The sequence below is a fragment of the Clostridium tunisiense TJ genome, assembly GCF_000300195.1.
In the GTDB taxonomy this organism is placed as follows: Bacteria; Bacillota; Clostridia; order Clostridiales; family Clostridiaceae; genus Clostridium_J; species Clostridium_J tunisiense.
This window is the reverse complement of the sequence record NZ_AMQH01000013.1, coordinates 1-57671: the sequence shown is the minus strand read 5'-3', so window position 1 is coordinate 57671 and position 57671 is coordinate 1. Positions and strand designations below refer to the sequence as shown.

Annotated in this window: 53 protein-coding genes (1 of these 53 running past the window's edge); 27 read left to right on the top strand and 26 right to left on the bottom strand. The window is 30.8% G+C overall.

What is annotated here, in order from left to right; genetic code table 11:
* The 3 genes from C661_RS0114895 to C661_RS0114885 all read right to left on the bottom strand — a co-directional run.
* On the bottom strand, positions 1 to 1586 hold the 5' portion of the coding sequence (locus tag C661_RS0114895) for an ATP-dependent metallopeptidase FtsH/Yme1/Tma family protein (RefSeq protein ID WP_017416142.1). 172 nt of this gene lie to the left of the window's left edge; only the first 1586 of its 1758 coding nucleotides appear in the window; its start codon is at positions 1584 to 1586; its stop codon lies beyond the left edge, outside the window.
* A gap of 259 nt (positions 1587 to 1845) precedes the next feature.
* The gene (locus tag C661_RS0114890) at positions 1846 to 3009 is read right to left on the bottom strand and encodes an amidohydrolase (protein WP_017416141.1); all 1164 of its coding nucleotides are present in this window, start codon (positions 3007 to 3009) and stop codon (positions 1846 to 1848) included.
* Between the two features lie 194 nt (positions 3010 to 3203).
* Entirely contained in the window at positions 3204 to 3815 is a 612-nt protein-coding gene (locus tag C661_RS0114885) for a 3'-5' exonuclease (protein WP_017416140.1), read from the bottom strand.
* A 321-nt stretch (positions 3816 to 4136) separates the two neighbouring features.
* On the opposite strand from C661_RS0114885, the gene C661_RS0114880 reads away from it, so the two are divergent.
* The gene (locus C661_RS0114880) at positions 4137 to 6032 is read left to right on the top strand and encodes a type I glutamate--ammonia ligase (RefSeq protein ID WP_017416139.1); all 1896 of its coding nucleotides are present in this window, start codon (positions 4137 to 4139) and stop codon (positions 6030 to 6032) included.
* A gap of 290 nt (positions 6033 to 6322) precedes the next feature.
* On the opposite strand, the gene C661_RS0114875 is transcribed toward C661_RS0114880, so the two are convergent.
* Entirely contained in the window at positions 6323 to 7168 is an 846-nt protein-coding gene (locus tag C661_RS0114875; RefSeq protein ID WP_017416138.1) for a hypothetical protein, read from the bottom strand.
* Positions 7169 to 7323: 155 nt separating this feature from the next.
* Between C661_RS0114875 and C661_RS0114870 the strand changes: the two genes are divergently transcribed.
* The 5 genes from C661_RS0114870 (at position 7324) to hydF (ending at position 11765) form a co-directional block, all read left to right on the top strand.
* Entirely contained in the window at positions 7324 to 7665 is a 342-nt protein-coding gene (locus C661_RS0114870) for a LysO family transporter (RefSeq protein ID WP_017416137.1), read from the top strand.
* Between the two features lies 1 nt (position 7666).
* Positions 7667 to 8266, top strand: coding sequence for a LysO family transporter (locus tag C661_RS0114865; protein ID WP_017416136.1), 600 nt, complete (start codon positions 7667 to 7669; stop codon positions 8264 to 8266).
* A gap of 236 nt (positions 8267 to 8502) precedes the next feature.
* Positions 8503 to 8748 carry a TM1266 family iron-only hydrogenase system putative regulator gene (locus tag C661_RS0114860; protein WP_017416135.1) on the top strand — a complete coding sequence of 82 codons (246 nt, stop codon included), beginning with the start codon at positions 8503 to 8505 and terminating at the stop codon, positions 8746 to 8748.
* A 54-nt stretch (positions 8749 to 8802) separates the two neighbouring features.
* Positions 8803 to 10212: a [FeFe] hydrogenase H-cluster radical SAM maturase HydG gene (gene hydG / locus C661_RS0114855; RefSeq protein WP_017416134.1), complete on the top strand. Its 1410-nt coding sequence runs from the start codon at positions 8803 to 8805 to the stop codon at positions 10210 to 10212.
* A gap of 329 nt (positions 10213 to 10541) precedes the next feature.
* Positions 10542 to 11765: a [FeFe] hydrogenase H-cluster maturation GTPase HydF gene (gene hydF, locus C661_RS0114850; RefSeq protein ID WP_017416133.1), complete on the top strand. Its 1224-nt coding sequence runs from the start codon at positions 10542 to 10544 to the stop codon at positions 11763 to 11765.
* A gap of 81 nt (positions 11766 to 11846) precedes the next feature.
* Here hydF and C661_RS0114845 read toward each other — a convergent pair whose 3' ends face one another.
* From C661_RS0114845 to C661_RS0114835, 3 genes are read right to left on the bottom strand one after another with little or no spacing between them, the layout of a single operon-like run.
* Positions 11847 to 13583, bottom strand: coding sequence for an NADH-dependent [FeFe] hydrogenase, group A6 (locus C661_RS0114845; protein WP_017416132.1), 1737 nt, complete (start codon positions 13581 to 13583; stop codon positions 11847 to 11849).
* Between the two features lie 33 nt (positions 13584 to 13616).
* A complete protein-coding gene (locus C661_RS0114840; RefSeq protein WP_017416131.1) occupies positions 13617 to 15512 on the bottom strand; it encodes an NADH-quinone oxidoreductase subunit NuoF in 1896 nt (631 codons plus the stop codon).
* Between the two features lie 19 nt (positions 15513 to 15531).
* Complete coding sequence (locus C661_RS0114835; protein ID WP_085959908.1) at positions 15532 to 15981, bottom strand: NADH-quinone oxidoreductase subunit NuoE family protein; 450 nt, start codon at positions 15979 to 15981, stop codon at positions 15532 to 15534.
* A 730-nt stretch (positions 15982 to 16711) separates the two neighbouring features.
* On the opposite strand from C661_RS0114835, the gene C661_RS0114830 reads away from it, so the two are divergent.
* The 12 genes from C661_RS0114830 (at position 16712) to C661_RS0114770 (ending at position 32552) form a co-directional block, all read left to right on the top strand.
* Positions 16712 to 18010: an amidohydrolase family protein gene (locus C661_RS0114830; RefSeq protein WP_017416129.1), complete on the top strand. Its 1299-nt coding sequence runs from the start codon at positions 16712 to 16714 to the stop codon at positions 18008 to 18010.
* Positions 18011 to 18056: 46 nt separating this feature from the next.
* On the top strand, positions 18057 to 19136 hold the full coding sequence (locus C661_RS0114825) for a dihydroorotate dehydrogenase (RefSeq protein WP_017416128.1): 1080 nt from the start codon (positions 18057 to 18059) through the stop codon (positions 19134 to 19136).
* Positions 19137 to 19158: 22 nt separating this feature from the next.
* On the top strand, positions 19159 to 19947 hold the full coding sequence (locus C661_RS0114820) for an FAD binding domain-containing protein (protein ID WP_017416127.1): 789 nt from the start codon (positions 19159 to 19161) through the stop codon (positions 19945 to 19947).
* A complete protein-coding gene (locus C661_RS0114815; protein WP_017416126.1) occupies positions 19947 to 20396 on the top strand; it encodes a (2Fe-2S)-binding protein in 450 nt (149 codons plus the stop codon). Before C661_RS0114820 ends, C661_RS0114815 begins: the two co-directional genes overlap by 1 nt.
* Positions 20397 to 22709 carry a xanthine dehydrogenase family protein molybdopterin-binding subunit gene (locus tag C661_RS0114810; protein WP_017416125.1) on the top strand — a complete coding sequence of 771 codons (2313 nt, stop codon included), beginning with the start codon at positions 20397 to 20399 and terminating at the stop codon, positions 22707 to 22709.
* Between the two features lie 41 nt (positions 22710 to 22750).
* Complete coding sequence (locus tag C661_RS0114805; protein WP_017416124.1) at positions 22751 to 23350, top strand: nucleotidyltransferase family protein; 600 nt, start codon at positions 22751 to 22753, stop codon at positions 23348 to 23350.
* A gap of 91 nt (positions 23351 to 23441) precedes the next feature.
* Positions 23442 to 25547 carry a xanthine dehydrogenase family protein molybdopterin-binding subunit gene (locus C661_RS0114800; protein ID WP_017416123.1) on the top strand — a complete coding sequence of 702 codons (2106 nt, stop codon included), beginning with the start codon at positions 23442 to 23444 and terminating at the stop codon, positions 25545 to 25547.
* Complete coding sequence (locus C661_RS0114795; RefSeq protein ID WP_017416122.1) at positions 25540 to 26013, top strand: (2Fe-2S)-binding protein; 474 nt, start codon at positions 25540 to 25542, stop codon at positions 26011 to 26013. The genes C661_RS0114800 and C661_RS0114795 overlap by 8 nt, the downstream gene beginning before the upstream one ends.
* Entirely contained in the window at positions 26007 to 26855 is an 849-nt protein-coding gene (locus C661_RS0114790) for an FAD binding domain-containing protein (RefSeq protein WP_017416121.1), read from the top strand. The genes C661_RS0114795 and C661_RS0114790 overlap by 7 nt, the downstream gene beginning before the upstream one ends.
* A gap of 259 nt (positions 26856 to 27114) precedes the next feature.
* A complete protein-coding gene (locus tag C661_RS0114785; protein ID WP_017416120.1) occupies positions 27115 to 27645 on the top strand; it encodes a hypothetical protein in 531 nt (176 codons plus the stop codon).
* A gap of 531 nt (positions 27646 to 28176) precedes the next feature.
* Positions 28177 to 30096, top strand: a complete 1920-nt coding sequence (locus tag C661_RS0114775; protein ID WP_017416118.1) for an ABC-F family ATP-binding cassette domain-containing protein — start codon at positions 28177 to 28179, stop codon at positions 30094 to 30096.
* Positions 30097 to 30179: 83 nt separating this feature from the next.
* On the top strand, positions 30180 to 32552 hold the full coding sequence (locus C661_RS0114770) for an ATP-dependent DNA helicase (protein WP_017416117.1): 2373 nt from the start codon (positions 30180 to 30182) through the stop codon (positions 32550 to 32552).
* 14 nt (positions 32553 to 32566) lie between these two features.
* Here the strand turns inward: C661_RS0114770 and C661_RS0114765 are convergent, their stop codons facing one another.
* Positions 32567 to 33865, bottom strand: coding sequence for an MFS transporter (locus C661_RS0114765; protein ID WP_017416116.1), 1299 nt, complete (start codon positions 33863 to 33865; stop codon positions 32567 to 32569).
* Between the two features lie 30 nt (positions 33866 to 33895).
* The gene (locus tag C661_RS22060; protein ID WP_017416115.1) at positions 33896 to 34342 is read right to left on the bottom strand and encodes a MarR family winged helix-turn-helix transcriptional regulator; all 447 of its coding nucleotides are present in this window, start codon (positions 34340 to 34342) and stop codon (positions 33896 to 33898) included.
* 168 nt (positions 34343 to 34510) lie between these two features.
* Between C661_RS22060 and C661_RS23200 the strand changes: the two genes are divergently transcribed.
* Positions 34511 to 34969 carry a redoxin domain-containing protein gene (locus C661_RS23200; RefSeq protein ID WP_100218818.1) on the top strand — a complete coding sequence of 153 codons (459 nt, stop codon included), beginning with the start codon at positions 34511 to 34513 and terminating at the stop codon, positions 34967 to 34969.
* Between the two features lie 162 nt (positions 34970 to 35131).
* On the opposite strand, the gene C661_RS0114750 is transcribed toward C661_RS23200, so the two are convergent.
* Both C661_RS0114750 and C661_RS0114745 read right to left on the bottom strand, forming a co-directional pair.
* On the bottom strand, positions 35132 to 35377 hold the full coding sequence (locus C661_RS0114750; RefSeq protein ID WP_017416113.1) for an AbrB/MazE/SpoVT family DNA-binding domain-containing protein: 246 nt from the start codon (positions 35375 to 35377) through the stop codon (positions 35132 to 35134).
* A gap of 224 nt (positions 35378 to 35601) precedes the next feature.
* Entirely contained in the window at positions 35602 to 36093 is a 492-nt protein-coding gene (locus tag C661_RS0114745) for a YajQ family cyclic di-GMP-binding protein (RefSeq protein ID WP_017416112.1), read from the bottom strand.
* Between the two features lie 163 nt (positions 36094 to 36256).
* Between C661_RS0114745 and C661_RS0114740 the strand changes: the two genes are divergently transcribed.
* On the top strand, positions 36257 to 36754 hold the full coding sequence (locus C661_RS0114740; protein ID WP_017416111.1) for a TspO/MBR family protein: 498 nt from the start codon (positions 36257 to 36259) through the stop codon (positions 36752 to 36754).
* An 87-nt stretch (positions 36755 to 36841) separates the two neighbouring features.
* Positions 36842 to 37273 carry a hypothetical protein gene (locus tag C661_RS0114735; protein WP_017416110.1) on the top strand — a complete coding sequence of 144 codons (432 nt, stop codon included), beginning with the start codon at positions 36842 to 36844 and terminating at the stop codon, positions 37271 to 37273.
* Between the two features lie 113 nt (positions 37274 to 37386).
* Here the strand turns inward: C661_RS0114735 and C661_RS0114730 are convergent, their stop codons facing one another.
* Positions 37387 to 38418: a tyrosine recombinase XerC gene (locus C661_RS0114730; protein ID WP_017416109.1), complete on the bottom strand. Its 1032-nt coding sequence runs from the start codon at positions 38416 to 38418 to the stop codon at positions 37387 to 37389.
* 577 nt (positions 38419 to 38995) lie between these two features.
* A complete protein-coding gene (purB, locus tag C661_RS0114725; protein WP_017416108.1) occupies positions 38996 to 40426 on the bottom strand; it encodes an adenylosuccinate lyase in 1431 nt (476 codons plus the stop codon).
* A 208-nt stretch (positions 40427 to 40634) separates the two neighbouring features.
* Here purB and C661_RS0114720 point away from each other — a divergent pair, with 208 nt between their 5' ends.
* The gene (locus tag C661_RS0114720; protein ID WP_017416107.1) at positions 40635 to 40841 is read left to right on the top strand and encodes a DUF378 domain-containing protein; all 207 of its coding nucleotides are present in this window, start codon (positions 40635 to 40637) and stop codon (positions 40839 to 40841) included.
* Positions 40842 to 40884: 43 nt separating this feature from the next.
* Here C661_RS0114720 and iadA read toward each other — a convergent pair whose 3' ends face one another.
* The 4 genes from iadA to C661_RS0114700 form a co-directional block, all read right to left on the bottom strand.
* The gene (iadA, locus tag C661_RS0114715) at positions 40885 to 42057 is read right to left on the bottom strand and encodes a beta-aspartyl-peptidase (protein ID WP_017416106.1); all 1173 of its coding nucleotides are present in this window, start codon (positions 42055 to 42057) and stop codon (positions 40885 to 40887) included.
* Positions 42058 to 42215: 158 nt separating this feature from the next.
* Positions 42216 to 43076 carry a hypothetical protein gene (locus C661_RS0114710; RefSeq protein ID WP_017416105.1) on the bottom strand — a complete coding sequence of 287 codons (861 nt, stop codon included), beginning with the start codon at positions 43074 to 43076 and terminating at the stop codon, positions 42216 to 42218.
* Between the two features lie 318 nt (positions 43077 to 43394).
* Positions 43395 to 44096, bottom strand: a complete 702-nt coding sequence (locus C661_RS0114705) for a peptidylprolyl isomerase (RefSeq protein WP_017416104.1) — start codon at positions 44094 to 44096, stop codon at positions 43395 to 43397.
* An 88-nt stretch (positions 44097 to 44184) separates the two neighbouring features.
* On the bottom strand, positions 44185 to 44745 hold the full coding sequence (locus C661_RS0114700; protein WP_017416103.1) for an MEDS domain-containing protein: 561 nt from the start codon (positions 44743 to 44745) through the stop codon (positions 44185 to 44187).
* A gap of 337 nt (positions 44746 to 45082) precedes the next feature.
* Here C661_RS0114700 and asnB point away from each other — a divergent pair, with 337 nt between their 5' ends.
* Complete coding sequence (gene asnB, locus C661_RS0114695) at positions 45083 to 46972, top strand: asparagine synthase (glutamine-hydrolyzing) (protein ID WP_017416102.1); 1890 nt, start codon at positions 45083 to 45085, stop codon at positions 46970 to 46972.
* Positions 46973 to 47047: 75 nt separating this feature from the next.
* Here asnB and C661_RS0114690 read toward each other — a convergent pair whose 3' ends face one another.
* Entirely contained in the window at positions 47048 to 47524 is a 477-nt protein-coding gene (locus C661_RS0114690) for a hypothetical protein (RefSeq protein ID WP_017416101.1), read from the bottom strand.
* Positions 47525 to 47808: 284 nt separating this feature from the next.
* Here C661_RS0114690 and C661_RS0114685 point away from each other — a divergent pair, with 284 nt between their 5' ends.
* Positions 47809 to 48402, top strand: a complete 594-nt coding sequence (locus C661_RS0114685; RefSeq protein WP_017416100.1) for an ECF transporter S component — start codon at positions 47809 to 47811, stop codon at positions 48400 to 48402.
* Positions 48403 to 48492: 90 nt separating this feature from the next.
* The gene (locus C661_RS0114680; RefSeq protein WP_026051070.1) at positions 48493 to 49473 is read left to right on the top strand and encodes a P1 family peptidase; all 981 of its coding nucleotides are present in this window, start codon (positions 48493 to 48495) and stop codon (positions 49471 to 49473) included.
* An 85-nt stretch (positions 49474 to 49558) separates the two neighbouring features.
* On the opposite strand, the gene C661_RS0114675 is transcribed toward C661_RS0114680, so the two are convergent.
* From C661_RS0114675 to C661_RS0114650, 6 genes are all read right to left on the bottom strand, one after another.
* Positions 49559 to 50500, bottom strand: a complete 942-nt coding sequence (locus C661_RS0114675; RefSeq protein ID WP_017416098.1) for an SPFH domain-containing protein — start codon at positions 50498 to 50500, stop codon at positions 49559 to 49561.
* Between the two features lies 1 nt (position 50501).
* Positions 50502 to 50927 (bottom strand): NfeD family protein, encoded by a 426-nt coding sequence (locus C661_RS0114670; protein ID WP_017416097.1) that lies wholly within the window; start codon positions 50925 to 50927, stop codon positions 50502 to 50504.
* Positions 50928 to 51216: 289 nt separating this feature from the next.
* Positions 51217 to 51648, bottom strand: a complete 432-nt coding sequence (locus C661_RS0114665; protein WP_017416096.1) for an MOSC domain-containing protein — start codon at positions 51646 to 51648, stop codon at positions 51217 to 51219.
* 3 nt (positions 51649 to 51651) lie between these two features.
* The gene (moaC, locus tag C661_RS0114660; RefSeq protein WP_017416095.1) at positions 51652 to 52125 is read right to left on the bottom strand and encodes a cyclic pyranopterin monophosphate synthase MoaC; all 474 of its coding nucleotides are present in this window, start codon (positions 52123 to 52125) and stop codon (positions 51652 to 51654) included.
* 5 nt (positions 52126 to 52130) lie between these two features.
* On the bottom strand, positions 52131 to 53084 hold the full coding sequence (gene moaA / locus C661_RS0114655; RefSeq protein WP_017416094.1) for a GTP 3',8-cyclase MoaA: 954 nt from the start codon (positions 53082 to 53084) through the stop codon (positions 52131 to 52133).
* Positions 53085 to 53099: 15 nt separating this feature from the next.
* The gene (locus tag C661_RS0114650) at positions 53100 to 53588 is read right to left on the bottom strand and encodes a MogA/MoaB family molybdenum cofactor biosynthesis protein (protein ID WP_017416093.1); all 489 of its coding nucleotides are present in this window, start codon (positions 53586 to 53588) and stop codon (positions 53100 to 53102) included.
* Positions 53589 to 53870: 282 nt separating this feature from the next.
* Here C661_RS0114650 and C661_RS22840 point away from each other — a divergent pair, with 282 nt between their 5' ends.
* Entirely contained in the window at positions 53871 to 54710 is an 840-nt protein-coding gene (locus C661_RS22840; RefSeq protein WP_017416092.1) for a pyridoxamine 5'-phosphate oxidase family protein, read from the top strand.
* Between the two features lie 324 nt (positions 54711 to 55034).
* Here C661_RS22840 and C661_RS0114640 read toward each other — a convergent pair whose 3' ends face one another.
* Both C661_RS0114640 and C661_RS0114635 read right to left on the bottom strand, forming a co-directional pair.
* Complete coding sequence (locus C661_RS0114640; RefSeq protein ID WP_017416091.1) at positions 55035 to 55232, bottom strand: hypothetical protein; 198 nt, start codon at positions 55230 to 55232, stop codon at positions 55035 to 55037.
* A gap of 124 nt (positions 55233 to 55356) precedes the next feature.
* Complete coding sequence (locus tag C661_RS0114635) at positions 55357 to 56385, bottom strand: amidase domain-containing protein (protein WP_242826005.1); 1029 nt, start codon at positions 56383 to 56385, stop codon at positions 55357 to 55359.
* 533 nt (positions 56386 to 56918) lie between these two features.
* Between C661_RS0114635 and C661_RS0114630 the strand changes: the two genes are divergently transcribed.
* Positions 56919 to 57371, top strand: a complete 453-nt coding sequence (locus C661_RS0114630) for a ferritin-like domain-containing protein (protein WP_017416089.1) — start codon at positions 56919 to 56921, stop codon at positions 57369 to 57371.
* The last annotated feature ends 300 nt before the right edge of the window (positions 57372 to 57671 follow it).

Sequence of the window (57671 nt, the reverse complement as noted above, 5' to 3'; positions counted from 1 at the left end):
CTAATATCGCTATTATTTATGAAGTTATTCATTTCTGACAATCTTAAAAGTCCTAAAGATTTACCCATACCATATTCTGTAACCATATTATTCACCATATTTGTTGTGTGTTTCAAATCACTAAAAGCTCCAGTAGTAATTTTATCTTTACCAAATACTATTTCTTCAGCTGCACGGCCACCTAATAATACCATTATTCTTCTTCTAAGATAATCTAGATTCTGATATGAACTATCCTTAGGTAAACTTAAAGTATATCCTCCTGCTCCTTTTGAAGTAGGAATAATAGTAACCTTCGAAACCTTTTCCTCAGGTAATTTCAATAAAGATATTAATGCATGTCCAGCTTCGTGATAAGCAGTTATCCTTCTATCTACTTCGCTCATTGAACTTCTCTCGATTTTTTCATAACCTGCTAATACAATTGAGTAAGCCTTATCAAAATATTCATGTGTTATATATTGAGAGTTATCTTTACAAGCAAGTATTGCAGCTTCATTTGTTAAACTTTCAAGTTTAGCACCGGAGAAATAAGCTGTCTTATGAGCTAAATCTTTTAGATCTACATTTTTAATTGGTTTATTTTTCAAGTGAAGATTTAAAATCTTTTCCCTTGCAGCTATATCGGGCAATGCTACTTCGATATGCCTATCAAATCGACCAGGTCTTAATAATGCAGAATCTAGCATATCTAGTCTATTAGTAGCAGCCATAACAACTATTCCAGTGCTTTCACTAAACCCAGACATTTCAGTTAATAGAGCATTCAAGGTTTGATCTCTTTCATCATTACCACCATTTTTACCGCTATCTCTTTGTTTTCCAATAGCATCAATTTCATCTATAAATATTACAGCTTTACCATGAGTCTTAGCTTTCTTAAATAGGTTTCTAATTCTGCTAGCTCCAACCCCTACATAAACCTGAATGAAATCAGAGCCAGATACAGCATAAAAAGGAACCCCAGCTTCCCCTGCAACGGCTTTTGCAAGAAGGGTTTTTCCAGTTCCAGGATCTCCATAAAGAATAACCCCCTTAGGCATCCTAGCACCATATGAGGCATACTTTTCTGGATTTTTTAGAAAATCAACTATATCTTTAAGACTTTCTTTTGCCTCTTCGTTGCCGGCAACAGAGTGAAAATTAAACTTTTCTTTAGCAATACTTTGACCATCCAAAGCTTCAATAGAAGTAATTTTGCTTCCACTGATAGATGAATTTCTAATTGCCAGAATAATTAAAGATAGTAAGGATAACCCTAAAATTGTAACTGGGATTCTTTGAGCCATAGGCATAGCAGCAGATGTTTTCACTTCTATACCTTTGCTTAATAGATCTTCTTTTAAAGTTATACTGTTAGGATTATCAGTAATATAATTAGTTCCATCCTTTAAAAGTACATTTATTTTTGAAGATGCATTAATTTCAACAGTAGAAACTACAGAACTTGAAGTATCCTTTAGAAATTCAGGATAAGACTTGTAGTTCATAGTATTCGTTTTGTGATTAGTAGCTAATAATGCTACTAGAGAAAGTAGTGCAGCAAATATAGGTATAAGAATGTATTTATTTTTAATTTTATTCATGAATACAAATCCCCCTCATAATATATATTTGAAATTAAGCTGTTACTTAAATTATAAGCAAGTATTAAGTATATTTATTATTATATAGAAATTTTAAATAAAGTCTAATTTATTTCATATAATTTGGATATGTAAGTTATGGCATTAATGACAAAGAAATAAAAATTATTTAACAACGTAAAAAACCCCCATTTATATATAGTAGGGGTTTGGATTTTCTATTATTATTTAGTTATTACTAAGAAGTTTTTAATAGATTCTAAAGTTCGTTTTTTATTACCTGGCCATTGATCATTACAAATTTCACCTTGTTTCTTAAATCAAAGGGATGCCCATTATAAATAACTATATCTGCGTTTTTTCCGGGTTCAATTGAACCAACTTTATTATCAATACTTAGAGCTTTAGCGGCATTAATTGTAATTGATCTTAATGCTTCCTCTTCATCCATACCTTCTCTAGCTGCAAGAGCAGCACATATTGGTAAATACTGTAGAGGAATTACTGGGTGATCAGTCATAATTGCTACTTTCAAGCCTGCTTTATTTAAAAGTGATGGAGTTTCAAAGGTTAAATTTTGAAGTTCGATTTTACTCCTATCAGATAAAGTAGGTCCTACTATTATTGCTTTCAGATTTTCTTCCTTTAAGTAATCTGCAATTAAATGTCCTTCAGTGCAATGCTCAAGAGAAATTTCAACATTAAATTCCTTAGAGATTCTTACTGCTGTTAAAATATCATCTGCTCTGTGAGCATGAGCCTTAAGTGGGATTTCTCTTCTAATTACTTTAGCTAAAGCTTCTAATTTCATATCATATTCAGGCGCTTTTTCCTTGTTTTCTAAAGCTTTTTCTTGCTTTTCTACATAGTTTTTAGCCTTAATTAAATGTTCCCTAAGAATTGCTGCCGTAGCCATTCTTGTAGAAGGAGATTTTTTTTGAGAGTTGTATACTCTTTTAGGATTTTCTCCAAAAGCTACCTTCATTGCTGTACAGGGATCAATAATCATATCATCAATTCTTCTGCCATGAGTCTTCATAGTAACGAAGGTTCCACCAATAACATTAGCACTTCCAGGACCGGTAGCAACCGTTGTAATACCAGCTTCTAAAGCTTCCCTAAAGCACTTATCTACAGGGTTAATAGCATCAATTGCTCTTAGATGTGGTGTTACTGGATCCACTGCTTCATTTCCATCAGAGCCTTCAAAGCCCATAGCATTTTCCCACATACCTACGTGACAATGAGCATCAATCATTCCAGGCATTAAAAATCCACCATGAGCATCAATTACCTGAGCAGTTTTAGGAGCCTCAAAATTACTTCCAACAGAAATAATCTTCCCGTCTTCAATAAGAACCATTCCATTTTGGAAATTTTCATTAGCCATAGTATGAATAGTAGCATTTTTAATTATTAACATATCCCTAGTCCCCCTAAATTTAATATAGTTATAATATCTAATTACTATAAATATATTAAAAATCCTTTTTAAAATACAAAAATTCTTTATTATCTTTGTTAAATTTATCAGTATATAACATTAGAACTTAAGTAATATGATAATACTTAAGCTCTACATTATATACTATAAGGTTCAATAAAAACTAATACACTTTACTTTTGTGCCAAGTTTGAAAAATAACCCTTAGGAATTAATCCTTTTTTAATGCCCATAGTTACAATTAAATATGTAGCAGTAGTATCAAACCTTGCATCGTGGTAGTCACCTATACCATCAAATAATTCATTGCACTTGTTTAAGATATCTTCTTTAGAAATTCCCAAGAAGGTAATTACTTCTTCTAAGCGAGGGTTCTTAATTCCACCCTTACCATTTGTTAGTCTGCATTTATCTTTATAATAATTCATGGTACAGAAGTTATGCCTAGTATTTAGCTGAATATCACAAAACTCTAATTCGTGGTTTATGAATTTTAAATCAAAATTAACATTATGGCCAATAATAATGTCTGCCTCAAGAAAATCTTGTATAAAGCCTTCTAGTTGATCTTCAAAGTACAATCCATTACTTAGTTCATAAAGTTTTTCTAAAGAAAATCCATGGATATCTTCAGCACTTGCACTCATATCCTCTACAGCAAAAAAAAAGTTTTTTCCTATAGTTGTTTGAGGCTTAGTATTATTATCAACCAATATATATGATAACTGGCATATATTGCCTGGTCTTATATCTGTAGTTTCTGTATCAAAAAATAAAAGTTTCACTATAAAACCTCCTTTAATTATAAATTTATTAAACCATAAATATGAAAATAAATCTATTGTAATTTTACTAGTAAAAGAAAAACAAGAAATTATAGAAGTAAATTCAGGTAGCCAATTTCTTAAGATTAGTTTGAGATGTTCATAAAGCAATTAAGGCATAGATATAAGAATTTGTATACTTTAATCTAAATTATTAGGGATTGTTAAAATATAAACTTGTTTACAAGTTATTTATAATTCATATACAATTCAGGAAATATATGATACAATTGATTAATAATTTTTTCAGGGTTTGATACATAAGAGTAGGGAGGAATTTAAATGTACAGTGATTTATTATACGTAATTAAGAAAGAAAACCATAAGGAAGGGGAGTTATTACAAATATTAAAGGAACATAAGGAAATTAAGTTTGTTTCATTAATAGGTATAGATTTTTTAGGTAATGATACAGATGAGAAAATTCCTATTGAAAATTTTATAGAAAATATTGAAACATTTTTGTATGGCATTTCAGTTCAAACAGATGGATCATCAGTAAATCTTCCAGAAATAGCTTCCTTAAATAACGCAAAAGTTGATATGAAAGTTGATTTAGAATGCGATTGGTTCGTAGATTATAACTTTGAAAATATTGATCATAAAACAAACAAGCCTGTGGGCACTCTAAGAGTACCTTGTCATCTTTACCATGATAATATAGCTGTTGACTCCAGAAATATATTAAAAAATTCAGTGGACTTCTTTAATAAGGAGTTATTAAAATTGCTTGAAGAAAATCCAGAATTTTTAAATAAGATGAATTTATCCTACGAGGACATTGATAAAGTTTTCATAACTGCAGCTACAGAGCTTGAGTTTTGGGTTAGAACTCCAAATGACTTTGCAGAACTAGAGGAGTTATCTACATCGGAAGTTTTAAAGGAGCAATATTGGAAAAGAACTAAAGGCGTTGTTAGAACAGCCTTGGAGCAAGCTTTAACAATGCTAGAAAACTATGGCTTAGAGCCCGAAATGGGACATAAAGAAGTTGGAGGGGTAAAAGCTAAACTTACGGAAGGTGGTTCTTTTAATCATATAATGGAGCAACTTGAAATTGATTGGAAGTATTCTTCTGCTATACAAGCTTGCGATAATGAACTCCTAGCAAGAGAAGTAATAAAAGAGATTTTTAGAAGAAATGGACTGGATGTAACATTTCAAGCAAAACCTGTAGATGAAGTAGCAGGCAATGGAAAGCATCTCCATGTGGGTGTGAATCTAAAGCTAAAAAGTGGTAAAGTAATAAATTTAGTTCATAGTACGGAAAATGATTATATGAGTGAAATAGGTTATGGTGCACTAATGGGGATTCTTAAGAATTATGAGGTTATAAACCCCTTTGTTTCTTCTACCAATGGAGCCTTTAGAAGATTAAGACCAGGATTTGAGGCACCTGTATGTATTGTTACTTCCCTTGGACATAGTAAAACGCAACCTTCAAGAAATAGAACTATTTTAATAGGACTTATTAGGGACTTAGAGAATCCTATGGCAACTAGATTTGAACTTCGTTCCCCTAATCCTCATACTAATATATATTTAGCTTTATCAGCAATTAATCTTGCAATGATACAAGGAATCAAGTATGCATTGAAAAACAAGAAAACTTGTGAAGAATTATTACAAGAGTTATCAAAAAATCCAAATGCAGAGAGTGAATATTTAGAGTATTCAAGAAGCTATAGAAGTGAAGAAGATGTATTTGAACATTATTCTGAAGAGGAAAGAGAAAGTTATTTTGGTAAAGCTCCAAAAACAGTTTTCGAAAACTTATTAGGTTTTAATGATGATAAAAAGGTAGAAACACTTACAGAAGGGAGCATCTTTACAGATAAAATAATAAATAGCTATAAAATTGCTATTTTAACAAGATGGGTAACTGAGATAGAGCATAGGTTAATTGTAAATTATATGAATGAAATAAGAAGTACAAAAAGAGGGGACAGTGATGACCTTACAGAGTATGACTTAGAAAAATGGACGAAAATTAGTAAAATTAAAGAAAAAATAATGAAAGATAGTTATACTAGGAAGAGCTTATTTACTGAAATAAGGGAAGCAATCTCTAGTAATAATTATGAAAAATTATCAGAATTGCAAATTGAATTAGATTGTGAAATGAAAAAGTTAAGAAAGCTTTATGCAGATTATCGTAGGAATCTAATGGATATGTAAATCAATTGAAGCGAATAAGCTATATTATAGGATCGCATTGAAATTTTATTGGTAAATGTGGCATGGAATCCTATTCATGAGTAGAATAGAAATAAAAAGATTACTATTTTAAAGTTTAAAGTAGTAATCTTTTTATTGTGTACTCAGGCATTTAACATGCACTATTTCTATGAATTTTATAGGGGTTCTATTATAGTTAAAGAATCATTGTACAGTGCCATGTTAGATCACATATAAAAATTATTTGTAGTATTGTTAGATACCCAGGTTAAGGATAGAAGTAAGAATAACTAAACATATATGATTATGGGGAGAATTTCCATATAGCTATTAATTTCTTCCTCAATTAAATTGTCAATATTCAATTTATCTATTAATTGTTCGCTGAAAATCGAGGATAATTTATCATTGATAAAATCAAAACAACTTTCAGTGCCTATTGGAGCAGTTTTGTTATTCTTTAAACTTCGCTCAATGGAACTTACTTTACCCACCACAGTTATATTAGTGTGATAATTACAATCTAAGTCCATTAGGGAATATTTATTTTGAATGGGTATAATCCCTCTAATATCCGAATTAAATAGAGGTTCAGTTACATACTTGGTACATTTTGATTCTTTAACATTTTGAAGAGTACTTTTAAACCAATTGAGTAGAGCTTTATAATTAATCTTTGATTTTAAAGAGTTATCTAAATTGCATTCATCTAAAATGCTTTCTATTTCTAAAATATCAATAACATGTTGAATTTTTTTTAGCTGAGAATTCATCTTCATTTTACATTTAATCTCCACAATATCGCCATCCTGAACATAGTGTAAATCATTCTTAGTAACAATTTTTTTTAAAAACATATTTTTATCCATTATGTCTCTTAATCTAATATAGGTGGTAATTGTGGACTTCTCAATTTCTTGGATGGTTCTTCTAGTATAGCCTTGTAACAATTGTACAGATGCAGTACCTTGAAGAATTTTTCCGCAAGTTAATTCACATAATGGTACATTTGAGTTAATTATCACTTCTTGTTTATTGGTTATTTTTTCTACTTCGATAAATCTTTCAATGGCTATTTTAAACAGACTAAGTAGAATTTCGTCGTTAATATATAAGGGAACAAAAAAATCATTCATAGGTGCCTCCTATTATGTTCAGTATATAATAAATATATTAGACTCATGGGAGCTTTAGAATTTATTGGTGACATATTGATACCAGATAGTGCCTTATATGACAAAACTTATTTGCAATGGTATAATAATTGGTGTATTTTTAGGGAGGGATTAGATTGGAAATTATTATTGCACTGTGCTTAGGGAGCTTTATAGGTTATATAGTAAAACTTAATGAAAATCAAAAAAAAATCAATGGAAAGCTTCAACAATTAGGTGTTATATTTTTACTGTTTTCAATGGGAGCATCAATAGGAGCTAATGATAATATAATAAGTGACTTACCAGTTATAGGTGTTAAAGCATTTACTTTTGCTACTTTAACTATTTTGGGTAGCATTGCTTTAGTTTATTTCCTTAGTTCTAAGTTTTTGAAAGGTAATGTAGTTTCAGATAAAAATGAGGAAAACACTATAGCAAAAGGTAAGTTTGATAAAGAAGTAGAGGAGGGGAAATAGTATGACTTTAATAATTTTAGGGGCAATAGTCCTTGGTATTGGTTGTGGATATTTTATTTTTCCTTCAAGTATTATATCCAGTCTTGATATGATAGCTAGTTTTTCTCTTTATGCATTGATTTTTTGTGTAGGGATAGATATAGGATCTAACAAAACTATTTTAAAGGACCTTAAAGCTATGGGAGTTAAAGTATTACTAGTTCCTTTTGGTGGAATATTGGGAAGCCTCATAGGGGGATTCGTTGCTGGTTTGTTATTTAATATGGCTATAAATGAAAGTTTATCTGTGGCATCAGGCTTTGGATGGTATAGTTTATCTGGAGTAATGTTAAAGGAATTAGGAGGAGAAGCTTTAGGTGCAATAGCCTTTTTAACCAATGTATTCAGAGAAATATTTGCTGTAATTTTAATACCTATATTAGCTAAGAGGTTAAATACCTATTCAGCTATAGCACCAGCTGGAGCGACATCTATGGATACAACGCTTCCTTTAGTTTCTAAAGCAACAAACCCTGAGGTAGCTGTTATTTCATTTATTAATGGTGTTATTATGAGTTCTCTTGTCCCTGTTTTAGTACCATTTTTTTATAATATTAAATAGAAAAGTTTTCAAAAGGACATTTGTCGAAGAAATTTTATTTACAATTGTTCAGAATATTTATATAATTAATTTGAGCTCTTTACTGCAAGAAAATCTTTCGGTTGAGATTTAGAAAATAATAATACCTGATTGTGGAGAATTTCTTAGCAAAAAGGTGGTGAAAAATTGTATCAATAGATGTTTTTAGCCAACACTTTTTTGTGTTGGTTTATTTTTTTGTAAATGGTGGGAAGATTATGGAAAAGAGAATTGCTGTAGTTGGCATAATTATTGAAGATATTGAAAAAGCTACTGAAGTTAATAGCATACTCCATGAATTTAATGCAATAATAGTTGGTAGAATTGGAATTCCTTACAGAGATAGAGGGGTTAGCGTGATATCTGTTATTGTAGATGGATTAATGGATGAAATATCGGCTATGACAGGTAAAATTGGAAAGCTAAGGGGGGTATCTGTTAAGTCGGCCATAACTAAGGGATAGACAAATTGTGAAACAAAAATTTCCTAAAAATTCAAGGTAAAAGGGGATAATTAAATGAATAAATATAATGCAGAAGATTTCATAAACAATGATGAGATAAAGAAAATTATAGATGAAAGCTTAGAACTTAGCAAAGATAAAAGATTTGTTTTAGACATATTAAATAAGGCAAAAAATGCTAAAGGACTATCTCATAAGGAAGCAGCAATTTTATTATCAGTGAGTGATAGTGAAATTATTGAAGAAATGTTTAGAATTGCACGAGAAGTAAAGGAAAAAATTTATGGAAAGCGCATAGTTATGTTTGCTCCTTTATATGTAAGTAATTACTGTGTTAATAATTGTGTCTATTGTGGTTATAAGCACTGTAATGATAGTTTGAAGAGAAGAAAATTAAGTATGGAAGAATTAAAAGAGGAAGTTAGAGTATTAGAAAGCTTAGGACATAAAAGAATAGCTTTAGAAGTAGGAGAGGACCAAGTGAATACTCCTCTAGAATATGTACTAGATTGTATTAAAGCAATTTATTCCTTGAAGTTTGATAATGGCTCCATAAGAAGAATTAATGTAAATATAGCTGCAACAACTGTAGAAGAATATAAAAAGCTGAAGGAAGCAGAAATTGGAACATACATTCTTTTTCAGGAAACTTATCATAAAGAAACTTATGAAAGAATGCATCCAAGTGGTCCAAAGCATAACTATAATTTTCATACAACAGCAATGCATAGAGCGAGAGAAGCTGGTATTGATGATGTTGGAATAGGAGTTTTATATGGACTTTATGATTATAAATTTGAAACTATTGCAATGCTAATGCATGCAGAAGATTTAGAAAAACGCACAGGAGTTGGGCCACATACTATTTCCGTACCAAGGCTTAGAGAAGCTGAGAATGTGAGCTTAAAAGACTATCCATACTTAGTTGGAGATGAGGATTTTAAGAGAATTGTTGCTGTACTTAGACTAGCAGTTCCATATGCTGGAATGATCTTGTCAACAAGAGAAGAGCCTAGACTCAGAGATGAAATTATTAATATTGGTATTTCTCAAATTAGTACAGGTTCATGTACTGGTGTAGGAGGATATGCAGAGAGTCAAAGAGACTTAGAAGAAAAGCCACAGTTCGAGGTAGCAGATCATCGTTCTCCAATTGAAATGATAGAAAGTCTAATGAAAAGTGGCTATATTCCTAGCTATTGCACTGCCTGTTACAGAGAAGGTAGAACTGGAGATAGATTTATGGCTTTAGCAAAAAGTGGGCAGATAAATAATGTTTGCCAGTGCAATGCCTTATTAACATTAAAAGAGTTTATGCTAGATTATGGAACTGAAGAAACTAGAAAACTAGGGGAAGTACTAATTAAAGAATCACTTCTAGACATACCTAATATAAAAAGAAAAGAAGATGCTGAAGAGAAGCTAAAAAGAATTGAAAAAGGGGAAAGAGACTTAAGATTTTAGCTTATCTTAAAAAGGACAGTTTATAAATTTCAATTTTTAACAATTTAGGATAAACTAAAACTAGAACTAAAAACATCATAATAAAACTTTATTTAGTTTTAATTTAGGGATAAGGTATCTGAAATAAATAACAAGTCAAAGATGTGAAAGATATTTTGAGTTCACAAGCAAGCTTGTATAGACAAGGAAACAGGTTCCTTAGATAGTAGAGCTATCTAAGGGTTCTGTGGACGCAGTATAACACAAAATAGACAAAGATACTGACTTATTTGTGTTTTGAAGATGCCTAAAGAAGAATTAAATATAATTAAATATATAGGAGAGATACCATGATAGAAACACCAAGAGCCAATCGATTGCATATAGGAATCTATGGTAAGCGAAATGCAGGGAAATCAAGTATAATTAATTTTATAACTAATCAAGATATAGCACTTGTATCTAATATAAAAGGAACCACTACAGACCCTGTGTATAAGTCCATGGAACTTTTACCTATTGGGCCAGTAGTATTTATTGATACTGCAGGAATTGATGATATTGGAGAAATGGGAGCTTTAAGGATTCAAAGAACTAAGGAAATAATAAATAAAACAGATTTAGCCATTCTTGTAATTTCATTAGAAGAATTTTCTCAGGATTATAAGGGTTTTGACTTAGAGTTAGAATGGTGTAAGTCATTGAAAAGCAAATCTATTCCAATAGTTGGAGTTCTAAATAAAATTGATTTAACTGAAAGCAAAGAAGATATTATAGAAAAACTAAGCATGTTAGAGGAAATGTTTCAAATACAATTTGTAAGCATCAGTGCAGAAGCAAAGTTAAATTTAGATGCTTTAAAGTCTTCTATCATTAAGCTCACCCCAGAAAATTTCCATTCTTCTAATTTAGTAGGAGATATAATAAAACCTGGCTCTAAAGTTTTATTAGTTGCACCTCAGGATATACAAGCGCCTAAGGGAAGATTAATACTTCCTCAAGTTCAAGTACTTAGGGATTTACTAGATAACAAGGCTATTCCAGTTACTGTTACATTAGATAACTTAGATATGGCATTGGAACTACTAAACTATAAGCCAGACTTAGTAATTACCGACTCACAGGTTTTCAAGATTGTACATTCCAAGATAAATGAAGAGACTCCTCTAACTTCTTTTTCTATTATAATGGCTAGATCAAAAGGGGACTTAGCTGAATTTGTAAGAGGAGCAAAAACCATAAGAAGTCTAAAGGCGGGAGATAAGATTTTAATTGCAGAGGCTTGCACTCATCATCAGTTAAAAGGGGATATAGCTAGAGAAAAGTTGCCGACTTTGCTTAAGTCTATTGAGGGAAATATTATAGTTGATAACTACTCTGGTAAAGATTTCCCCGAAAATTTAGACCAATATAAAATAGTAATTCAATGTGGTTCTTGCATGTTTAATAGAGCAGAAGTAATGTCACGTATAGAGAGCTGTAAAGAAAAAGGCATTCCAATAACAAACTTTGGTGTTGCAATTGCTGAGATAAATGGAATTTTAGACAGGGTAATCAAGCCATTTCATATTTAAAATGTATTAACAGTTTTTGATATTAAGAAAATGGGCTATCTCAAAACTCAGCTTTGAGATAGCCCATTTTTCTTAAATTATTTATCTTTTAATATAATGAGTGTGCAGTAATTCATGAGCCTTATGACTATTAGGTTCACCTAAAAACTCTTCATATAATCTCTGAATCTCTGGATTATCATGAGACTTTCTAATGGTTTTACCTTTATCTTCATTATAAAGTACTTGCATTCTTCCTTCTATAATATCTAATCTATTATTAGAGTATGGTTGACCACCACCGTTAATACATCCACCTGGGCAAGCCATCACCTCTATAAAATGATACTCAGTATTGCCAGCTCTAATTTTTTCTAATAAATCTCTAGCATTTCCAAGACCGCTAACAATAGCTACTTTTATGTCAGTACCATCGATATTGATAGTTGCCTCCTTAACGCCGGTAAGGCCTCTAACAGCTTCAAAATCTACTTGTTCTAAGGTGTTTTTGGTTAACCACTCATAAGCAGTACGTAGAGCAGCTTCCATAACCCCACCACTTGTTCCAAATATTACACCAGCACCAGTTGATTCTCCCATAGGATTATCAAATTCTTCATTTTGTAGGGAATTGAAATCTATACCAGCTTCCTTAATCATTCTAGCAAGTTCTCTTGTGCTGATTACTATATCAACATCCTTAACTCCGTTTTCTAGAGTAAACTCATCTCTTGCAGCTTCTGATTTCTTAGCAATACAAGGCATTACAGAAACTACTACTAGGTTCTTTGGATCAATATTCATTTTCTCAGCAAAATAAGACTTAGCAATAGAACCCCACATTTGTTGTGGTGATTTACAACTAGAAGGCAAGTTTAATAAATCATGATAGTGCTTTTCAATGAACGTAACCCACCCTGGACAACAGCTTGTAATCATTGGAAGGTTCTCACCATTTTGAACTCTAGTTAAAAATTCACGTGCTTCTTCTAATATAGTTAAATCAGCAGCAAAATCAGTATCAAATACTTTATCAAATCCTAAAGCCTTTAACGAAGCAGCCATTTTTCCAGTAACAGAAGTTCCAGGAATACAATTAAACTCTTCTCCTAAGGCGCTTCTAACAGCAGGAGCTGTTTGAACAATTACAACTTTTTCTTCATCTGCTAAAGCTCTCCATACTTTTGAGGTATTATCTTTTTCAACTAATGCCCCAGTTGGACATACAGCCACACACTGCCCACAGAAAGTGCACTTAGTTTCTTTTAAGTCTGAACCGAAAGCAGGAGCTATAGTGGTATTAAAGCCTCTATTTATTGAAGATATGGCTCCAACCTTTTGTACTTCATTACAAACAGTTTCACACCTTCTGCATAATATGCATTTAGATGTATCTCTAGCAATTGAGTAGTTATTATCTTCCTTTTGACTTATAGATTTACTACCATTAAATTCTATTCTTCTAATTCCGTACTCTGCTGCAAGTTCTTGTAATTCACAATTCATACTTTTAGCACAAGTTAAACATTCATTAGGATGATCAGATAATAGTAGTTCTAAAATAGTTTTTCTTGCACTCAATGCTTTAGGGGAACTAGTTTTGATAACCATTCCTTGCGATACCGGAGTACAGCAAGCAGGAGCTAAATTTCGTCTTCCCTCTACTTCAACTACGCATACTCTGCAAGAACCTGGTTTATTTTCAGTTTTTTTATCATGAAGATTTAAGTAGCAAAGTGTTGGTATTTTAATATTTAATTCTCTAGCTGCATCTAAAATAGTTTTACCTTGCTCAACTTGAACTTCTTTATCATTAATTTTAAGTGTAACTAAACTCAATGTTGGCACCTCTTTCTTAACTTATTTATACAATTAAATTAAATCTATTGCATCTACAGGACATGCTGATTGACAAGCTCCACACTTAATGCACTTATCTTGATCAATAACATGTTTAGTTTTAACTTTTCCACTGATGCAACTAACTGGACATTGTCTAGCACACTTTGTACATCCTATACATCTATCAGTAATAACATACTTCATAAGATCTTTGCATACACCAGCAGGGCATACCTTGTCTACAACGTGAGCTTCATACTCTTTATAGAAATATTTCATAGTACTTAATATTGGATTTGGAGCAGTTTGACCAAGTCCGCATAATGATGTATCTTTAATTGTTTGAGATAAATACTTAAGCTTGTCTAAATCCTCTAAGGTTCCTTTACCTTTACTTATTGTGTCTAGCATTTCAAGAAGGCGAGTATTTCCCACTCTACAAGGTGTACACTTACCACAAGATTCTTCTTTAGTAAACTCTAAGTAGAATTTAGCTATATCTACCATACAGTTATCTTCATCCATTACAATCATTCCACCAGAACCCATCATTGAGCCAATTGAACCTAAGGATTCATAATCAATAGGAATATCTAGATATTCTTTAGGAATACATCCACCTGATGGACCACCAGTTTGAACTGCTTTGAATTCACGGTCATTTTTAATTCCACCGCCAATCTCATAGATTATTTCTCTTAATGTAGTGCCCATAGGTACTTCCACAAGTCCAACATTATTAATTTTTCCTGCTAATGCAAATACTTTAGTACCTTTAGAGGTAGCAGTTCCAATAGAGCTATACCATTTAGCACCTCTGTTTATAATGGCTGGTATATTTGCAAGGGTTTCAACATTATTTACACAAGTAGGTTTATTCCAAAGTCCAGATTCAGCAGGGAATGGAGGTTTGTTAGTTGGCTCTCCACGTTGGCCCTCAATAGAATGTATTAGAGCAGTTTCTTCTCCGCATACAAAAGCACCAGCACCATACTTAATCTGAATATCAAAATCAAAATTACTTCCCATGATATTCTTACCAAGTAGGCCACAGGATCTTGCTTCTTCAATTGCAATTCTTAACCTATTAATTGCCAGAGGATACTCCGCTCTAATATATACACATCCGATAGTAGCACCTATACAGTACCCAGCAATAGCCATAGCCTCAATGACGCTATGAGGATCTCCTTCAAGTATGGAACGATCCATGAAAGCACCAGGGTCTCCTTCATCGGCGTTACATATGATGTATTTTTGATCAGCATCATATGATTTTGCAAATTGCCACTTTTTACCTGTAGGGAAACCACCGCCACCTCTACCTCTTAAACCAGATTCTATCATAGTGTTAATCACTTCGTCTTGAGTATATTTATTTAAACATTTACCAAGTGCTAAATAACCTTCTTCTGCAATATATTCTTTAATATCTTCTGGGTTAATAAGTCCACAATTTCTTAAAGCAATTCTAACTTGTTTTTTATAGAAAGTCATTTCATCTTGAGTTTTAACTTTTTCTTTTATAGTAGGTTCTTCGTACAGAAGCCTATCAATAGTTCGTCCATTAATAATATGCTCTTTCACAATTTCTTCAGCATCAGCTGGGGTAACGTGAACATAAAAAACATCATCAGGTGTGATTTTTACAATTGGTCCTTTTTCACAGAACCCAAAGCAACCAGTGATTGAAACATATACAATATCTTCAAGGCCAGCAGCTTTAATTTCTTTTTCTAAATTCTCTTTAATCAAATCACTTTGTGCGGACTTACAGCCAGTACCACCACAGATTAGTAACTCCATTTTGTGAGTGCTATCACCTTGTTTAAAATCTCTAGCACTTGTTGCTTTTCTAATGTTTAGTAAAGTTTTGTATTTTTCATGCAATTGTTCTAACTCATTAAAAGAATTAATTTTATCCAAATTTATCCCCCCCCAAAAACTACATGTATTCTGCGATAATTTTTTGTACTTGATCTTTCGTAACATGTCCATAAACTTTATCATTAACAGTTACAACTGGAGCAAGACCACAAGCACCTACGCATCGTAATGAACCAACTGTAAAATGCATATCAGCTGTTGTTTCACCAGATTTGATATTAAGTTGCTTCTCAAACTCTTTGAGCACATCTCCAGCACCTCTTACGAAGCAGGCTGTTCCCATACAAATATTAATGACATTCTTACCTCTTGGTTCTGTAGTAAAGAAAGAGTAAAAGGTTACAACACCATAAACTTTAGAAACAGGTATTTCCAATTTTTCTGCCACAAAGGCTTGAACTTCTGATGGAAGATATCCAAAAATATGTTGTGCCTTGTGTAAAACTTCAATTAAAGCCCCTTCCTTACTAGGAAGTTCATTAATAAAAGCTTCTAGTTCCATAAACATTTGATTTTTTTCACTATTGCAGCACACTTAAAATTTACCCCCTTTAAATAAATAATAAAACTAGTATTAGTTTCATTATAATAAACGAATTTTTAATATATTTGAAATAGTTTAACAATTTCAATTTATAGTATAATACTTTGCCTTCAAATTGTATAGTAGTATTTTATTATTTTAGCTATATTATGACAGGATTTTTTGCATATCCCTTCTATTCCATTTTAATTTATATGTTAATTATGAAGGATTTTATTCATATTTAGATAAATTTTCTACAAACTTTTTAGAAAATAAATAAAACATTTTCAAGAAATTCATAAGAAAATAACTGGGTAGGTTCATAAATTGCCTTGAGGGAATACTTTCCTATTTATATGCATTTAAAAAATCTATCTTAGTATTAGTTATTTACAAATACAGCACTACTTCTGGAACTACTGTGATGGGTAGACATCTAAGAGCTGTAACTTATTTCGTTGCTTCTAGATTTCACAAATGTAATTAGGTGAGGAATAATTAATTATTAAATGGAATATGAATATTAGATTTTATCAGAGAATATATATTAGAAATCTAAAACATTTTTTGTATAAAGCTTGGGTATAGAAGAATAGCATTCAACTAGACAAGATTTAAATAATAAACTTCTTGCAGAAGCTTATGCTAATAATATTTTACATAATAGCATTATAGTACTTTACAATAATTAATGAAAAATGAAGGTGATTTAATGAAGGCCATTATTAATGCAAAAACCTACGACTTTAATAATTATAAGGAAAAAGTGTACATTCTTTTTGACCGCTTAATAAAAAAAATCGGGCCAATGAGTGAGTTCAATACTATAGAAAAAGAACTTTTAGATAAGGTTATAGATGCTAGTGGAGCTTTAGTAATGCCAGGGTTAATTAATGGACATACTCATATATATTCATCATTATCTAGGGGGATGAACTTGCCTTTTAACCCTAAATCTTTTACAGAAATCTTAGAGCAGTTATGGTGGAAATTAGATGGTGTTTTAGTCAAGGATGATTGCTACATTAGTGCCATTGTTTATGGATTAGAGAGTATAAAATGCGGGGTAACCACTCTAATAGATCATCATGCTAGTGGTGGTGATATTTTAGGAACCCTTGAGAAGCTACAGGATGGCATATGTAGGGACTTGGGAATGCGCGGAATATTTTGCTTCGAGACAAGTGATAGATTTGATGTTGAAAAGTGCTTAGACGAAAATATAAATTTCTCAAAGATTAAGAACAATGAGTGTAGTAGCTTATTTGGCATGCATGCTTCAATGACTCTTAGTAATGAGACTCTAGACAAAATTTCTAAGAGAAAAGGAAAACTACCTATTCATATACATCTAGCTGAAAGTATGGAAGATGAAGTTGACTCCATAAATAAGTATAAGAAAACAATAGTTGAAAGACTTGAAGAATATAAATTGTTGACTAAAAACTCTCTACTTGCACATTGTGTTCATATTAATGAGTATGAAGCAAAATTATTAAAAGCTCATAACGTATATGTAGCTTTAAATCCAACATCAAATATGAACAATGCCGTTGGACTGCCTGATTATAATTTATTAAAAACCCATGGGATTCCATGTATTATTGGCAATGATGGATTAGGAGCAAATATAACTAGAGAATTTCTTAACTTAACATACTCAATGAAAAACAAATATAGTGATCCAGGAAACTTTAATTTTAGTGATTTATTGGAGTTAATAAACAACAGTTATGAATATGTTTCTAATCATTTAGGTATTAAAATAGGGAAAATAGAAGAGGGGTATGTATCAGATTTGATTATTGTCCCATATAACTCACCAACCTGTATTTCTGATGAAAATATTTTTGCACATATTTTCTTTGGTGTATTTGACAGATTTACTCCAAGAGATGTGATTTGTAATGGAAAGCTTCTTATGGAGAATAATGCACCAATATTACCTTTTGAAGATATATATGAAAAAAGTGTTCTTGCATCCAAAAAAATTTGGAATATATTAAAGTAAGCAATTATACATTTCTAGTAAAAGAGTTTAGTTTGGGGGAGATAGGATGAATTTAACAACTAGCATTAGTGGTATAGAAATAAAAAACCCATTGATGCCCGCTTCAGGACCACTTGTAGGTGACCATGAGAAAATGCTTATACTACAAAGCTTTGGATTGGGGGCCATGGTTACTAAAACTATATCTGTAAATGCAGCAGCAGTACCTAGACCTTGTATTTATGGAGATAACAACAAGATAATGAATGCAGAGCTATGGTCTGAATATTCAAGTGAAAAATGGCTAAAAGATATATTGCCGCCATTAAAGAGAGATTTAGGTATTCCACTAATAATTAGTGCGGGATACACAAAAGATGATATGGAATATTTAATTCCGAGGTTAGATTCTTATGCAGACGCTTTTGAAATATCTACTCACTATGTAGGTAAAGACTTGAGTGTTATAGGACAAACTGTAGCTACAATAAGAAAGCATACTAATAAGCCTATATTTATGAAGATGAGCCCTCATATGCCAGATCCTATAGGATTTGTTAATACTGTAATAGAAAATGGTGCCAATGGAGTAGTTGCTGTAAACTCTCTGGGTCCTTCTATGATAATAGATCCAATGAAAAGAAAAGTAGTAGTAGGTAATGATAAGGGACAAGTTTGGACATCAGGTCCAAGCATTAAACCCGTTGCATTAGCCATAATTAATATGATTAGAGAGGCTTTCCCTAATATAACCATTATAGGGGTTGGAGGAATATCATCAGCTGATGACATAGTTGAATTTTTATTGGCTGGGGCAGATGGAGTGCAGATGCTTTCTTCGGCTATGATAAAGGGAAAAGACTTGTATGAAAAGATAATTAAAGATTTACCCAAAACCCTTCAAAAGTATAATTTCCAATCTGTAGAAGAGGTTAAAAAATCAAAATTATCGAAAGAAATTAGATTTGAACCGACTTATCCAGTGGTAAATAAAAATAAGTGTACTGCCTGTAAACTCTGTGAAAGGGTATGTCCATATTTTTCAATGAAGGTTGATAAAGTAGCTCAAGTTAATAAGGAAAGTTGCTTCGGGTGTGGGCTATGCGAAAGTCGATGTCCAGTAAAGGCAATTACAGGAGTTTTATAATAAATTTTTGGAGGGATAAAGTTTGAAAATTAATAGTTATTTAAGGCCACAATCATTAAATGAAGCCTATGATGAATTAATTACTGATAAAAATAATTTAATTTTAGGTGGTGGAGCGTATCTTAAGTTAGGTAATAGAAATGTAAATAAGCTTATAGATTTATGTGACCTAAATTTAAACTATATTAAAGAACAGGAAGATTCAATTGAAATTGGAGCAATGACTACTTTAAGGGAGCTTGAAGTGTCAGAAGTTTTAAAGAATTACTTCGCAGGGATTTTATGTGATGCTGTATCTAGAATAATGGGGGTGCAATTAAGAAATGTGGCAACTATTGGAGGGACTATTGGAGGAAGATATGGGTTTTCAGATTTTATAACGGCACTATTAGCTTTAGATACTAAAGTTATATTATTTAACAAGGGGGAAATGAATCTTGAAGATTTCCTAGCTTTAAAGGAAGTTCCCAAGGATATTATCACAAAAATAGTAATTAATAAAACTGACAGTAAAGCCGCCTTCAAAGATTTGAGAAATACCTCCACAGATTTTTCAATACTAAATGTAGCAGTGTCAAGAACAGCCAATAAATTTAAAATTGTAATTGGCGCGAGGCCCGGTATCGCTAGAGTAGCTTATAAATCTATGGAAGTAATAAATAATTGTGAAAATCCAAGGGATAGTCTTAATAAGTTATGCAGTGCACTTGTAAATGAAGTTAACTTTAGCAGTGATATTAGAGGATCTGAGTTATATAGAAAAGAAGTTGCAAAAGTGTTAGTCAAAAGAGCACTTATGGAGGTATTGTAATGATTATTAATTTGAAAATTAACGGTTTAGATAAGGAATTACAAGTAGAACCCCAGGACTATTTATTAGAAACCCTAAGAAATAATGGATATTTAAGTGTAAAAAGAGGGTGTGATACTGGATCTTGTGGTGCTTGCACTGTACTGTTAGATGGAAAACCAATACCATCCTGTGCTTGCCTTGCTGTAAGAGCTGATGGGCATAAAGTAACTACAATAGAAGGTGTACAAAGTGAGGCAGAAGAACTAGCTAAATTCCTATCAGCAGAAGGTGTAGAGCAATGTGGCTATTGTTCTCCAAGCTTTGTATTAACAATTTTAGCCATGAAGCAAGAGTTAAAGAATCCAACAATAGATGAAATTCGTCATTACCTTGTTGGAAACTTATGTAGATGCTCAGGATATGTAGGGCATACTCGTGCAATAAAAAAATACTTAGGGGTGAAATAAATGAAGGAAGTTAAAAAATCCATTCCAAAAATTGAGAGCATGGGACTGCTAAAAGGAAAGCCTGCATATACAAATGATTTACTTCCTAGAGACTCATTGATTTGCAAGGTTTTAAGAAGCCCCTATTCTTTTGCAGAAATAGTAGATATAGAAGTAAAGGAAGCTTTAAAATTACCGGGGGTTGAAACGATTTTAACCTATAAAGATCTTCCCAGAAATGCAATAACTAGAGCAGGGCAAGGATATCCAGAACCTTCTCCACATGATAAATTCATCTTAGACCGTGTTGTTAGGTATGTGGGAGATGAAGTTGCGGTAGTAGCTGCTATCAATGAAACTATTGCAGAGGAGGCTTTAAATTTAATCAAAGTGCAGTATAAAGTATTAGATCCAGTATTGGACTTTGAAAAAGCTGAAGGTAATTCTTCAATAATTCATAATGAACCTGAATGTCACTCTATGTTTGATATTGGCTTTGAACCTAAAAATAATATAGCAGCCTCCTACAGTATGAGTGTAGGTGACATAGATAAAACCTTCGCCACTGCAGATATTGTATTAAGTGAAACTTATTACACACAAGCACAAGCTCACGTTACTATGGAACCTCATTCTTCGGGGGCTTATTTAGATATTCATGGTAGGATAAATATTATTTCTTCTACACAAAATCCAGTGCATGCAAGAAGAATTGTTGGTACTGCACTAGGAATTCCATTGAATAAAATCCGCGTTATAAAACCTAGAATTGGCGGTGGCTACGGTGGTAAGCAAGCAATTCATGGCGAGATGATTGTTGCTGCAATAACATTAAAAACAGGGAAACCATGTAAATTAATTTATACTAGAACGGAAGTATTTGATGCATCTTATAATAGGCATCCTATGAGATTTCAAGTAAGACTAGCAGCTAATAAGGACGGAAAACTTAAGGGAATAGATATGGATGTATTATCAGATACAGGTGCATATGGGGAACATGCATTGACTGTATTCATGGTAGGAGGATCAAAAACTCTACCTTTGTATAATAAGGTTGATGCAGTGAGATTTGGTGGTAAAGTTGTTTATACAAATAAGACTCCTGCTGGTGCTTTCAGAGGATACGGTGCAATTCAAGGAAATTTTGCGTTGGAGTCTATTATTGATGAACTTGCTCATAAATTAAAAATGGATCCACTTGAACTTAGAAAAATAAACATGATAACCGAAGGCGAAACTTCTCCTGTATTTAAGATTATGGGTGAAGGGGGAGAGGGCGTAGAAATGATTCTTGAAAATTGTAAGCTTAATTATTGTGTAAATAGAGGCGCAGAGCTTATAAATTGGAAGGAAAATTTTCCTAAAAAAGTATTAGATAATGAGAGGGTTAGAGGCTATGGTATGGCTATAGCTATGCAAGGCTCTGGAATTCCTAAAATAGATATGGCTTCAGCAATACTAAAATTAAATGATGGTGGGTTCTTTAATTTAATGATTGGAGCTACAGATTTAGGCACAGGTAGTGATACAATCCTTGCGCAAATTGCAGCAGAAGGTTTAGGTGTATCTACCAGTGATATCGTTGTATATTCTTCTGATACAGATTTAACTCCATTTGATACCGGAGCATATGCATCAAGTACAACCTTTGTATCTGGAAATGCTGTTAGAAAGACTGCGGAAAAAATGAGAAGAATGATAATAGAAGAGGCTGCTCTTAAGTTTAATGTATTAAAAGAAGATATTGAGTTTGATGGAAAAACTCTAAAAACTATAGATGGCAAGAAGAATATTACTCTAAAAGATTTATCTACAGAATTATACTACAATAGCAATCAAAAACAACTAGTAGCTTGTGAATCCTATTGCGGAGAAAAATCACCAGCACCATTTATGGGCGCATTTGCAGAAGTTGAAGTAGATACAGGAACTGGCAAAGTAGAAGTTAAAAACTATGTATCAATAGTTGATTGCGGTACTCCTATTAATCCTAATTTAGCAAGAATACAAGTTGAAGGTGGACTTCTTCAAGGGATAGGTATGACCATGTATGAAAATGTAGTACGTAACTATAAAGGGAATTTACTAACAAATAACTTAATGCAGTATAAAATTCCTACTAGGAAAGATGTAACGAATCTTACTGTTGAATTCGCAGAAAGCTATGAGCCATCAGGTCCTTATGGAGCCAAATCAGTTGGTGAGATAGGAATAGATACACCACCAGCTGCTATTGCTAATGCTATCTATAATGCTTGTGGAGTAAGAGTCAGAGAATTACCAATAACACCTGAGAAAATTCTGATGGAATTAAAAAATCTGAATAAATAAAAATATTAATTTATTAAGTATTTTATAGGGAGGTATGATTATTGGGAACTGAAGCTATTGTGTTAGCTGCAGGGTTATCATCTAGAGCTCACAAGTATAAGATGGCCTTAGATTTTAATGGAAGCACAGTGATAGAAAACTGTATAGTTAATATGTATGATGTAGTAGATAAAATCATTGTAGTTGGTGGTTATAACTTTTCTTTAATTGAAAGTATAGTATCAAAATATAAAAAAGTTAAACTAATATATAATGATAAATATGAAAGTGGCATGTTTAGCTCTGTAAGACTAGGGATAAACAGCGTTATTAGCGACAACTTTTTTCTTATTCCAGGGGATTATGCTTTGGTTGATGATTATGTGTATTTAAAAATGCTAGATTATAAGAGTGATGCTTCTATAATCATACCTTCTTATAAAGGAAAGAAAGGTCATCCTGTACTTTTTAAGGACAGTAGCATAAAAAGTGCAATTAATCATAACTTTAATAATTTGAGAGAAGTAATTAATTATATAGGGTTTGAAACACTAGAAGTAGATAGGGACGGAATTTTATATGATATTGATACCTATGAGGATTACATTATTGCATTGGAGAAAAAGTTAATAAAAGAGGGTATGAAAAAAGCAGGTTATTAGGACCGCTGACACTTTGAGATTATGCGATACCAACGAGAAAAATAATAAGAGTATGGGGGTGTTTAAAATTAGCAATTGTATAAGTACTCCAATGAATAGATTTGATGCAGCTGATAAAATTAGAGGCGAGGCAAGATATATAGGGGATATGTTTTTTGAAGAGTTTTTCTATGCAAAAACTCTTAGATCAACTATGGCAAGAGCTAAAATTTTAAGTATAGAATATCCTGAACTTCCAGAGGGGTATTATATAGTTGATAAAAATGATATTCCGAATAAAAATAGGGTGAAAATAGTAACTTATGATATGCCATTTTTTGCAGAAGACACTGTTAACTATATTGGCGAACCAATAGCTTTAGTTGTTGGAAAGGAAAAGAATATAATAGAAGAATTATTAGCAAAGGTTAAAGTTAATTATGAAATCCTAGACCCTATTTATACAATAGAAGAAGCAAGCTGCAAGCTACCTATTTACGGGAAAGATAATTTGTATGCTGATTATCACTACAAAAAAGGAGATATTCAACAAGCTTATAAAGAGGCGTATAAGGTTTTTACAAAAGAGTATGAGACAGGTTACCAAGAGCACATATATCTAGAGCCACAGGGAGTAGCTGCTAGTTATAAAGATGGAAAAGTAACCATTTATGGTTCAATGCAATGTCCCTATTATGTTAAAGATGCTGTGGTAGAAGCCCTAGGATTTGAAGGAAATAGGGTTCAGATTATACAAACAACAACTGGAGGCGCTTTTGGTGGAAAGGAAGAATATCCTTCGTTAACTGGCGGGCATGTCGCTTTTGCTACTATTAAGTGCAATAAGCCAGTAGTGTTAATTTTTGATAGAGATGAAGACATAGAATGCACTACTAAAAGACATCCATCTAAAATAAAAGTTACCATGTTGGTTGATAAGTATAATAAAATTATTGGAATAGATAATGATATAAGATTAGATGGTGGTGCTTATTGCGGTCTTACAAATATAGTCCTTCAGCGTGCAATGTTTACAGCTACAGGGGTATATAACATTCCCAATGTGAGCGTAAGAGGTAGAGCTATTGCTACAAACACAGTTCCAGGAGGAGGGTTTAGAGGGTTTGGAGCACCACAAGGTTTCTTTGCTTTAGAAATGCATATGGAATATATAGCAAAAGAGTTAGGATTAACATCACTTGAATTTAAAAAAATAAACTTGGCTAAAACTGGAGATTTGACTTCTACTGGTGGGGTATATAGAGGTTACGTTCCTACAAAAGAATTAATTGATAGAATTGAGGAAATGTCTCAATATAGTAAAAAGTATAAAGAATATAAAAGTAGTGATACATTAAAGGGGATAGGTATGTCTTTGTTTTTCCACGGAGGAGGTTTTACTGGTAGTGGAGAAAGAGATCATATTAAGGCAGTAGTAAAACTAAGAAAGTATAAAGATGACTCAGTAGAAATATTAATTTCAAATGTTGAAATGGGACAAGGTACCCAAACAACTTTAAGAAAGATTGTGGCAATGGAGTTAAAAGTTCCTATTAACAAAATAATATTAGTTAATCCAGATACAGATAGAGTTCCTAATTCAGGTCCTACAGTAGCATCTAGAACTATAATGATTGTTGGAAAACTTCTGCAAAAAGCAGCTATTAAATTAAAAGAGTGCTGGATAAGTGGCGAAGAGCAACAGATTACGGAAAACTATAAATTTCCAGATGGATTTTATTGGGATGATTCTAAATTTGAAGGTGATGCTTATAATGAATACTCTTGGGGGGCAAACGTAGTAGAAGTTCTGGTAAATCCTTTAACATTTGAAGTAAAAGTCTTAGGCGTTTATGCAGTTTTTGATATAGGTGTACCTATTGATGAAAAAATTATCCGTGGTCAAATAGATGGGGGAATGCTTCAAGGACTTGGACATGGCTCCATAGAAAAATTAGAAATTAACAATGGTAGATTAATACAAAGGACTAATACAGATTATGTAATACCAACCGCATTAGATTTTCCAAAGATTGAAAGTGCAACTATAAGAAATCCATATGAAAATGGTCCTTTTGGAGCTAAGAGTGCTGGAGAGTTAACCTTTATAGGGGCTCCTGTTGCATACGCTCTCGCAATTGAAAATGCCTTAGGAATTGATATTTGTAAAATTCCAGTTACTCCAGAATATCTTATGGAGGTAATGAATAATGAATAATATAACTTTTCACGTAGATGGAAGAATCGTAACCTTAGAGTGCAATCCATTAAAAAGACTTATTGATGTTTTACGAGAGGATTTAGCAATTACTGGTGTTAAAGAAGGCTGTGGTCAGGGAGAGTGCGGCGCTTGTTCAGTAATTATTAATGGTGACCTAGTTAATTCTTGTTTAGTTCCAGTAGGGTCATTGAATAATGCCAATATAATTACTATAGATGGCTTTAAAGAATCTAAAAGATTTGAAATTCTTAAACAAGCCTATGAAGATGCAGGTTCAGTACAGTGTGGGTTTTGTACTCCAGGAATGATTATGGCTTCAGAAGCGTTACTAAGAAAGCTACCTCGACCAACTGAGGAAGAAATTAGGGTAGGCATTTCTGGTAATCTCTGTAGATGCACAGGATACACAATGATAGTTGAAGCTATTAAACTTGCAGCTGAGAGAGGTGAAGGTTTATGGTGATTGCAACTACACCTACAAATATTACTGAAGCTTTAGAATTTCTCAGTGAAAAAGATGCTATTATAATGAACGGTGGAACGGATCTAATGGTTAAGAAAAAAAGTTGGTCAGGGACAATACCCTCATTTGATAAGTCTATTTTATTTATTAATTCACTAAAAGAGTTAAAACAGGTTTCCACTGAAAAGAATAATTTAATAATTGGAAGTGGGTGCACCTTTTCTCAGTTAGAAAGGAGTCCTCTTGTACCTATCTATTTAAAAGTAGTAATAAGAGAAATTGCGTCTCCAGCTATAAGAAATCTTGCTACAATTGGAGGGAATATCTGTAATGCGTCTCCAGCGGGGGATATTTTAACACCACTATATGCTTTAGATGCAAAATTAAGACTTGTATCTAGAAATAAAGAGAGAATAATACCAATAAAAGAATTTATTATTGGACCAGGAAAAACCTTACTAAATGCTAATGAGTTACTAACAGAAATAATAATAGAAAACTATAACAATAAAAAGTTTTATTATCATAAGTTAGGTACCCGGAAAGCTACAGCATTGGCAAAGGCATCATTTATAGGGTTTTATGAAGTGGAGAATAATATAATAAGAGATTTAAGGATTGCTTTTGGGTCTGTAGGTCCAGTAGTTATAAAGGATAGAGATTTGGAATTGACCTTAGTAGGGGGATCTATTAAAGATACAAGGTATAAAATTTGTGAAATAGTTGAAAGATATTCTGAACTAATTAGACCAATTAATGATGCAAGGTCTACTGCAAAATATAGGAAAGCTGTTTGTTTAAACTTATTAAGAAATTTTTTGTTAAATGAATTATCAAAGTAAGAATTTCTAGGTTTATAAAGTAGTTACTATTTGTAATAGTTCAATATGGATGAAAGTCTTATAGCATAGAAATATGCTATTTTTTTATTGTGGAATTTTATTGAAAAACATTGTTGGTTTTAGTTTTAATATGCAATTATTCTACTTTAATTAAACTAATAGGAAAGTTTAATTAGGAGTTAAGATTTATCAAGTGTATTTACAATTCCCTACTAGTATAGTATACTATTGTATATACACTAGTACAGGGGGAATAAAAATGAAGACAAATGTAAAAAAAATGATTATAACAGCATTATTAATAGCATTTTCAATAGTAATTCCAGTAGTTTTTGGACCATTTTTAAGGGTATATTTCCCACCATTTTCAGCAACACTAGCTTCTCATGTTCCATTATTCATTGCAATGTTTCTTGGACCTTTTGAAGCAGCAGTAGTTGGGTTAGGATCAGCAATTGGGTTTTTATTTGCATTTCCAGACCCTATAATTGCAGCTAGAGCAGCTACTCATATTGCAGTAGGTTTTGTAGGTGCTAGATTAGTCTTAAGAAATCTAAGCTACATCACAGTAATGGCCATAACAGCACCAATTCATGGTATTTTAGAAGGAATTGTAGTTTACATGATAACTAAAAATTTTGCAGTAGCTTTTATAGCTGTTGGAGTGGGAACAGTTCTTCATCATATTATAGACAGTTTAATAACAGCACCACTTCTTGCAACCTTAAGTAAAGTTTTGAAAATAAATCTTAGAAGTATTGGAGAAAAGCAAAAGAAATTAGTTGCATAGAATCCATACACATTGGAGATTAAGATTTATATTCACACTGTAGGCAATGAATGTTATAAATAGTTCCTTACTATTTTTCAATGATTATTTCCATTACATTAACATAGAAAAAATATTCTTTTAAATAATAAAAAGCAGGAAATCCTGCTTTTTATTATTTTTTCTTACCTTTATTATTTTTATTACTTTTGCTGTCAGTTTTTTTCTTGTCAGTCTGTTTTTTGTTGTTATTGTTTTTAGCCATAGAAGTCTCCCCCTTAACATAATCTACTAATATTATATTGAGAGGAGTATTAATTTAGAATAAATCCTATGGATTTAAATAAATAATGAAAATTAAGAAGAAATTAGTTATAATGTTAAAGGAAGAGATAAAGTTAGAATAATAAAATATGGATATAATTTATTTTCTGATTACTTTATGAAAACATCTAGGTTATATTGCTAAATTAACCCCATATAAGTAAACAAAAGTTAGTAATTAACTAATTATTAGTCTATGCTAAAATAATAAACTGAAGGAATGATTTTATGAATTTAATTACACTGGAAAATATAAGCAAAAGTTATAGCGAGAAAACTTTGCTTAACAATATAAAGCTTAATATTACTGATGAAGATAAGATTGGAATAATAGGAGTTAATGGTACTGGTAAATCAACTTTATTAAAGATAATTGCTGGTGTGGAAAACTATGATAACGGAAATATAGTAAAAATGAATGGATTACGGATTAATTATCTTCCACAGGAGTTATCATTTAATCCTGATGATACAATCATGGAAGCTGTATTTAAGGGTGATTTAGAGGTGATGATTACTCTCATTCAATACGAAAAAGTCCTTACTCTTCTTCAAAAAAACTCAGAAGATAAAAGACTACAAGATGAACTTTTTAAGCTAAATAGTAAACTTGATGCACTTAACGGATGGCAAATTGAAAGTGAAGCCAAAGCAATTTTAACAAAGTTAAATATAACTGACTTCTCTATGACTATGGGACAATTATCAGGAGGTCAAAGGAAAAGAGTTGCTCTATGTAATGTTCTTATCAGTCCATGTGACCTACTTATACTAGATGAGCCAACTAACCACATGGATAATGAATTAATAGATTATTTAGAAGAATTGTTAAAGGCAAGAAAAAGCGCTGTAATTATGATAACTCACGATAGATACTTTTTAGATAGGATAACAAACAAAATCCTTGAAGTAGATAATGGTAACCTATATAGCTACACTGGAAATTATTCTACTTTTTTGGAGAAGAAGATGGAAAGAATAGCTATGCAAGAATCTTTTGAGAAAAAGAGACAAAACTTATATAGGAAAGAGCTTGCTTGGATTAAACGCGGCGCTCAGGCTAGAAGTACAAAGCAGAAGGCTAGAATCCAAAGATTTGAGGAAATTCGAGATAGTAAAATAGAGCTTAAAGATACTTCTGTGGAAATTAATACAGGTTCTTCGAGACTTGGCAAAAAGATTATAGAAGCTCATAAGATATGTAAAAGCTACAATGATAGAGTATTAATAAACGACTTTAATTATATATTAACCAAAGAGGATAGGATAGGTATTATTGGGAGCAATGGCATTGGTAAAACTACACTATTAAACATTCTTGGAGGGAGAATAGAACCTAGTAGCGGGGAAGTTGTATTTGGAGAAACTGTCAAACTAGGGTATTTTACACAAGAAAATAGTGAAATGAATCCTAATCTAAGGGTAATCGAATATATTAAAGAGGTTGCTGAGTTTATTACAACAGGAGATGGAAGCAAAATTACTGCATCTCAAATGTTAGAAAGATTTCTATTTGAAGGGTCAATACAGTTTAGCTATATATCAAAATTATCTGGTGGAGAAAAGCGTAGATTATATCTTTTAAGAATATTGATGGAAGCTCCTAATGTATTATTGTTGGATGAGCCAACCAATGATCTTGATATTGAAACCTTAACTATACTAGAGGATTATATTGATAACTTTAATGGGGCAGTAATTATAGTGTCTCATGATAGGTATTTCTTAGATAGAGTTATAAATAAAGTGTTTAGCTTTGAAGGGAATAGTGAAATTCTTCAACTTGTGGGAAATTACTCTGATTATAGGGAGTATAAACAAGAGGTACTACAAGAAGTTGTGGTTGAAAAAGTTTCGGTTGAGAAAAAAAATAAAAATATAGAAAAAAATAAGATTGATAAGCCTATTAAATTTACTTTTAAAGAGCAAAAAGAATTTGAGGAAATTGATGAAAAAATTGAAGAAAAAGAACTTCAATTAGAAGAGATACAACAACAAGTTAATAACTCAGGAAGTAATTTTATGCTACTTCAAGAACTATTAGCTACTGAAGGTAAATTAAAAGAAGCGTTAGAATTTCTAATGGATAGATGGACTTATTTAAATGAAATCAATGAACAAATCCAGGAAGGTAAAAATAACAACTAGGCTAAATATTGAAGGTGGATAGAATCTACCTTCTTTTTATATTATAATAATCATATAATTTAAATGACTTTAGGTGAAAGATAATGAATGATAAAATAATTAAGGTTTCTGTTAGAAACTTAGTAGAATTTATTTATAGAAGCGGTGATCTTGATAGTAGTTTCAATAGCATTTCGAGAGCACAAGAAGGCACTAAAATCCACCAAATGCTACAAAAATCCCTTAAAAACCAGTATAAGGAAAGCGAAAATACTGAGTTTCATACAGAGCTATCACTTAAGCATAGCTTTAACTACAAAGATTTAAACTTTCTATTAGAGGGAAGAGCAGATGGCATTTTAATTCAAGAAAATAAGGTTACTATTATTGAAATTAAAAGCACACAAAAGGATTTAATTTCTCTACAGTCAGATTATAACTTTCTTCATTGGGCTCAGGCTAAATGTTATGGATTTATATATGCAAGTCAGCAAGGCTTAGAGTCTATATCTATAGAGTTAATGTATTGCAATGTAGAAAGTTACGAGGTTAAGAGTTTTATCGAAGAGTACAATATGGAAGAATTAGAAAGATTTTTTCACCATATAATGGAGAAATATATACATTGGGCTAATTATACCTCAACTTGGCTAGAAATAAGAAATGAATCAATAAAGAAACTTGAGTTTCCTTTTAAAAACTATAGGAATGGGCAAAGGGATTTAGCTATAAATGTGTATAGGACAATAAAAGAGGGGAAAAAACTCTATGCTCAAGCTCCTACTGGAATTGGAAAAACAATGTCCACCTGCTTTCCAAGCATAAAAGCATTAGGGGAAGGATATGGTCATCGTATTTTTTATTTAACTGCTAAGACAATTACAAGAACTGTTGCAGAACAATCATTAAAACTATTAAGAAACAATGGATTGAAGGTAAAATCTACAACTATTACTGCCAAGGAAAAAATATGCTTCAAGGAGAATTGCGAATGTAATCCTGAGTATTGTGAGTATGCAAGAGGTCATTTTGATAGAGTTAATGAAGCGCTTTTTTGTGCTTTGGAAAATGAGGATAGCTACTCAAGAGAAGTAATTGAAGAGTATAGTAAAAAGTATAGTGTTTGTCCATTTGAATTTTCTCTAGATTTAACCCTATGGAGTGATTTGATTATATGTGATTATAATTATGTGTTTGACCCTAGGGTAAGTTTAAAGAGATTTTTTATAGAATCTAATGAGGATTTTATATTTTTAGTAGATGAAGCTCATAATTTAGTTGACAGAGCTAGAGAAATGTTTTCTGCTGAGGTTACTAAAGAACCTATTTTAAGTTTAAAGAAAAATTTAAAAGATAGTGAACCAAAAATATATAAACAATTGAATAAGTTGAATACCTATATGGTTAAGTTACGAAGTAATTGTGACAATAAGTCTAATGGCATTTTAGAAGAAGCCCCTAAGGATTTATTTAAGATTGCAAAGGACTTTTTAGAGGCGTGTGATAACTACTTAGCTAAAAATGAAGAAAAAGAATTTCATGAAGAACTTTTAGATTTATATTTTAATTTTTTAGCTTTTATGAGGATTAGTGAATATTACTGTGAAGATTACGTGAGTTATGTAGAGAGAGAAGGGCAGAATATTAAATTAAAGCTGTTTTGTTTAAATCCAAGGGATATGATAAAAAATACTTTGAAGAAAGGTAAGGCAACTATTTTCTTTTCAGCTACCTTATCTCCCATACAGTATTTTAAAGAGCTTCTTGGAGGAGAAGAGGATGATTATTCCTTGAAACTTAAATCCCCATTTCCAGAAAAGAACAAAAAAATAATTATAGGAAATGAAATTAACACTAGGTATAATTATAGAGAGTTTAGTTATGAAAATATTGTTTCGTATATTCATAATCTAAAAAACCTATATAAAGGAAACTATATGATTTTTTTTCCATCTTATAGCTATATGATGCAAGTTTATAATAAATTTGTTGAAAAATATTCTTCAGATAATATTATAATACAAAATATAAATATGTCTGAAGAGGATAGGGAAGAATTCTTAAGTAAATTTTATGGGTCATGTAAAAATGTAATTGGATTTTGTGTCTTAGGAGGCATCTTTTCTGAGGGTATTGATTTAGTAGGGGAATCTCTAATAGGGACAATAATAGTAGGTGTTGGGTTGCCACAAGTTTGTTTTGAAAGGGAGTTAATTCAAAAATATTTTAATAAATATAATAACCTAGGATTTCATTATGCATATACTTTTCCAGGAATAAATAAAGTTATTCAAGGAGCAGGAAGAGTTATTCGAACGGAAGAAGATAAGGGGATTATTTTTCTTTTAGATGACAGATATACAAGTGAGTTATACAAGAAAATAATACCAGAAGAATGGTTTCCTTACACAACAATAAGTAATGTCAAGGAACTTGAAGCTGCCGTTGATGAGTTTAAAGAAAGAAGTATGGACTAAACCATACTTCTTTTTTAATTAGCTATGTTATATTTAAAATATCTATTTCTTATAAAGAAAGCAATGCTTCCTATAAGTCTTAAAATTGCAACTACAACTAAAGTGTATTTTATATTAGTATTACTTAAAATTACATCACCAACTAAAGGGGCAATACACAAGCTTATACTCACTATAGTTGTATGAAATCCAATAAACACAGCTCTATTTTTACTTGGAGAAACTTCTAAAAGTGAATTTAAGAGTACAGTTACTGTTCCAGGAGTAAAAAATCCTGTAATAGTTGAAACAATTGTCATAGTAATCAGGTTATTGGAAATTACATAAAGAATTGGAGTAAGAGCCATACCCAAGGTTGCAACGGCCATGGCAAATGCATTTCCTCTTTTTTGGATAATCTTTCTCCAGTAACCATAGCTATAAATCATTACTACTGCAGATGCTATATTAATAATAGTAAGCCAGGTTTCGTTGGCTCCTAAGTATTTAATCTGATATATACTAAACATTGGCCAGCCCATTTGCCAACCAAAATGGAATATTACTGAACAAATCAAAAAGTTAATAAAGGGTTTTGTAGATTTAATTTCTTTAAATACTTTTTTAAACTCAATTTTATTTTGAATGGTTTCAGTTATTTCTGTTAGCTTCTTAAATGTATTTATTTCAGCCAATCCTACTAGAAAGGCTAAAATAAAGAAAAGTTGATATACTATGATTACTGTGCCTTCTGAGAAAATATTTGACATTAAGCCCAGGGTTTGTCCAATGATAAACGTAAATATAATTTGAGCTATAGTTGAATATTTACTTCTTGTTGTAATAGCAACAGGAATTGTGTCCTGAGAGAATATATCACCAACATAGCTCTGAAGCGAAGTAACTGACACTGATTCAGGAAAATTCATCAAGCTAATTAAAATAACAAAAGTCAACGGCTTGATACTACTGGGTAGAAAGGGAACTATGGCAAATAAAAGTAAAAATATTCTACTAAAATAAAATGTTCTACTCATGCTTTGCTTTTTATTTTGAATTTTACTAATTAATATTAGACCAGGGATTGTTGCGAGAACTGCTACAAAGCCTGGAAGTGCATTATATAATGCAACGTGAGATTCTGTACCACCTAATCTAAAAATAAACTTAGTAGCAAAAGTTTTATATAGTTCATTAACAATGGTAAATAATATTCCATTTAGTGTATAGTAATAAATATTATTTTGTTCTAAATTATGATTTCGTTTTTTATTAAATCTTCTAATCACATTAAGCAAACGTCGAAACCTTGTGTTTGGTCCATTGAAAATCATAAACATCCCCCTAAATAAATGATGTAGGAATTACTTTTCCTCCTCCATAGATGCATTGTAAAGTATAGTTAAATATTCCTTAAAGTTTTCTTTATTTACACTACATACTTCTTTTAAAGAATTATCAATGAATTTACATCTTTCAACTAGAACATTTTCTAATATTTTATGACCCTTTTCTAAGGGGATAACTCTTACAATTCTTCTATCCTTTTGATCCTTAATTCTTTTAACTAATAGGTTTTTTTCCATTCTATCAATTAAATCAGTAATAGTACTAGGTGCTTGCTCTAAATAATTACTTATTTCACTGATAGTTATTTCTTTATTTTTTATAATTAATTGTAAGGCATCAAATTGAGCAGGGGTAATATCATAGTCTTCTAATATAACTCTTCCTCTTTTTCGTATATTAAAACATACCTTTCTAAGTAAAAACTCAAGTTGCTCAACTTGGTCATCATAATAAAGCCCCATATAAACACTCCTATTTTAATAATATTTCGATTCTCGAATTATTATACACCTGTTTGAAAATTAAGTCAAATCCATCATTAGCGGTAAATATTCTAAAACTGTTACTGAATAATAAGCTTTATAAATGTGAAAACTTTAATGTAAATATTTATAAAAGGAGAGTTATATATGAATGAATTGAAAGTAGGGGATTTAGCCCCAAAATTTGTACTCAGTAATAATAAAGGAGAGCAAGTTAGCTTAGAAGAATTAAAGGGAAAACAAATTTTGCTATCCTTTTATCCAGTTGCATTTACTCCAGTGTGAGAAAATCAGTTAAAGGCTCTGGATGAGCATTTTAGTATTTTTACAGAAAGTAACACACTAATCTTTGGGGTCAGTGTTGATTCTCAATATACTCAAGCAGCCTGGTATAACCATCTACAGCTCAAAAATATTCAACTATTAGCAGATTTTTGGCCTCATGGGAAAGTTTCTACAGATTATGGTGTTTTTAGAAGTGCTGATGGAATTAGTGAAAGGGCAAATATACTCATAGATGAAAATTTGCGGATTAAACATGTGAAAATATATGATATTGGAAACCTTCCAGATATAAGTGAAATTATTGAAAAAATAAAGCAATAAAGACATTTACCTAACTTTGTGTGAGGTAAATTCAATTAGTGCTTAATATTATAATAAAGTGAGTAGGGCACTTAATTAATATACTAATTTATAAGGAAATAATAAAGTGAAGATTATTTATAAATCTTCACTTTATTATTTAAATATAGAGTTTGTTATGTATTATTCTGGGTTGGATAATGAATGAAGACATTCTTGACATATGTTCTTCCCTTTAAAGTTTTTAACATCCCTTGCATTACCACAAAATATACAAGCAGGCTCGTATTTTTTTAAGATTATCTGATCTCTGTCAACGTATATTTCTAAAGCATCTTTTATTTCGATATCTAAGGTTCTTCTTAACTCTATAGGAATTACTATTCTTCCTAATTCATCTACTTTTCTTACTATCCCTGTTGATTTCATAATGCTCCTCCTAGTATAAGTTATTAATAAAATTTAAAGTATTTTTAGGTATATCAATTTTATAGGAACTGTATAAAACCCTAAAATTTGTAATATTTTATATACATTATTAAATTAACCAATTCAATTAAAAATATACATATTAAATTTAGCTGAGCAAAAACTAGCACAATATTATTATGTAAATAATAAAGAGAAGAATAAAAACTCTTCTCTTTTGAAACTTATCTGTAATTAGTGAATTGTAAATCGATTCCGTAGTCATTTGACTTTAATAATTGAATAGCAGCTTGTAAATCATCTTTATCCTTACCAGATACTCTTAATTGATTATCCATAATTTGCGCTTGCACTTTAATCTTGCTAGCCTTAAGATCAGCAACCATTTTTTTTGCTTTTTCAGTAGCAATTCCCTTAACAAGCTTAGCTGTTGCTCTAGCTGTTCCCAAAGAAGCTTCTTCAATTTTTCCTAAATCAAGTGCTCTTGAAGAAATTCCTCTTTTTATAAACTTAGTTTTTAATACATCAACAACTGAATTTAATTTATACTCATCGTCAGAAAGAATTTTTATTTCATCCTTCCCTAACTCAATTTCAGTTTTAGTTCCTTTAAAATCATATCTTTGTTTTACCTCTTTTAAAGTTTGATTAATAGCATTATCGACTTCTTGCATATTAATTTCTGATACAACATCAAAAGAATATGAACTTGCCATAATAATTCCTCCTTATGTAATTATTAGTAATATTTTATATCATATATAATAATTCATAAATATATTATTGTCTAGATTTATACATATAAATCTTGATATGTTATAAATAAAAAGGTTAATGCATAAAATTAAGTGTAAAATAAAATATTTTAGGGGGACATTCATGTTAAAAGTGTTAGAGGTTGATGGTAAAAAAGATTACTTTCTTCTACTACTAAGTATAATTTTAACTTGTGGATTAGCTTATATTGTAGGAAATTTAACCCGTGGATCTGCAATTATCTATCAGGGGCTCCAAAAACCATTTTTTTCACCACCAGCTTGGGTTTTCGGGGTAGTTTGGACCATTTTATATATTCTTATGGGTATATCGCTCTATAGAATATTAATGCTTGGTAAGCTAGGGGAGAATATAAGGAAAGAAATTATAGTATTTTCAATACAGCTAATTCTTAATTTAGCTTGGTCTATTATTTTTTTCTATATAGGCAATATATTCTTAGCTCTCCTAGACTTAATATTATTGATTATATTTGTTTTCATTACTATAGTTTTATTTTATAAAAAAGACAAGATAGCAGGTTTATTACTAATTCCATATGGTTTTTGGTGTTGCTTTGCACTAATACTAAATTATAGCATTTATATATTAAACAAATAGGGAATCATACTTGAAATGCATATTTTAATTTGTTACAATATAGAGTATTGTGTTTTAATCATACTTTAAAAAGAAGGTAGTGATATTATGGAAATGTGCATTTTTCACAACACTAAGAGTTGTAACAATTGCGGGGAATGTGATACTTGCGAATTAAATAAAAATAAAGTTTGTGACAATTGTGGTAAGTGTTTGCAGCTAGAAGGTTATGATGTAAAAGCGATTAAAATTGATGAAGTATTTGAACAGGCAGATGGTGCGACGGATGCTAAGCTAGATGTTAATGTTAACCTTGAAGATTTTAGCGATTTTGATAATATGGAAGATGATACCTTTGAGGAATTGCTAGTGGACTCCGAAGAAGAATACATTGATGCTCTAGATGATGAAAATAACTGGCAGTATATTGATGATTTAGAAGAGGTAAAGAACCTATTAGACGATACAGATAATTTGAATGAACTTGGACTTGAAAAGTATCCTGGATTAATAGTTATAAATCCAAATAAATTAAAATAATTTGATTTGATTAAAAGGTGAGGGGACTCACCTTTTTTTTTGTAACTCAAATTATATGGGGCCATAAATATATGGAGCCATATAATAGATAAACTAAATTAGGGAAAAATTAATTATTCCTCATTTAAAGGGTTTGATTTTATTGCTTTTCGCAGTCTTTCATTATCTACATGAGTGTATATTTGGGTAGTAGCAATATTTTCATGGCCAAGAATTTCTTGAAGACTTCTAATATCAACTCCACCATGCTTATGCATTAGAGTAGCTGAAGTGTGTCTTAATTTATGAGGAGTATATTTATCCTTATCAAGGCCAGCTAAGCCAACGTATTTCTTAACAATTCTTTCAACGGTTCTCTTATTAATTCGTCTATATTTACCACTGATAAATAATGCATCTTTATCCTCAAAAAACACTTTATCCTGAATCTCATTTCGGATAGGTAAGTATCTATAAATTGCCTTAATTGAAGCTTTATTTAAATAAATTGTACGTTCTTTATTACCTTTACCTAAAATAGATATGGTATCTCCCTTAATTTTAGATATATCGATGCTACAAAGTTCAGATAATCTAAGCCCACAATTTAGAAACAAAGTAATAATACAAAAGTCTCTTTCTGAGTGCTTATCTCTATTTTTAGCTGCATTGAGTAAATCTTTGCTTTCATCTAAGGTAAGATAAATTGGGCTTCGTTTACCAAGCTTTGGAGACTCTAAATCTTGTGTTGGATCAATGGGTAACACCTTAGCCTTTGTAGTTAAGTAATTAAATAAAGATTTAAGTGAAGCTACTTTACGAGCTTTTGCGTAATTGCCGTTGTTCCTAACATTTTCAATATAGGAGAGGTAGCTATAAAAATCTGTAAGCTGTAGATTACTTAAAATATCAATAGTTAGATTTTCAATAGGAATATGGTTAAAATCCATAGAATCAGTTAACACAACAAGATTTTTATGAAGACATAAAAATCTTAGAAATAAACTTAAATCTGCACAATAAGCATTTATAGTGTTAATAGAAACGTTCTTAACTGTAGTTAAGTAATTCAAATAATCCTTAACGAAAGTTGGTAGAGCTTTAGTGTAAATTTGATAATTCATAGATCTAGTAGAAGAAATCTTTTTATTGATTTTCTTATTCATGTAGTACCTCCTAAAAATAAGCTAATGTCGTGAAACTTGCATTTGACGACATTATTATTCGACGAGAGGGGGTCAAAATCCTTCTTAAAATTATATTAATTTCTTTGATGACACAAAAATTATTTTATTGAAATTGATTTTTACTCTTTTCATAATTCATATACATTTATCAATTGCTGTAATGACGCCATTATTGTTGTATTCTCGTGTTTAGTAACATGAAAGCTTATTACATTAACAACCTTGAATAACTCATAACCTTGGCATTATGATAGCTGTTAATACACAGATTTATCTTTTATTTCAAACATATTCTTTTCAACTATATGTGTACTAACTCATGTATTTTTCTAAAAATATAGCCTTTCATTCTATAATCATTATTTACAAATTAAAGAAATATAAATATACAAAAGCTTCTATCTCAATTTACTAGATAAATTTAAGATATGGACTTATTTTGATTTATAACACAATTAATAACTAATTAAATATGTATGCCATTGGTGATTAATATAAAAAACTCTACCCTATTATAAACTTTGTTATATTTGGGTAGAGTTTAAATAATATTATTTTATACGTTTATTTCAGCTTTTTCACCTAAAGCTTCTTTATTTTTACTTAGTAATGGATTTACAAACTCATCTATAAGATCCACAACCTGTGATGGTGCTCTTCCAACAAACTTATTAGGATCAATAACAGCCATGATTTCTTCTTTATTCATTTTAAAAGATTCATCAGCAATTATTCTTTCTATTAAATCATTACTTTCACCAAGTTCTTTTACTTTCTTTGCCGCTTCCATAGAATGCAATCTTATTCTTTCATGTAAATCTTGTCTATCTCCACCACGTTTTACAGCTTCCATTAATATATTTTCAGTAGCCATAAATGGTAGTTCATTTTTAACATGAGCTTCAATAACTTTAGGATATACCACCATGTTAGAAGTAATGTTTAAATATAAATTTAGCACTCCATCTAAAGCTAAGAAAGCTTCAGCTACGGAGATACGTTTATTTGCAGAATCGTCTAAAGTTCTTTCAAACCATTGAGTAGCCGCAGTAATAGCTGGATTTAGAGAGTTAACAATAATATATCTTGATAAGGCACTGATTCTTTCGCTTCTCATAGGGTTTCTTTTGTAAGCCATAGCGGAAGATCCTATTTGATTTTTCTCAAATGGTTCCTCCATTTCCTTCATACTTTGAAGAAGTCTCATATCATTACTGAATTTATAAGCACTTTGAGCTATTTCAGATAGTGTATTTAAAATAATGGAATCTAGTTTTCTTGAATAAGTTTGACCAGTTACAGGATATGAAGCTTTAAATCCCATTTTTTTACAAACTATCTTATCTAGCTCCTTAACTTTCTCTTCATCATCATTGAATAAAGTCATAAAGCTAGCTTGAGTACCAGTAGTACCCTTAACGCCTCTAAACTTCATAGTATCTATTGTAAATTCAAGATTTTCAATATCCATTAAAAGTTCTTGAATCCACAAACTAGCTCTTTTTCCTACTGTAGTTAACTGTGCTGGCTGAAAATGAGTAAAACCTAAGGTAGGTAAGTCTTTATACTTTATAGCAAAGTCTGCTAACTGACTTAAAATATTTAGTATTTTTTTTCTAATTAAATATAATCCTTCTCTCATGATTATAAGGTCAGTGTTATCACCTACATAACAGCTAGTAGCACCTAAATGGATTATTCCCTTTGCAGATGGAGCAACAACTCCATAAGTATGTACATGACTCATTACATCATGCCTAACTTCTTTTTCTTTTGCTTCTGCTAGTTCAAAGTCAATATTTTCAATATTGTCTCTCAGTTCTTTTATTTGGTTATCAGTAATATTTAAACCGAGTTCCTTTTCTCCTTCTGCTAAAGCTACCCATAGTTTTCTCCAAGTTTTAAATTTCATTTCATCAGAGAATATGTAACTCATTTCTTTTGATGCATACCTAGTGTTTAAAGGTGAATTGTATGTATTTCTCATAATAACCTCCGTACAAAAATAAAATTTTAAGATTGATCATTCACTATTATAACATACTTTTATTATAAATACATGACTTACATTCGTTAAAAATAAAAAAACAGAAATTCCTAGCTACTGTTTATGTACTATTATAATCACCTAATTCATATATATATATTAGACCAAATATATTTATTTTTTATTTTATTTAAGGGGTGAAACATATATGTACAAAGTTAGTTTATTAGACAAATTATCTTTTCTCTTAGTGATTATTGGGGCAATAAACTGGGGGCTAATTGGATTATTCAATTTTAATTTAGTTCATTTCCTATTTAATTTTATGCCTTTATTAACAAGAATGGTATATATACTAGTTGGACTAGCTGGAGTAAATCTAATAAGATTCTTATACTGTCTAAAGAAAAAATAACTACCAAAATTAAACTAGCAAGGAGGAATCCCTGCTAGTTTAATTATTTTTCAAAGGTGCCTTTTACTACAACTTCCTTATTACGAACCATTATTTTACCTTTAGCTAATACTGTTTCAACTTCTAAGGTTTCTTTATCTACAATTACAATATCCGCATCTCTACCCTCTTCTACTTTGCCCTTATTGCTAAGCTTTAGATTATCAGCAGGATTTGAAGTTATAACTTTTAGAGCAGTTTGAATAGGAATGTTTTCTAGCTTAATAGCATCAACAACCTCCTTATAAAGAGATTGTGAGGTGCCTATTTGAAGTTTAGAAAATTTTCCATTGCTATCAAAGGCTGGTAGGCTTCCCTGTCCGTCAGAGGTAAATGTAATATTATCTTCCTTAACACCGTTTTCAAGCATTATTTTTAGTCCTTTACTACATTTAACTTCTCCCTCTTCTAAAAATTGTGTTGTAGTACTAGTGGTGAAGTCAACTAACCCACCTTTTTTAGCATATTTAATCCCCTCTTCAAACAGAGATTTATTTCTATTTATATGGGTGGGGACAAATTGAGTAATAGGAATTTCTGTGGTTTCTGATACTTCACTTAACATATGAAGTTGTTCTTTACCATCACCAATATGAACATTAACTATACCAGCTTTTCCAGAGAGCATTCCCGCTACCCTCGCATCAGCAGCTATTTTAGCTACCTCAGTAACTGTAGGTGCTGAAGAACGGTGATCAGAAATAGCTACTTCTCCCACTCCAACAATTTCGTCAATCAAAATAATATCCTCTCTAATGCTCATTAAAGTTTTTACAGGAATTTCATAGGAGCCTGTATAAAGGTAACAGGATAATCCTTCTTCTTTTAAAGCTTTTGCCTTTGCGATAAGAGATTTCATATCTCGAGTCACACTATCAGTTCCTAAACAGCCAACTATAGTAGTAACTCCACATGTGGTTGCAGTGGTCAGCGTTATCTCAGGAGTTCTGGTTTTGAAACTTCCTTCTCCCCCGCCACCTAGAATATGAACATGTGAATCAATAAATCCTGGAAATACTAATTTATTTTTTGCATCAATAATTTCAATTTCAAAATTAAAACCTGAACAGTCAATTTCCTTTTCGATATATCCTATTTTATCTCCACAAACTAATATATCACATTTCCCTTTATAATCTGGGTTATATAAAGTACCGTTCTTAATAAGTTTTAGCATTATTCTTCCCCTTTCACCATAAACATTACACATCCAATAGTATTATTGCCCTATTTATAACTTTAATTACTAATTATAAAATATTTAAAACCTGAAGTTACATTATTGTTAATGAATAATATTAATAAAACTTTAGTAGCTTAGTGATATAGAGTTTATTATTCCTTAAGTAAAATACTTTTCATTCTTTGCATCTCTTCATCTTTTTCCTTGATTAAACGTGTAACTCTTTCTTCATACTGATTCTGAAGTGCTAAAATTTTGTCATTAAAACTTTGATTCATATGTAAAATCTCTGTAGAGTGATTTATTTTTGTTACTTCCTCTTTTTGAATCAAAGTGGTCTTATAGTTTTCTTCTAAATTCTTTATTTTAATCTCATAACTTTCTTTCATAAAAGTAAGCTCTTTATTTAAATGATTATTTTCACTTGTAAGTTTATCATTACTCTTACTTAATTCATCATTCTCCTTAAGAAGGGTTTTCAACTCTTTTTCTAAAACAGAGTTTTTTTCTTCATACTCCTTAAATAAGTTCAACTCATTAGTTAAGTCATGATTCTTTTCTCTTAACATTTGATTTAAATCTTTAAACTCCTTCAAGTTGACTTCTAGGGAAGATATTTTAGTTGAATACTCTTTAAGGTCTATTTTTAATTCATCATTAACTTTAGCTGCTTCCTTAAGTTTTAAATGTAAGTTTTCATTTTGTGAAGAGATCTTATTTGTTTTTTCTTGTTCTTCAGCTATTTTTACCTTTAAGGTATTGGTTAGCTCCAAGGTTTTTATTTTATTACCTTCAATCATACTGATGTAAATATCTACAATTCTACTACTTATGCTTTGTAGCTCTTCAATATGGCTTTTTAATTCAACTGCATCATTTTTCACATTCTCCAATTCATAAGATTTTATAATTTGCTCCATGAGCTCCTTATTGTTTATACCTTGTTTCTGTGCTATATCCATAAACTTTTCTTTTAATTCTTCGCTAATTCTTACACTAAATATTGAATCCATTATCTCTACTCCTTATATGGTTAATTTATTTGAATTATATATTAAACTATGCTAAATATAAATGGTTACAAGCTTGCAATCAAGTATACAAGATGTAAACGTTAGTAAAATAGCGATATAATTGTATGTATACGTTGAGTATACATATATGGTACCATAAATTAAAGTTTTTATCAATATTTTCTAAAATAAAAACCATTCAATATAACTTTTATTATATTGAATGGTTTGTTATTAAAAAAATGACTTACAGAAAAGCTGAGTTTTTCTTATAAGTCATTGTTATTAATCTATTCAAAAAGAGGAAGTAATCCGTGATTACTTGTCATATTTCTCCACATCTTTATAACTAACACCAAAGGTTTCAACAGTGATGGATTTAATCTTAACTGGTTCTATAGGCTTATTATTAGCACCGGTTTTAACATTAGCTATTTCATCTACAGTGTCCATGCCTTCAATTACATTGCCAAAAGCTGCATATTCACCATCTAAGCGAGAGTCATCTTCATGCATTATGAAAAACTGAGAGCCAGCTGAGTTATTATTATTACCTGAGCGAGCCATGGATATAACTCCTCTTGTGTGCTTTAAGAGATTATTAAATCCGTTGCTAGAAAACTCACCAAAAATGTTATAATCGGGACCACCTGTACCATTTCCTTTTGGATCGCCTCCTTGTATCATGAAACCAGGTATAACTCTATGGAAAGTTAATCCATTATAAAAACCTTTGTTAGATAAAGAAATAAAGTTTCTAACTGTGTTAGGGGCTACATCAGGGAATAATTCAACTTTTATAATCTTTCCACTTTCCATTTCAATGGTAGCTACAGGATTTTTATCATTAGGACCCTTTTCTGTAGGTGAAGAAGTCTCCACCTTAGAAGGTTGATTTTCAGAAGGTTTCTCATTGGTAGTTGAATTATTTTCTTTCACTGGGGAAGAACATGCAACTAAAAAGAAACTCAATAAAACACAAACCAATATAGGTAATTTAAGTATTTTTTTGCTATTCAAGCTTATCACTCCTTTTGCTATACTAATATTATTACCTATATTATCAAAATTTAACTTACTTAACAATAATTTATTATGATTATAAGTATTAAGCTAAGCAACGTTGATTTTCAAATTCTCTTATTGGTAAAATATCATTAGCAAACATTCTATGTGTATGTTCTAAATAAGAAACCTTAATAACTTCATCATTTATATATTTGCCTTTTAACATATACTCGCCAAAATCATATAGTGTTAGTATATCTATTCTCTCTCTTTCAACAGCATCAAAACAATAGTTTGCAAAGGCTTTGAATAAATTTATGGAAGTCCCATGTATTATTTTTTTCGCATCAAATATGAATTTTGTATTACTGAACCCTTGCTCTAGTTTTTGGGATTTATAATTGTTTAAGCATTTACAAATAAATTCACTAGTATTTTTATTATTGTTCATTATTACTTTTTCCATATCTATCTTTCCTACCATATATTTTTCTGTTTCAGATAGACTATCTAAGACTAACTGATAAACATCATCTTCTATAAATAAAAATACGAAATTATTATTAATAATTGAATCTTTAATATATTTATACAAATTAATTACCATATGATCCTCGCCGTAATAATAAAAAGAAATGTGTTTTCCTAATTTTGTATCCATAACTATTCTCCTCTCAGTAATTATGTAAATAATTGGAATTTAGTACCATGGTATTATTCTACATTTTCCATAAATTACCTTTAATTACCTTTTTTTCTTTTTATCTAATTTATATGGTATTTTGACAGCAAGTATTCCAAATTTATTTTTATATTTAAAATATAATTAGAATCATAACTTTTTATGATGAAATATGTTATACTGTGTGGTAGAATATTTTAAAATTAAAGGACAAAAATACAAATAGTGGCTTATTAATATTGACGATTATCCTTATATTGTTATAAAATTTTTTATGTGTATTTGGATTAACCAATGCCACTAAGGAGGAAAGACTATGTGTGGATTTGTAACTTTTTTTAGTAACTCAACTATAGAGGAAAAAAGTAAAGAGTCTTTAAGACAAATGAGAAAAACTATTGTTCATAGAGGACCTAACCAAGATGGTGAATATATGGACGACAAGATTTATCTTGGATTTAGAAGATTAAGTATATTGGACTTAGCAAATGGACAACAACCATACTCTTACAATGATGAATTAGAAATAGTATTTAATGGAGAGATCTATAACTACATTTATTTAAGAGAGGAACTAATAAAAGAGGGCTATGAGTTTTCTACAAATTCAGAAGTTGAAGTTTTAGCAAAACTATATAAGCACTTCGGTGAGAAGTTTGTTGAGAAGCTTAGAGGAATGTTTTCTTTTATAATTTGGGATAAATTAAATAAAGTATTTTTTGGAGCTAGAGATCCTTTTGGGATTAAGCCTTTTTATTATGTAGAAAATGAAAGCGGATTATATGTAGCATCAGAATTAAAAAGTTTTCATTCAAATGAAGATACTACCTATAGGGAAATAGATAACGAGGCTCTACATAATTATTTAACATTCCAATTTGTTCCTGAACCAAAGACAATGTTAAAGGATATAAAAATATTAAAGCCAGGTCATACCATTAGAAAAGAATATGGAAAGAATCATGATATCAATTGTTACTATTCAATAAAATTTAATCCTACACCAGGATCAAAAGACGAAAGAATGGAGGAAATTAGGAAAGTTCTTGATGACTCTGTTAGATTGCACATGCAATCTGAAGTACCAGTAGCTGCTTTTCTTTCAGGTGGTATCGATTCAACTGTAGTTACAGCTCTTGCTAAGAAGTATGATCCTAATATTAAAACTTTTACCATAGGATTTGATAGATCAGGTTACACAGAAATAGATCTAGCTAAGGAAACTGCTGATAAGTTAGGGGTAGAAAATATTAGCAGAATAATAACTCATGAGGAGTTTGCTAACGAGTTACCTAAAATAATATGGCATATGGATGAGCCTGTTGCAGACCCAGCAGCTATACCACTTTACTTTATTGCGCAGGAAGCAGCTAAGCATGTTACGGTAATATTATCTGGTGAAGGTGCCGATGAAGTTTTTGGAGGGTATACAATATATCATGAACCTAATTCCCTAAAAATGTTTAACTATATGCCTTCAATGGTTAAGAAGATTTTAAAATCGGGAGCATCTTTAATTCCAGAAGGAACTAGAGGTAAAAGCTTTATTGAAAGAGGTTGTACTCCTATGAAAGAAAGATACGTAGGAAATGCCAAAATCTTCTTAGATAATGAAAAACAATCTGTTTTAAAGAATTTCAGTTCTGACTTTACTATTCCAAGAGCAGTTAAGGACATTTATGATAAAGCTTCAAGTTATGATCCAATAACTCAAATGCAATATGTGGACTTTAATACTTGGCTTACCGGAGACATTTTAGTTAAGGCTGATAGAATGACAATGGCACACTCTTTAGAATTAAGAGTACCCTTCCTTGATAAGGAAGTATTCAGAGTTGCTTCTAAATTAACTTCTGAAGAAAAAATAAATGGTCATGTAACAAAGTATCTTTTAAGGGAATCCTTTAAATCAGAACTGGATTTAACTGCGATGGATAGAAAAAAACTGGGATATCCTGTGCCTATTCGTCTGTGGCTAAAAGATGAACTTTATAGTTGGGCAGAAAACATAATAAAAGAAAGTAATGCAGATGAATTTATAAACAAGGCAACTGCACTTAAACTTTTAGAAGACCATAGAAAAGGTCCTTTCGATTTAAGTAGAAAGATATGGACAATTCTTGTATTCCTAATTTGGCATAAAATTTTTATTGAGAACCAAAGTCCCTTTCTAGAGCAAAAGGAAATTGCAATAGATAAACAATAGAAATAAAAAACTCTTCCTATAACATTAAAGTGTACCCTTTAAAAAGGACCTTTTATTATAGGGAGAGTTCTTTTATTATTCTATGTTTTTAATTCCATTTTTTAAAAGCCATCTTTGGATATATTCATAATATCTGTAATCTTTGAAGTCGTAGAAGTTATCAATATCACCCTCTCTTAGAAGGATAGAATTAAACTTATGGCTATAATTTGCATCTTTAAGGGAATTAAGAAGTTTGTCCCTTAACATATTGTCTGTTAATGAAAAAGTATACTCCTTCATTACAGATATAGTAAAATCTTCTTCTACAATTGGAATATGTAAGTATTGTTGTTTATTAGGGCTAAGTATGTTTATCGCCTCATTAATCAGGTCTTTTTCCCAGTCTTCAAGATTGATTAACTTCGAGTTATCTTCAAGAGCTTCTAACACGTTAAGTGGTATATAACTAAGTTCTCCAGAATTAGTATCGAGATAACATTCTCCCTCTCCCCTAGTATCCTCAGAAATTAATTCTGATAATAACTCCATATCAATAGGTAAATTCTTCATAATAACCTCGCTAAAAATGATTTTTTAGTAATATGATTCTTAAATAACTTATTGAAATCAATTATATCATAAAAAGTTTACTTTAACTTCATATATGGGAAAATATATGAAATTAACCTTTAATAATTTTCTAATAGAATAAAATGGAATATGTGTTCTATTGATTTTTTTATGTAAAGTGATAAAATAACATTGTCGGTATCCTTTTGGAACTGAACTCGTCTAATAATTAAGTTAGACCCGAATTATATCCCTTGGGGGAATAAGAATGGGAGGATTTTATTATGCAAAGTAATGTATCAACAACTCGTAGTGCTAAGCTAAGCACTAAGCAGCTTGCTATTGTAGGTATGCTGTCAGCTATTTCCATGATTTTAGGGATGACTCCACTAGGATTTATCCAACTTCCTTTTATGAGTGCAACAATAATGCATATTCCTGTTATTATTGGTGCGGTTTTAGAAGGACCAGTGGTCGGTGCATTGGTAGGTTTAATCTTTGGTATTTTCAGTATGATTAGAGCTTTTTCTAATCCAACTCTTACTGCTTTTTTATTCATGAATCCAATAATAGCTATTCTACCAAGAATATTAATTGGTATAGGGAGCTATTATATCTATAAGTTGGTAAAAATTAAGGCAGCCAATATAAGAATAGGAATTGCATCTATAATGGGTTCTTTTATTAATACTATAGGGGTTTTGGGCATATCCTATTTACTTTATGGAAATAAGCTAGCAGAGGTTATGGGCATATCTAAGACTGCTGTAGGAATAACATTTCTAACAACAGCAGGAACTAACGGTGTTGCCGAAGCAGCCATCTCAGCACTAATTACAATACCTGTAGTAGGTGCTTTAAGAAAAATACTTAAATAAAAAATCTCTCTCCTAGTTAAGAAAATTTATTGTCTTAACTAGGAGTTTTATATTATGCATAAAATTAATTTTGTTTTTGAGGTGAGTTTAATGATAGATATTCAATTTGTAGATATTTCAGGGATTAAAATTGGTCATGCTGAGGATATTGACGGTGTCACAGGATGTACTGTTGTGCTATGTGAGGAAGGAGCCTCAGGAGGTGTAGCAGTAAGAGGTGGTGCACCAGGCACTAGAGAAACAGACTTATTGAATCCTATGGAGATGGTACAGTATATCCATGGAGTGATTTTATCAGGAGGAAGTGCTTTTGGCCTTGATGCTGCGGGCGGTGTTATGGATTATCTTGAAGGAAAAGGTATAGGTTTTGATGTTGGAGTTACAAAGGTACCTATTGTATGTGGAGCAGTAATTTTCGATTTAGCTATAGGAAATCATAAAATCAGACCTGATAAAACAATGGGTTATAAAGCTTGTATTAATTCAGAAACTACAACATTAGATTTGCAAGGCAATGTAGGTGCAGGATATGGTGCAACAGTTGGGAAAATTCTAGGTCCTAATAATGCAATGAAGGGAGGATTAGGATCAGCAGCCTTTCAGGTTGGTGATTTACAAGTGGGTGCAATTGTAGCAGTAAACGCATTAGGTGATATTATTGATCCAGAAAACAACATAATCATAGCTGGGGCATTAAATGAGGAAAAATCTAAGTTTTTAAATACTGAGGAATTAATGCTAAAAGAATATGATAAAAAAATAAATAGGTTTAGTGGAAACACTACCATTGGAATAATTGCTACAAATGCAAAACTGACTAAAGGTGAGGCGAATAAGGTAGCCTCCATGGCCCATAATGGGTTTGGTAGAACTATAAGACCAGCTCATACTATGTTTGATGGTGATACCATATTTACTATGGCAACAAATAAAGTCCAGGGAGATGTAAATGTTGTCGGCTTTCTAGCTACTAGGGCAATGGAGCAAGCTATAATAAATGCTATTAAGAATTGTGAAAGTGCTGATGGATATATAAGTTATAAAGATTTGGCTCAGATGCAAGGAAAATAAGCTTATAATTTCTTTTTATCAATATAAGTGTTACAACTGATTAAAAGTAAAAAAAAGGAGCCAGATTAAACCTGACTCCTTTTTTTTATTTATTCATTTTTAGAGTTTCAGCAATAGCTGATATACTTCCTAAAGAAGATAAAGTGTCTACTGGAAGTATTAATTTATTTGCTGGATTTTTAGATAATTCTTTTAAAGCTTCAACTTGCTTTAAGGCAATCACTGCTTCATTTGTGCCTGACTCAATTATAGCTCTATTAACTTTATCAATAGCAAGAGCCTCCGCTTGAGCAATTATATCAATTGCTTTAGCTTTACCTTCTGCTTCAAGAAGTTGAGATTCTCTAAGTCCTTCAGCACGTCTAATATTAGCTTCCTTTTCTGCTTCAGCCTGAAGAATTTTCGACTGTTTTTCCCCTTCTGCTCTTTCAATAGAACTCTGTCTTTCCCCTTCAGCATTAAGGATTGCAGCTCTTTTACTTCTTTCTGCTTTCATTTGTTTTTCCATAGCATCTTGAATTTCAGCAGGTGGCACTATATTTTTAATCTCTACAGATAATATTTTTATGCCATAAGCATCAGTAACATTATCTACAATCTCTAAAAGCTTTGAGTTTATTCTATCTCTTCCAGCTAAAACCTCGTCTAAGCTCATATCTCCTAAAATATTTCTCATATTAGTAACTGTAGAATACATAATACCAGAAACATAGTTTTCAATATTATATACTGCATCTTTCGCACTTAATACTTGATAAAATATTACATTATCCACTGAAATTTTAACGTTATCTTTTGTAATAACATTTTGAGGTGGAATATCTAATATTTGTTGCTTCATTGACACTCTTTTTCTAACAAAGTCAGCAAACGGAATTGTTAAGTGCCAACCAGGCTCTAAAACCTTGTAAAATTGACCAAACCTTTCTAAAACATACACATAACCTGTATTTACTACTTTCACTGATGCAATGATTAGTATTAGTACAAGAGCTAATACTACTAACAAACCAATAAATGGTGCCATATTATTCATCTCCCTTTCTTACAATTAATTTATTATCTTTTACTTCTAGTACTTTAAAAGTATCTCCTTTGTTAATTTTTTCTCCTATGTTTTTCACAGCCCAAAATACTTCATTAATTTTAATTCTGGTTTCTTTTTCTATTTGTTCCTGAGCTACAAATTCTTTCCCTTCATATTTTCCCATTAGGAGTTTTTCTTGGCTTATATTGGTTTTAATATATTTTTTAGAAACCTTAAGCCCGTAAATTAATGCAAGTACACCGATTACTAATGCAACTACTACTTGAATTTCAAAGCCTACAAAGAATCCTAAAAAGAATGCAGGTATAAAACCTAATGCCAGCCAAGAATAAGTAAAATTGCTTGTTAAAAAGTCTACTAGTAAAACGAATAGTACTAGTGCAAACCATATCCAGTTTAATCCCATATTTATCACCCCACAATTTTAATTTATATAATAATAAAGTATATGCATCATTATCATTAAGTTTATTAAATAGTTATAATATTATTATAACAAATTAAAATATTAACTACTAGTAAATATTAGGAAAATAAATATTGTTAATATAAAGTTTAGGATTTAGATTGAAATAATAAAAATAAAGACTATGATTGTTCTTTAAAAAAACTTCCATAGCCTTATATCTTAAATTTTGTATAAAAATAACTAAACTTTAACCTCTCCAAATTTCACTAATAATATTTTAAAAAAATTAAAGGATTTTTATAGTGTCTCCTATTTTAATTGTACCCCCTTGTATAACCCTTGTAAAAATACCTTCATGAGGCATGATACAATTGCCTACAAGATTTTTAATTTGACACCCCTTATGACACTCCTTTCCGATTTGTGTCACCTCTAATATAGTTTCTCCAATATTAAGTTTAGTTCCTACTGAAAGTTTATAAAGAATTACTCCTTCCGTTGTTATGTTCTCTGCAAACAATCCATAAGTAGTGCAGTCAATACCTAGGTGCTTCATCTTGCTTATGCTCTCTATACCTAGAAGAGATACTTGTCTATGCCAGGGTCCATTATGCGCATCATTATCTAGACCGAGGTTTTCTAAAAACAATCCCTCATTAATTGGAGTTTTTATTGTTCCCTTACTTTTGCTAATATTAATTGATAATACCACTCCCATATTTTAACTCCTCTCATAAGTTCCTGACTTTCCACCTGTTTTCTTCAAAAGAATTGTATTGTTTATAGATATTTCTTTATCAATAGCCTTACACATATCATAAATAGTTAAGGCTGCAACACTTACTGCAGTTAAGGCTTCCATTTCAACACCTGTTTTCCCTTCTGTGCTTACAGTGGAGGTTATACAAACCTTAGAACTTTCAAAATCAAGTTTAAAGTTTATATCACATCCTGTAATCATAAGTGGATGGCACATAGGTATAATAGACGAGGTGTTTTTACAAGCTATAATTCCAGCAACTTGAGCAACTGAAAGTACATCACCTTTAACTATTAAGCCTTGACTTATACGATCCAAAGTAGATTTTTTCATTACAACTTCAGAGTAGCCAATTGCCCTTCGGATGGTTATAGCCTTTTCTTCTACATTAACCATTTTGGCTCTTCCCTGTATATTTATATGTGTTAGTTCCATAGAAATTACCCCCCGATTTGATACATTAACTTTTTACTGGTATTTTCAGGTTGTTCTAATAAATTGTGTTCTTTAGGTTTATGGTATATGCTCTCTCTGAGTGCTGAAACAAGAGCTAAGTCATTATCTAAGTGTGGAGTTAAGTCTAATTCCTTTTCAGAGTGAAGGCAAGGTTTAATTATGCCATTGCTTGTCAGTCTAACTTTATTGCAGTTATTACAGAATTTGCAACTTATGGGGCTAATAAACCCAACCTTACCTTTTGCATTTGGTAATTTATAAAGTTTTGCGATTCCTTTATCTAATGTACCGGTAGGAAAAAGCTCGGAATGGGTATTTAAAATTTCTTCAGAGGTTATCAAGCCATTTTTGTAAAATCTCTCACCTTCACCAATAGGCATTAATTCTATAAATCTTATCGTAAGGGGTAATTCCTTAGTAAGATTAATTAAGTCTGTAATCTCATCATCATTTATACCTCTAATTAGAACAGTATTTAATTTTAGTTCTAAATTAAGAGATAAACACTTGTTTATTGCATCTTCTACTTTAGATAGTTCACCATATTTAGTTATTGCTTTAAACTTATCTTTTTTCAGTGTGTCCAAACTTATGTTAACCCTGTTTAGTCCACATTGTTTTAAGGATGTAACCATATCACCTAAAAGAACGCCATTTGTTGTTATTGAAATATCCTTAATATTAATTATCTTTGAAGTATTGAAGATAATCTTTTCTATATTATCTACAACTAATGGTTCGCCACCTGTAAATCTTACCTTTTGAATTCCAAGTATAGATGCTGCTTTTAATATTCTATTTATATCTTCAGATTGAAGGCAAATATCTTCTTTTTTGTTACATATATTTTGAGGCATACAATAAATACACCTTAAATTACATTTTTCAGTGATAGATACTCTAATATAATCTATATTTCTTCCTTCCCTATCAAACATTTCTATCCCTCTTTTCTAAGTTGCACATTCAAATGCTGTTCCATTTAAAATTTGTAATCCATGCTTTAAAGCTGGAATTATAGCTTGAAGATTTTCTACAGCACCTTTAGGGCTTCCAGGAAGGTTAATTATTAGAGTTTCATTTCTTATACCAGATACTGCCCTTGAGAGCATAGCTTTAGGCGTTATCTCTAAGGAGTGAGCTCTCATTGCTTCTGCAATACCAGGTATCTTCTTAGTCAGTACTCTTTCAGTAGCTTCAGGAGTAACATCTCTTTTTGAAAGCCCTGTTCCTCCATTAGTAAGTATAAGGCTTACTCTAGCTTCATCACATAAGTATAGCAACTCTTTCTCAATGATATCTATCTCATCAGGTATTACTTTATAATAGCTTACGGTATAATCCCTTGTCGGTAGTGCTGCCTTAATGGCGAAACCTGTTAGATCCTCTCTTCTCCCTGCAGCTCCCTTATCACTTATAGTTAATATTGCACTTTTTATCATATTTGCACACTCCTTATCAAAATCAGGTGTTACATAGGTTAAACAAGGCTTGTCATATTTAAATTTTACCATTTAATGTAAATATATCTATAGGAAAGTTTCTATGATAAATGACAAAAAATGGTTAAATACTTATGTATTTAATAACTAATAATAATAAAAAGTACAAGCTGTGATGATAATTGTTAGAAACTGTAATAATGAGTATTAAATTTTCTAATGAATATAATGGTAAAATATGTTACTTTTATAAATATCTAAGATAAAGTGAGGAGATATTTCATGATCAAAACTTTAATTTTATATAACAGTGAGGAATATAACACTGTAGAATATATAGAAAAGCTTTCATTAATACTTGGCCCAAGTAAATATGTTTCTGTTCAAGACTTTAATGAGGAATATGAAAGTTTTAATATTTTTATAATTTATCTAGACATGGATTACGAACAAAAGAATGTAGAGTTTTTGAATTTAATAAATAGATATAGGGAAATCTTTAAAAGGAAAAAGCTATTAGTGTTTACTTTCGAAAAAAACTTGGAGAGTTTCAGCTGGATTAAATCTAGTATAGAGAAAGTGGTTTCAGATAATTTAGTTGATTATAGAAGGATTCCTCAAAAGTTAAGTGAATTATATAAATATGGTTTGGAAGTTAAAACATTGTCAGAGAAATATGTATTACAAATAGAGGAAGGAAGTTTAAAAGAGCAAATAGAAGATTTTTTAAGCAAAAGATCTGTGGCTAATCTATCAACTTCAAATTCAGAGAATAGTCGTTCAACCCCTATAGAGTATATTTATAAGGATAATTATATTTATATTTACTCTGAGGGAGGAATTAAATTTTTTAATTTACTTCAAAATAATAAAATCTCTTTATCTATTTATGATAGCTATACAAACTTTAATGAGTTAAAAGGAATGCAGATATCTGGAGTAGCATATATAATTTCCCCTAAAAGTGAAATTTATGATGAAGTATTAAAAATGAAAAATATTAATAAATGGACATTATCAACCCTATTAAATGTTATAAAAATTAAAATAAAAAAGGTTGAATTTTTAAATAGTGATTTTAAAAAGTTGGGATATGACATCAATCAGATTTACTATTTCTAGGGTAGTTATTAAAAACTTATTATTCTATATTATTATCGCGAATTTTTATAACAATATAAGTTCTAAGTCATAGTATATATTAAGAAGTACTGTTAGAGGGAGATAGATTTAAATAATTGATAAGTTGTATAGAAAGTTATTGGTAGATATTACTCTTCTTATAATTACAATGTTGTGCAGTTATATTTATAGTATATTAACAAAGTATTCTATGTAATTTTCATAGAATACTTTGTTGATTATTACAGTTAAATTAACATAGGTTTTTGAACTTCCTAATATAGATACTCGTTAATAAATTTTATAGAAGAATGAAATCCTATATTACTCCTGATCTATACTTGTTAAAACAGGGTCAAATAGATTTATATTACATTTATGATTTTTCCAGTGATAACAATTTTCACAACTCATAGAATTTTCAGCACCTACAGTATTAATAACGTTACTACATAATGAATCATAGCCAGGACACTGAATTGCCACCATCATTAATTGTTCTCTACTTGGTGAGTTATTCATATTGCAACCTCCCTCATATTAGAATTTTAATAAATAACTATAACATAAAGTATAATAAATAGTTTATTGTAAAATATTTAATTTAAAAGCTACTTCAGATATATAACAGTTATTGATATTACAATTAAAAGTGAACTCTCACAAGCCAAAATTTTATTTTTTTATCACTCCATCCAAGGTCCCAGGGTACGTTAGACCTATCCGTATTATGGCAGCTAACTAGAGAATAGCCGTTGGAGTCTGCCCCCGTAACCATAGATATGTGAGTAATATCACCCTTTTTTTCATAGGCCACAAAATCCCCTGGCTCAAGCTTATAGGAAGATTTAAAAACCTTTTCGTAATTGCCGTAAGCTATTACAGAGGCTCTTCCACTATTCACCATATAATTCTTGAAGCCATCAGCATTTAACCATGCTCTAGTAGCACCACTTTTATCATAGTTCCAAGCACCGTTTTTTCTAAATTTACCACCTTCAAATAAAATTTGAGAAGCAAAGTTAGCACAGTCCCCTCCTTGAGGATTATAATCCCTATAAGCTTTATTGTATTTAAAGCCATATTGTTCTTCTGATGCAGCACCACAATACTTTTTGGCATACTCTACTGCTTCAACTCGTCTTTCTTTTAATGTGGAAAAGTCTCTAGAGCTTTGGCTAAGTATAAATTCCTTCATTGTATCTGTTTTTATATTATCTAAATCTAGAGAATCAGCAAAAGGATCTTTATACCATTCTTTGGTAATTACCCACTCACCTTCTTTATTATTTAAATTTAGTATATGATAAGTTCCTATCCTAGAACTGTTAATGTTTTCAGAGTTATTTTCATAGGCATATTTATATTCTGTAGAACAAATTAAATTAACAGAATACTTACCATCAGAACCTTTTATGGATCTAATTACTACTGTTGGTATAATATCAATGAACTTTACTCCCTGTTTGCCTTCCCAGTTATGCAAGTATTTCATCTTCTTCATTTCATGTTCCATTGCCCAGATGCCATATTTAGTTTTGGTATCATAAATGGAGTCAATTATTTCTGCGTCACTATTTAGTATAGCTTTATTTCTTTTTTCAAATATGTCATTTACTGCTTTAGTGACCTCATCTTTTGATGCTTCGTCAATTGCAAATATATTTGTAGACATAAGAAGACTGATAATTATTGCAGATATAATTACAGAAAATACTTTAAAATCTTTTAGCGTGAAATTTTTATTTGCATCAAAAACCATAAATAACACTCCTTTACACGAGAAGAATACTCTGTAAGATCAATTTAGATTCTATATATCATATATACAGAACTTATTAATTAGCTGAGAAAATAAAAATATAATTATCAAATATTAAGAATCACTAGAGGAATGCATCATTGAGTCATATTATTTTCACTTATGTAATTTTACATGTAGTAAAAGTATGCTTCAAAAAGATACTTTTTATCAGTATTATTTAATGAATAATACTTGGTAATTTAATGATATTAATACAAATATTAATTTTTTAGATTTTTTCTATATAAATGTATTTTTAAAACAAAGAGATATGAAACATTCTTTCAGTAAAAGAGTAACATATTAGTAGTTTTAATCTTGGAGAAGTAACAAAACAAAGAATATATCATAATCTATAGTGTAAGGCTTTACAGGCAAAAGCAATTTTTTTAGGAGGAAATCCTGTGTATCAACAAAGTTACAGAGATTTAAATGATGACATGAATTGCTCAAAAAACTTAATTGACCTACTAATAGAGGCAATGAAAGATGAAAGACATGATAGAGCAAAATACAAAATGATGATGGATATGACAAAAAAAGAGAAAATTAAAGAACAAATAAACTTTGCTTATGAAGATGAAGGTAAACATTATAAGATGTTTCAATACATCTTCTATCAATTGACTGGAAAACAAATTGATATTCCGATTCCAGAAGTTGAAGAGTATGATGAATTAATTGATGCTGTAGAAACCAGTATAAATGGAGAACTAGGGGCTGTTGAATTGTATAGAAAAATCCAATCTATGTTACCCAATATTGGTTTAAGAGATATGCTTTTTGAAATTATTACTGATGAACAAGAACATGCAACTAGATTTACTTATGTATTTAGTATGCTAAATGAGGATTAAGTATTAAAATTATTATTTCATATCTAAATAAGATATAGAATACAATAGAAATACTGCAAAATATGTCCTATTTTATTTTGCATTTCCTTTTATAAGTTGCCTAAATTTATCTTACAATGTAAAAGCAATATTGCAACTTATATAATACTGACTTTTCAATAATATAATAAAAATAGAATGTCTAACTTTAGACATTCTATTTTTATTATAAGATAATTATAAGTTCATTTCCAAGTAAATTTTGCCATCAAGAGTTTTAACATAAAACTTATTTCCATCAATAATTCCATAAGTATTTGG

Coding starts and splice junctions, on each gene's coding strand:
- C661_RS0114765 (WP_017416116.1), bottom strand. CDS start 33,865: ATGATTTTCAATGGACCAAACACAAGGTTTCGACGTTTGCTTAATGTG.
- C661_RS0114865 (WP_017416136.1), top strand. CDS start 7,667: ATGACTTTAATAATTTTAGGGGCAATAGTCCTTGGTATTGGTTGTGGA.
- iadA (WP_017416106.1), bottom strand. CDS start 42,057: ATGCTAAAACTTATTAAGAACGGTACTTTATATAACCCAGATTATAAA.
- C661_RS0114775 (WP_017416118.1), top strand. CDS start 28,177: ATGAATTTAATTACACTGGAAAATATAAGCAAAAGTTATAGCGAGAAA.
- C661_RS0114890 (WP_017416141.1), bottom strand. CDS start 3,009: ATGTTAATAATTAAAAATGCTACTATTCATACTATGGCTAATGAAAAT.
- hydG (WP_017416134.1), top strand. CDS start 8,803: ATGAATAAATATAATGCAGAAGATTTCATAAACAATGATGAGATAAAG.
- C661_RS0114700 (WP_017416103.1), bottom strand. CDS start 44,745: ATGGATACAAAATTAGGAAAACACATTTCTTTTTATTATTACGGCGAG.
- C661_RS0114830 (WP_017416129.1), top strand. CDS start 16,712: ATGAAGGCCATTATTAATGCAAAAACCTACGACTTTAATAATTATAAG.
- C661_RS0114740 (WP_017416111.1), top strand. CDS start 36,257: ATGTTAAAAGTGTTAGAGGTTGATGGTAAAAAAGATTACTTTCTTCTA.
- C661_RS0114815 (WP_017416126.1), top strand. CDS start 19,947: ATGATTATTAATTTGAAAATTAACGGTTTAGATAAGGAATTACAAGTA.
- asnB (WP_017416102.1), top strand. CDS start 45,083: ATGTGTGGATTTGTAACTTTTTTTAGTAACTCAACTATAGAGGAAAAA.
- C661_RS0114880 (WP_017416139.1), top strand. CDS start 4,137: ATGTACAGTGATTTATTATACGTAATTAAGAAAGAAAACCATAAGGAA.
- C661_RS0114670 (WP_017416097.1), bottom strand. CDS start 50,927: ATGGGATTAAACTGGATATGGTTTGCACTAGTACTATTCGTTTTACTA.
- C661_RS0114800 (WP_017416123.1), top strand. CDS start 23,442: ATGAATAGATTTGATGCAGCTGATAAAATTAGAGGCGAGGCAAGATAT.
- C661_RS0114635 (WP_242826005.1), bottom strand. CDS start 56,385: ATGTCTACAAATATATTTGCAATTGACGAAGCATCAAAAGATGAGGTC.
- C661_RS0114745 (WP_017416112.1), bottom strand. CDS start 36,093: ATGGCAAGTTCATATTCTTTTGATGTTGTATCAGAAATTAATATGCAA.
- C661_RS0114675 (WP_017416098.1), bottom strand. CDS start 50,500: ATGGCACCATTTATTGGTTTGTTAGTAGTATTAGCTCTTGTACTAATA.
- hydF (WP_017416133.1), top strand. CDS start 10,542: ATGATAGAAACACCAAGAGCCAATCGATTGCATATAGGAATCTATGGT.
- C661_RS0114690 (WP_017416101.1), bottom strand. CDS start 47,524: ATGAAGAATTTACCTATTGATATGGAGTTATTATCAGAATTAATTTCT.
- purB (WP_017416108.1), bottom strand. CDS start 40,426: ATGAGAAATACATACAATTCACCTTTAAACACTAGGTATGCATCAAAA.
- C661_RS0114860 (WP_017416135.1), top strand. CDS start 8,503: ATGGAAAAGAGAATTGCTGTAGTTGGCATAATTATTGAAGATATTGAA.
- C661_RS0114665 (WP_017416096.1), bottom strand. CDS start 51,648: ATGGGAGTGGTATTATCAATTAATATTAGCAAAAGTAAGGGAACAATA.
- C661_RS0114750 (WP_017416113.1), bottom strand. CDS start 35,377: ATGAAATCAACAGGGATAGTAAGAAAAGTAGATGAATTAGGAAGAATA.
- C661_RS0114650 (WP_017416093.1), bottom strand. CDS start 53,588: ATGATAAAAAGTGCAATATTAACTATAAGTGATAAGGGAGCTGCAGGG.
- C661_RS0114680 (WP_026051070.1), top strand. CDS start 48,493: ATGATAGATATTCAATTTGTAGATATTTCAGGGATTAAAATTGGTCAT.
- C661_RS0114720 (WP_017416107.1), top strand. CDS start 40,635: ATGTACAAAGTTAGTTTATTAGACAAATTATCTTTTCTCTTAGTGATT.
- C661_RS0114785 (WP_017416120.1), top strand. CDS start 27,115: ATGAAGACAAATGTAAAAAAAATGATTATAACAGCATTATTAATAGCA.
- C661_RS22840 (WP_017416092.1), top strand. CDS start 53,871: ATGATCAAAACTTTAATTTTATATAACAGTGAGGAATATAACACTGTA.
- C661_RS22060 (WP_017416115.1), bottom strand. CDS start 34,342: ATGGGGCTTTATTATGATGACCAAGTTGAGCAACTTGAGTTTTTACTT.
- C661_RS0114710 (WP_017416105.1), bottom strand. CDS start 43,076: ATGGATTCAATATTTAGTGTAAGAATTAGCGAAGAATTAAAAGAAAAG.
- C661_RS0114875 (WP_017416138.1), bottom strand. CDS start 7,168: ATGAATGATTTTTTTGTTCCCTTATATATTAACGACGAAATTCTACTT.
- C661_RS0114795 (WP_017416122.1), top strand. CDS start 25,540: ATGAATAATATAACTTTTCACGTAGATGGAAGAATCGTAACCTTAGAG.
- C661_RS0114810 (WP_017416125.1), top strand. CDS start 20,397: ATGAAGGAAGTTAAAAAATCCATTCCAAAAATTGAGAGCATGGGACTG.
- C661_RS0114835 (WP_085959908.1), bottom strand. CDS start 15,981: ATGTTTATGGAACTAGAAGCTTTTATTAATGAACTTCCTAGTAAGGAA.
- C661_RS0114735 (WP_017416110.1), top strand. CDS start 36,842: ATGGAAATGTGCATTTTTCACAACACTAAGAGTTGTAACAATTGCGGG.
- moaC (WP_017416095.1), bottom strand. CDS start 52,125: ATGGAACTAACACATATAAATATACAGGGAAGAGCCAAAATGGTTAAT.
- C661_RS0114790 (WP_017416121.1), top strand. CDS start 26,007: ATGGTGATTGCAACTACACCTACAAATATTACTGAAGCTTTAGAATTT.
- C661_RS0114825 (WP_017416128.1), top strand. CDS start 18,057: ATGAATTTAACAACTAGCATTAGTGGTATAGAAATAAAAAACCCATTG.
- C661_RS0114685 (WP_017416100.1), top strand. CDS start 47,809: ATGCAAAGTAATGTATCAACAACTCGTAGTGCTAAGCTAAGCACTAAG.
- C661_RS0114730 (WP_017416109.1), bottom strand. CDS start 38,418: ATGAATAAGAAAATCAATAAAAAGATTTCTTCTACTAGATCTATGAAT.
- moaA (WP_017416094.1), bottom strand. CDS start 53,084: ATGTTTGATAGGGAAGGAAGAAATATAGATTATATTAGAGTATCTATC.
- C661_RS0114640 (WP_017416091.1), bottom strand. CDS start 55,232: ATGAATAACTCACCAAGTAGAGAACAATTAATGATGGTGGCAATTCAG.
- C661_RS0114770 (WP_017416117.1), top strand. CDS start 30,180: ATGAATGATAAAATAATTAAGGTTTCTGTTAGAAACTTAGTAGAATTT.